A 47,681-nucleotide genomic window follows, 5' to 3' on the forward strand; every position below is an offset into this window, starting at 1 on the left:
CCATCACAGCCCGTTTTACTAAATTGATGGAGGAGGGCAATTACAGCCGTCTGAGTAATCAAGCAATTGGTTTAGTAGAAACGCGAGGATTTCCAGCGATGGTAGGTGCGTGTGATGCGATGCTAAAAGCTGCCGATGTTCATTTAGCAGCTTATGAAAAAATTGGTGCGGGTTTGTGTACAGCCATTATTCGTGGTTCCGTAGCAAATGTGGCGGTAGCAGTGGAAGCGGGAATGTTTGAGGCAGAACGCATTGGAGAATTAAATGCAGTAATGGTAATTCCCCGTCCGCTAGACGAAATGGAGCAAACCTTGCCATTAGCAAGCTGCTGGATAGAAAAACACCAACCGTTAAACTTACCTGTGAATATTAAAGAGAAAGAACAAGTTGCTGAAATTGAGGTACTCAGATTACCGGATTTAACCAAGTTACCTACAAAAATTGCCGAAGAATTATGGAATGATGAATGATGAATTTGGGAAAATCATCATTCATCGGGAAGAAGTGGAAGGGATCTTACGCTTTTCTTGTTGTTCTGATAATAGCTTCTTAAATCCATAAATAAAATACCTTTATTTTAATAGAAGTAATAGAGTTTTATCTATAATAAATCTATAATAAAACTCGTAACTTTCTATGAGCATAGCTATAGCATTTGCAACTGTTCAGTAATACTAGTTTTATATCAATGAATAGCTATATAGAGGAAAATACCTTTGAAACAAGCGACGCTGCACCAGTTAAAGGTTTTCGAGGCTGCGGCACGACACAGTAGCTTTACTCGGGCTGCTGAGGAATTGTTTCTCACCCAACCTACCGTTTCTATGCAGATTAAGCAACTCACAAAATCGGTAGGGCTGCCATTATTTGAGCAAGTGGGGAAGCGGTTGTATCTCACCGAGGCGGGACGAGAATTATTTGCCACTTGTCGGCAGATTTTTGGAAATATAGCCCAGTATGAAATGAAGGTGGCAGATTTAAAAGGGCTAAAACAGGGACAATTACGCTTGGCAGTAATTACAACAGCAAAATATTTTATCCCACGTCTGTTAGGGCCGTTTTGCGAACTTTATCCAGGGATTGATATTTCTCTGCAAGTAACGAATCACGAACAAATTTTAGAACGGATGAGTCAGAATCTGGACGATTTGTATATTATGAGTCAAGTTCCAGACAATATGGATGTGAATTGTGAGGCATTTTTAGAAAATCCTTTGATAGTCTTTGCACCAGTTAATCATCCGTTATCAAAGGAAGAAAATATTCCGATCCAACGTCTGTCTAACGAACCTTTTATTATGCGGGAACCAGGTTCAGGAACTCGTCGCGCTGTCCAAAGCCTATTTGAAGAACAAGGGGTGACAGTAAAAGTAAAACTGGAATTGGGAAGTAACGAAGCAATTAAACAAGCGATCGCAGGTGGTTTAGGAATTTCGGTTTTATCTCGTCATACTTTACTATCAGATGTCTCAGATTTTAGCATTTTAGATGTCCAACACTTCCCCATTCAGCGAAATTGGTACATGGTTTATCCAGCAGGTAAGCAGCTATCTATCGTCGCTCGTACCTATTATGATTATCTCCTCGCTGCTGCAAGGAATTTTGTAGATCAAAACACTGAGACTCATTCTAGTACAACTGAACCAATTGACGGCTAATTCATATAGCGGTTCTCATTTATGCGAGGTACAACCCGTAGGGGCAATTCATGAATTGCCCCTACACCTTACGAGATGATGTTGTACCACATTTGAATGGAAACGGCTATAATCTACGTTAGCGTAGCGGTAGGAAATCCACGTTCGCTTTTAGCGTCTCGTAGAAAGCGTCATTACGAATTACGAATTACCCAAAGGGGTTGACTGTTAGACCGGGAAACATTGACAATTAACCAGCAGAATCAATTAAAAATGGGGGAAGACTAGCAGTGGTTAACCCGGAAACACCATCTTGGCGCAAAACAGTACAAAGCGAGATTGTAGCTGTTACAGTTTATGCTGATAGAGCATTGGTTACACGACGGGGTGTAGTTGATTTAACAGGAATTGAACAGGAATTAGTAATTACATCATTACCAGAGACTCTAGAAACCGAATCTGTCAGGGTTAGTGGTACAGGGACAGTGGCAGTGCGCTTGATGGGAGTAAGTAGCGATCGCATTTATACTACTGAACCTGTGGTGGAGCGAGTCGCACATTTGACAAGGCAAATTGAGCAGTTAGAAGCGGAAAAACGCCACCTACAAGCGCAAGTCGATGCTTTAGCATTGCAGTCTAGTTTTATCGCTGGGTTACGTGAAAAAACAGAAGAACCCTTTGCACAAAGTTTGTCTCGGAAAAATCTTAGTCTGAGCGAAACTTTGGATTTTTTGAATTTTCTCGGAAGCCAGTATAGTGAATATGCGATCGCATCTGGAGAGTGTAAAACCCAACAGCAGGAATTAGACAAAGAACTGCAAGCACTCCGCGCCTCATTGCAAAAAATTCAAACACCTTATCCCAAAGAAAGTTTGAGCATAGTTGTAGGAGTTGAAGTAGCGGGTGAAGGGGAATTTGAATTAGAGGTATGTTACATAGTAAATCGCGCCAGTTGGACTCCGCTTTATGACTTGCGCTTTAGCACTACCAGCGATATTGTGCATCTGGGCTACCTTGCAGAAATCACTCAAAGCAGTGGCGAAGATTGGATTGGTGCAAATCTCACTCTTTCTACCGCTAAACCGGGATTAGGTACTCTCCCACCTAAACTTGAACCCTGGTATATTGATGCGCCACGTCCACAAATGTTACGACAGCGACAATTGTCTAGACAACAGCGACCACTGCTACCTACCATACCAGAACCACCTGCTACTGCCGCGAGAGCAGATTGGCAAGAAGAAGACGAGGTTGCAGAGGATGTTCTTATCCAAGCAGAAACTGTTACAGCAGAAGTATCCAAAGAAGGGAGTGTAGTTACCTTTAAATTGAATGGTGGCGGTAACATTCCTAGTGATGGCGCACCTCATAAAACGACAATTTTTAATGACGACTATCCTTGTAACTTTGATTATGTAGCAATGCCGCGTTTGGTAAGTTTTGCTTATCTGCAAGCAAATGTGAAAAATAATCCCAATGGTGCAACTTTGTTACCAGGGAAAGCGAATATTTTCCGCAACAATGTTTTTATTGGGACAACTCAGTTAGAAAATATTGCACCAGGACAAGAATTCAAACTGAATTTAGGGATGGATGAAGGCTTGAAAATTGAGCGCGATTTAGCTGAACGCCTGGTAGACAAAAGATTGATTAGCAACCAGCGCCGGATTACTTATAGTTATCGGTTGATAGTTACTAACTTACTCGATAAAGAAGTAAATCTGAAAGTAACTGAACAGTTGCCAGTTAGCCGCAACGAGCAAATTAAAGTGCGCCTCAGCCGTAGTAACCCACAAATTCAACTTGGTGAAATGGGGATTTTAGAATGGCAGTTAACTCTTCCACCCCAAGAGCGACGAGATATATATTACCAGTTTAATGTTGAACATCCACCTGAGTTAATGGTTGTTGGATTAGATATTTAGAATTTTTTACCGAAACAGAATTCAGGAGTCAGAATTCAGAATAAATTCTAGATACCGCACTTATATACATCACTTTCTGAGTTTTACCTTGTAAAGCAATTCATCCTTAATCCGGTTGAGAATTGAAGTTTCATCCAGGTTTGCCAAAATCCGATTAATGACTGCTTTCGGCCCATCAGGCCCCCAAGTCGCGCCGTTGGCTAAATAAACTTTGGTAACTTGTCCAATCCCGTAAGAAGAAACACCAGCTACTCCCGCTTGGGTCAGCGCCACCGATATATAAGGGCCAAGGGCAAGACCTGCTGTAGCTGTTGCAGAGATCCCAAGTAAAGTTTTCAATCCACTCAAGCCCAAGTTTGCCAACAATTCACTAGCACCGATTCCGCCCATACTCAGGGCGATTTTTTGTAGGAGTTGGACAGCCCCGGCTTCGGTCATAGAGAAGCCATAGAGCTTAGATAAACCTAAAATCAGAGCAATATCAATAACCACACTACTCAGAATATCTACCACAGTTACGGGATTAAGTGCGATCGCTAATGCCTTAGTCATCACAGCCTTCCAAATCAACTGATTAGCATTCTGTTCCCGAATCATCAGTTTTCGCTCGATTAACTGCTCATTTACAACGTCCGCATAAAGCATGGTATTAAGAGCAACCAAGGCTTTACCCTCACGATGCAGAATCTCCAAGATTTTCAACTTTAATTCTTCAACTTGGGCATTTCCTGTACGCAACTGTATGCCCCTAGTCCCATCAGGGCGACGAATTGCCGTCTTCACCAATGGCGATGCCGCAGCCATGACAATTTCTAAAGGCGTGAGTAATTCCCGCACCCTTTCATCCCGGATTTTGTGATAAATTGCCATCCGGTCTGCTTCTGGATACTGGTCTACTTTGTTAAACACCAGAATGATCGGTTTACCTGCTTCCCGCAACTGAGAAAGGGCGGCGTATTCTAGCTTCGTCATATCGCCAGAGATCACAAACAGAATTAAATCGGCTTGTTTAGCAATCTGTTCAGCTAACGCGGCACGGGTTGCACCATCTACTTCATCTAACCCAGGAGTATCAATCAATTCCACCTGCGATTGACCTACACCAGGGAGAGTAACCCGCAAAGCCCGTTCAGTTTCTCCAATCGCTTCCTCACTAATAGTCCAATTAACTGTTTGTGCAGTCTGGGTGACACCGTGCAGCGGCCCAGTTTCAAATACTGTTTGTCCAACCAAAGAATTGAGTAGCGAAGACTTACCACGTCCCACCATGCCAAAAGCCGCAATCTGCACCACCATGCGGTCTAACTTCCCCAGCATGGTTTCCAAATCAGCAATTTCCGTTTCCAATCCGGTTTTTTCTTGTGGGGTAAGGTCAAGATTGGCTACCAAGTTTCGCAGCGCCGTTTGTGCTTGTTTATAGTTGAGTTCCATCTGAATGTCTTCAAAACTGAAAATAGCACTATCCAGTTCTTCCTCCCAGCTGAGAGAATTTGCGTCAGTGTTAGCGGAATCGCTTTGATGAGGTTCAGGCACGGGTAATGTCGAAGTCATATCAATTTGAGATTTGGGATTTATTTGATTAGCCCCATCTCTTATCCTAATTATTTTTAACAGGGGTTTGTGCAGCAGAGAAGAATAACTCTTGACCGATGACCAATGACCAATAACTAATGACTAATGGCTAACAAAAAGTCATAAACTGAAAAATGCATCTAAATAGCACGTTAGAATCTTGACTAAATTACCTGTGCGGAAAATCGTTATTGCCGGCAACTGGAAAATGTTCAAAACCCAGGCAGAAACCCAGGAGTTTTTACAAGGATTTCTGCCCCACTTAGAGGAAACCCCCGAAGGGCGAGAAGTGATATTGTGCCCTCCTTTCACTAATTTGAGTGTTTTGTCCAAAACTTTGCACGGTAGCCTCATCCAACTGGGGGCGCAAAATATCCATTGGGAAGAATTTGGAGCCTATACGGGTGAAATTTCTGGCCCAATGTTGACAGAAAGTGGTGTGCGCTTTGTGATTGTAGGTCATAGCGAACGACGGCAATACTTTGGTGAAACGGATGCAACTGTTAATTTGCGCCTCCGAACTGCTCAAAGGTTTGGTTTGACTCCAATTCTCTGTGTTGGTGAAACCAAACAACAACGAGATGCAGGAGAAACTGAATCACTGATTGCTCTCCAACTTGACAAAGGTTTGGTAGATATAGATCAGAATAATTTGGTGATTGCCTACGAGCCAATTTGGGCAATTGGCACTGGTGAAACTTGTGAAGCAGTGGAAGCTAATCGAATAATTGGCTTAATTCGGAGCCAGTTGAGTAATCAAAATGTATCAATTCAATATGGTGGCTCAGTCAAGCCAAATAATATTGACGAAATCATGGCTCAACCAGAAATCGATGGCGTTTTAGTGGGAGGAGCAAGTTTAGAACCTGAGAGTTTTGCTCGGATTGTGAATTTTCACTTAGTGTAATGTGCCTTCTTTTCGTTCCCATGCTCTGCATGGGAATGCCTAATCTAGATTTATGCCAAGCAACTTGATAATGCGAGAACGCTGTTTCGTGTGGGGACAGCGAACTTATTTGATGGGCATTTTAAATGTCACGCCTGATAGCTTTAGTGATGGGGGTGAGTTTAACACTACCTCTGCCGCTTTAGTACAGGCGCAAGCATTGGTAGCGGCTGGTGCTGACATTATCGATGTGGGCGGTCAATCAACGCGGCCAGGGGCAAAGCAAATAACTCTGGCGGAGGAACTCCATCGGGTGTTATCGGTGTTACGGGTGCTAAGACCAGAAATTTCAGTCCCGATTTCTGTAGATACAACCCGTGCTGCTGTAGCCAGAGCATCTGTAGAAGCTGGAGCGGATATTATTAATGATATTTCTGGTGGCACTTTTGAGTCAGAAATGTTACCGACAGTGGCAGAGTTAAGTGTGCCGATTATTTTGATGCACATCCGGGGGACACCACAGACGATGAAACAACAAACTGATTATCAAGATTTGCTCGGTGAGATTTATAGTTTTCTGGGTCGGCAAATTGAGGTAGCAACTGCTGCGGGCATTGACCGAGATAAAATTATTATCGATCCTGGTGTTGGTTTTGCTAAGAACTATGAGCAAAATTTAGAAATTTTTCGCGGCTTGCGATCGCTAACAACACTAAACTGTCCTATTTTGGTAGGAGCATCCCGTAAAAGTTTCATTGGTCGCATTTTAAATCAACCAGATCCCAAAGCACGAGTTTGGGGAACGGCAGCAGCTTGTTGTGCTGCTATTTTTAATGGTGCTGATATCCTCCGAGTTCACGACGTTCAAGAAATGCGCGATGTTTCATTAGTAGCCGATGCAATATTTAAGACAAGTAAGACAGTCTGATTCTTAAGTATTGCCGTTTTCGGATTTTTTGCCGTGACCCTCTGTAACAATCGACTCGGCTATCAACTCCTGAAACATTTCACTTGAGTTAGCTGGGTCTACAAAGACAATTTTGGCATTAGCACTCTCACCAAGTTTTTGGCTAGCATCTACGTAATCTTGAGCCACAAGATACCGCAAAATATCCCTACTATCTGGATTGGAACGGAGAGCTTGAGAAATGATTTGCACTGAAGCCATAGTTCCTTCTGCTTTTTTAATCGCAGCTTCCTTTTCCCCTTCTGCTTCGGTAATTAGCGCCCGTTTTTTAATTACGGCGGCTTGCTCCTCTTCTCTAGACTTTCGGACACTCTCAGGTAGTGTAATACTCTGAATATCTAATCGGAGAATATCAACTCCCCAATCTGTCGTTATATTATTCAACTGGTCTAAGATAGCTGTGTCCATCTCCGATCTGGAGACATTAGTCTGCTCTAGGGTGTTTTGGGCAATGATTTCTCGGAGCGTAGTTGTAGTTACCTGTGTCAATGCCCCTTGCAGATCCTCAATCGCATAAAAACTTTTCTCAATATCTCGAATCCGCCAGTAAACAATAGCATCCACTTCTACGTAAATATTATCTTGGGTGATTACATTCTGAGGCTTGATGTCTAAATACTGCTCTCGTGTAGTATCTTCCATCACAATCTGATCTACCAAGGGAACAATAAAGTTCAGCCCTGGTTTCAGTTTGCGATGATACCGCCCCAACCGTTCGACTAGGGCTTCATTTCCTTGATTAATTAGTTTCGCAGAACCTAATGCATAACCTATAAGGGCTAAAACTATAGCAATAATTGGCTCCATGTATGCTCCTATTCAGCTTTTGGGAGAATTTAGTATCAAAGATATGCTACTAGCTTGTCATATCTTTAGAGTTTAATGTTTTGAGTCTGTAATTTTATGAACGCTAGCAGCGATATCGAGTCGCTGCGCGTATTGTACATATTTTGTAAGTAAAACTATTTTGCGGAATGCGATCGCTATTAAAGCACCTCGATCGCACCCTGGCAAGGATTACTTGATGTAATCAACATTACTTGTGCCGATCTGTTCAGACAGGCTGGACTCTTATTCAGTATATTTACTCGATTTAATCTAATTTAACGTTTTACTGTAATACAAGGAATAATCAGAAAACGCAGATGGGATAGTGTATTAAGTGCTACTGTTAAATACCGGATGTAGTATGTGAAAAATATAAATTTTGTCAAAGTAGATTTTATAAATCAAAAATATCCTTCATACTTTAAGACAGTAATCCTACGTAAAATTTAAGGAAGGGATGGCAATGACATCTCTATTACAGCGACTAAGTGCAGAACGAAATCGCAGATTCGTGGGGCGTGGGCGGGAACTGGAGCTATTTATTGATGCGATCGCCTCAAGAGAATTACCTTTTCACATTTTGCACGTCTTTGGCCCTGGTGGTGTGGGCAAGACAACCCTGATGCAGCAGTTTTTGCGGTTTTGCGAACAGTCAAAAATATCAACTATCTACGTAGAAGGACGTAATATAGAAGCTGCGCCAGAATCTTTTGTTAGCACGTTGCGATCGCTGATGGGATTGCATGAATCAGATTCTCCTTTGGATGTGCTAGCCCAAAGCCAAGAACGTCAGGTAATTTTAATTGATACTTATGAAGCTATTACCCAGCTAGATGAGTGGTTGCGGGAAGTATTCTTACCCCATTTGTCTGTTAATACCTTAATTGTGATTGCTGGACGCAATCCCCCCTCATCTGGTTGGTGTAGCGATCCAGGTTGGCAAGCTTTGATGCAGACTTTGCCCCTACACAACCTGACTCCAGAAGAAAGTCAAACTTATCTCACCACACGAGATATTCCCACCACACAACACCAGGCGATTTTAGATTTTACTCACGGACATCCTCTAGCATTATCTTTGGTTGCTGAGGTGTTTGCTCAGGGAAAAGAAATCTCTTTTCAAGCAGAATCTGCTCCTGATGTTGTTAAAACACTGTTGTCAAGATTCATCAAAGAAGTACCAACGCCGGCACACCGGATGGCTTTAGAAGCTTGTGCAGCAATCCGGCTGACTACCGAAGCCGCACTAAATCAAATATTGACTGTGCCTGAAAATACTTTGGCTGATGAGGCTCACTCTTTAGGGGAAATACTTGATGTTCACGATTTATTTGAGTGGTTGCGCGGACTGTCGTTTATCGAATCAGGGCAATTGGGTTTATTTCCGCACGATTTAGCACGGGAAGTTTTAATTGCTGATTTGCGTTGGCGGAATTCGGAATTTTACAATGAATTACATCACCGAGCGCGTCAATACTATACTAAACGACTAGGAGAAACCCAAGGGCAAGAAAAGCATCGAGTCCTACTTGATTATATTTTTTTGCATCGGGAGAACTCGGCGATTCGCTCCTGTTTTACCTGGGGTGAGCAAAGTAGTTTATTAACGGACTCATTACGGGAAACTGATAAAACCGCATTGCTGCGGATGGTGGCACAATACGAAGGAGAAGAATCAGCAAAAATAGCAGCTCGCTGGTTGAAGCGCCAACCGCAAAATGTAGTAGTATTTCGTGACTCGGACTCCGAACCTGCGGGATTTGCAATGATGGTAGCATTGCACACAGCAACTGTTGAAGATTTGAGTGCAGATCCGGGCGCTCTTGCATCTTGGCAATATCTCCAAACCCATGCACCATTACGCCCTAGCGAAGGCGCAACTATTTTCCGCTTCTGGATGGCGCGGGACACCTATCAAGCTGTTTCCCCCACCCAAAGTTTAATTTTCACTAATTTTGTGCAGTATTTTCAGAATACACCGGGGTTAGCGTACACTTTTCTACCTTGTGCCCAAGCAGATAGTTGGACAGCAATGTTAAACTACTTCGACTTAACAAGAGTTTCTGAAACTGATTTTACAGTTGGGGGAAAACACTACGGTGTTTATGGACATGACTGGCGAATTGTGTCACCTGCTGCATGGAAGGAAATTTTGGCCCGAAAAGAGGTGACAACTGCCGGAGAATCTGTAGACAATACTCCAGTCGGTGAACCTCTGTTAGTTCTTAGTCAGCCAGAATTTACGGAGGCGGTGCAGAATGCGTTACGTAACTTTAGTTGTGCTGATGCATTACAGAATAATCCCTTAATGCGATCGCGAAGCTTGCATGAAATGCTTTCTGGCTTAGTTAAAGAACAAGTTGCCACAAAAGCAAGTGTGAACGAGAATCCTTTGGACACATTAGGTAAACGCGTTAACGCTTTACAAAATCTAGTGAAACAAGCAGTCGAATATTTACAATCATCCCCGCGTGATGAAAAACTCTACCGCGCTGTTTATCGAACTTATTTAAATCCCGCCTCTACCCAAGAACAAGCAGCTGAGTTACTAGATTTGCCTTTCAGTACCTATCGCCGCCATCTGAAAGCTGGGATGACGAGAGTTGCAGATATTTTATGGCAAAGAGAAATTAGCTAATCAGCTAAATTTACGCGGGTTAGTAGGAAATGATTTTCGGCAGGAATAATATCAAAGACTTAGATTGAGCCAAAAAAGGGTTTCAGCCTGTGACAAGCTAAATTCAAAGTAGCCTATTATGCACAAAGCAGTTATTAAAGAGATGAAGATAAATCGTTTCATATTTTCCTTAAAATAACATTGACTGACAAACTTATCACATACAATTAGCAATGAATTAAATGTCCAGTGACTATCTTTGACTATTGTCAGTTTATAGAAATTATCGATTGAGCGAGGTACAAGAACCCCACCCCCAACCCCCTCCCCGCAAGCGAGGAGAGGGCTATGATATACCTCTTATGATTAAGAAACGCTATATATTAAGTCCTTAACGGGCGATCGCCATTAAGTGATAAATTTAGAGTGATTCATTAAGAACTTAGTTGACAGATTTTAGCTTTCTCAGTTTGCGCTTTAGTATGAAGCTGCTACCAAAAATACCAAAGGCTATTGTGCTGGCGATTGAAGAAGGTTCTGGGACATTTACCGGAGTGCTACCGAGTGTAATATTGCCAGGCCCTGTGATGGTATTGGTAAATGTACCAAAACTGGTATTGCTATTATCAAATCCAGTAGTAACTAAAAAGTATTGATTATTAGCAGTTAAGCTCAAACCACTAAAACCAGATGTATTTTCATCTGGAAAAGGATCATTCCCATTGAGTAAATTAACTAATGGGGTAGCTGAGTTAAAGCTGTTCTGATACAAGAATTGGATGCCCAGGAAATCTTGAAAACCTACAACATCATAAGAGCCTGTAGTATTAACAGAGAAAGGCTGACTGTAATAAGGGACGGCAGTACCATTACTAGAAAGTGACGTGGGTGGGTTAGTACCACCTTCAAAACCTTCCGTTTCTGGGCGGTTAAAAGTTGGTGCGTTTGTTGTATCACCCGAATATGAAACTGTGGCAGCCTCAGATGGTAGGATAACACTCATAGATAGAGCGATCGCAGCAGACGCAATAGGGATTGAACGTCTTAGCGATTTTTGCCAAAAATTAAATGAACACTCACTTTTAAGTTTGGCTGTTTGTGAAAACTTGGTAGAGCGATGAGATAGATTGTTTTCTGAGACGATGGATTCTTTAATTGCTTGTGACATATACTTATTCAAGGTTATTTTTACAAAACTGAGTGACGTTTGTCTGAACACTTTCATTTAGTTCCAGGGATGAGCGAGTAAAGCCTGTGAAGTAATGCCTAAGCCAATTATGGTGATACATAAGGCGCTTGCCACAGGTAACATTTTTATCCTGGGTATCTGGAGTGACAAATGTTCAAATCGATCTTTGGCATAAACCAGTATTAAGCCGATTCCAGTTAGCACTGTTGCTAGACCTAAGCTGAAGGCAGATACCAGCGCTAATCCAAAGCCAACTCGCCCCATTGCGATCGCACTCAGCAACACTACTAAGGCTGAAGGACAAGGTAACAAGCCGCCCGATATTCCCAGCGCTAGGAGGCTAGACCACTTCATGGAAGCACCGTGAGGCGGTAGATGTGAATGCTCATGATGTACATGGTTGTGGTCATGGTGATGATGATGCAAGTCGTGGCTGTGTTCATGACTATGTACATGGTCATGTGAATGAGATACCTGAGTCCCTTGCAATCGACTAATAAACAAATTCAGACCAATTACAGTTACCAGTACACCAGAGAGGACGCTTAACCAAGGGTACAATTCCTCTGTCAAAATAAACTGGGATGTGCCAAGAGTGACCAGCCCCAGAGCAAATATGCCAGCAGTATGGGTAATGGTCATAATCAGCCCCAGGAATAAGGCGTGTTTGGCATTGCTACGGGAACCCACCAAATAAGCGCCAACTATCGTTTTTCCATGCCCAGGGGACAGGGCGTGTAAACCACCCCATAAAAAGGCGATCGCTAAAGCTATTAAAATAGTCAGGAAATTATGATTTTCTTGGATAATTAGGCTAGTGAAGATATCGTTGCTTCTTCCTGTCAAAGCATTATCTAAACGGCTGGATGATTTAACAGATAGTGGAGGCGCTTGTTCACTCGATGTCAGAGACGGATTGAGTTTAAAGTCAATCCGACGCTGGTCGAGAGGACTGCTGAGTAACTCGGTGGGGTAATCTCTCAAACGATTGGTGATACTCAAAGAACTGAAATCACCTTGAATAGGAACGCCATTTGCAGCAACAGTAATTTCACGCCAGCCCAAGCGCTGTGGATAAAATTTATCTTCAAATACTAACTGATTCGCGCCTACTAACTCCCTTGTCCCTTGAAAGTTACAACTCAGCCGCAGTGTAGATAATCCTCCGACACCTGGAGGGAATTCGACTGTTGATTTGATCAAAGACAGTGCTAAAGGCTGTTTATCGATCGACAGTTCCAGATGTGAATTGACTTCCTGGCATTTTTGGTCTGGGTATCCAACCGTTTCTACGGGTTCAGCTTTGCGATCGCGATTAGTATCTAAGTGATTAATCTCCTGAAAAGCCGGAATCTCTGCCATATCTAGAACATAATCAATCCCTACACCATCGGTTGCTACTTGCACTCCTGCGTAGTGATTGATGGTAAAATTCCCTAAAGGATGGGCATCCGCCTTCGGCATCCAAAATAAACATATTGCGATGATTACAGTATTCCAAGCCAAGTAATGTAATAGCTTTTTCATAAAGAACTCCCTATAGAGTTAGGAGTGGGAAAAGAGACAGAGGGTACTAAGTTAGCCAAGACTTGACGAGCTTCATCAGCATACTTGTGATGAAATTGAGGATTGAGGCTAACAGCTTGAGTTAATCGCTTTATTGCCTCTTCACGATCGCCTAAGTGAAACGCAATCATGCCAGCATGAAATTGCAGCAAAGCATCCTCTGTCCCGAAGCGAGTTGCCCGTTGTGCTGCCTGTTGTGCTTCTTCCCATTGCCCATTAGCCGCAGCTGCCCAAGCCAAAGTATCCTCTGCATATACATCGTCTCGCACTGCCACTTCACTACGGGCAATTTGTAACGCCTCTGGTAAGTGGATTTTATGTTCGGTGTAGTAGACTGCTAAAGCGCGATCGTAGATTCCTTTAACCTTGCTCAGGTAAGCGACTACCCCGATTAAATCTTCAGTTTCAGTTGCGCCTTTTTGGTCTCCTAAAGCTAGTTGAGCATCAGCTTTATACCCCAGCGTTTCTACCAACGGCATCAGTTCTATACCCTGGTTGGCGATATTTAGAACATCCTGCCATCGATGCTGTGCCGCATAAAGGCGGGCTAGTCCTGTAAACGCAGCTATATGCCGTGGAAACAGGTCAAAAGCTTCTCGATATCGCTGCTCAGATAGGGCAAAATCCCCGACTGCAAAAGCCAGATCCCCAGTCCGCACATGAAACCAAGCACGGGTTTCGGCGCTCGTCGTGTAGAAAGAGTCCATCTCCTGCATAGCCTCATCTAACAGTTGTCGCGCCGAGGTGAGATTGCCAGTTAACTCTAAGTAACGAGCTAAAACCGCGTTATGACCAGAGTTTGATTCTTCCTGTGCGAGGTTCTGCAATAGTTGATGAGTTGCTTCATAATCACCCAACTCCATCTGAATCGATGCCCTCAGCGAGACAATATTGGGATTGTCAAGAGATGAATTATTTAACACATCTAAAGCTTCTCGAAATTGATGTTGAGATAGTAAAGCTGATGCTAAGAGCATAGAAGAAACCTCATTATGGCGCGGCTGTAGTGCCAGGGATCTACGGGCTGCTTGTTCTGCTCGCAACACATCGTCTATATCTGCAATTTCTCGAAAGCGCCTCAAATATTGATCGGCTAACAGACGTAAAAATATTGAGGAATCGGGAGATTGGGCAACTTTCTCCTCATAGACGCTGATAATATGCGATCGCTCTAAATAATCGGGGAAGACTAAATCTGACTGCTTTTCTGGTAATATCTGCCTAGAATTAACAGTCAGCAGTTGCACAGCAGAGGAATATGTGCCTAACTTACCATTGGTGTAGCCTAAACTTAGCGCCTGTGTATCACAGGGTCTTAGTAAAACTAGTAGGCTAGTCAGCACTAACACCCATAGTATTTTTAGATACATAAACCTTACAAAGGATTGCCTAAATAAGGGAAGGTAGGAAGAAAGTTGGCATTATTAGCCCCAACATTATCGCTAGTCAGCCCCGGAATTTTACCTGTAGAAATGCCTGTAACTGCATCACCAAAGACAACGGATGCTGTTACATCAATTACGTCATCTTTTGGTCTTCTACCACCAAAATTGTTGCCTAATTGAGTACCAAAATAACTACCGCTAGGTTTAGAAAGGTCAGCTTGAATCACATCAGGAATCGCCACTGAGATCACTGCATTGGCTATGCCTTGAGGTCTACCGATCGCTGTTATAAAGGATTTAATGAATTGGGATTGATTGCTAGCGTCTTTAGTTGGTGTCTGAAGATTACTATTATTATGAGCTTTAAAGTCCATAAAAAGTTCATTCAGGGCTGGAACTGCCAACCGCTCAATCTGAGCAAAATTCCCGTTTGTGAGTCTAGGAGTGTTAACACTAGTTGTCATCCAAGCACCAATCTTGCCAGTACCAAGTAGTTTCCTGGGTAGCTCGACAATAATTGAGTGAACATTGAATGGGGCTAAGGTGTCTTTTGCTTGTCCAGGTGGTCTAAAGGTAAGAACTGTGAAGGGAGGACTGGGATTAGGCTGAAGGCTATAGTTACGATCTGGGATGATTTTAAAGAATTGTTCCAAATCAAAAAAGAACGGGTCTTTGCGTGTCCCAACAAAAAACTTCATGCCATTATATGCAGAGAATGTTTGGTTGAGTTGCCCTGTCCAACTTACTGGGAGTAAAGCTGACTCCGTTCCTACTGTGGTTGGACGACTTGGGCCGCGGACTGTAACAGTTTGCTTATCGCCTGTACCATTTACATTGAATTGGAGTACAACATCTTCAATACTGTCGCCAGTATTATCAATCTTGAACTGATAAAGAACATTTGGATCGAATGGTCTCATTTCACCCGAAACGATCAGAGGGTCGAAATCCATCACTAAGACAACATTTTTTTGGTCTGTCGGACTCTCAAACACATACAAATCTGTGAGATCCGCAGCCGTCAACTTAGTGGCAAGAAAAGTTGTGTCTTGGTGGTCTGAAGCCAAAGCTGGAGGAGTTGCATAGGTTATGACTATAAGCAAAATAGCGACAAATGCCACTAAGGGACGAAAAAAACGAGTAGCTTCAGTCCAAGATAGCGATCGCCTAATCAAGAAAAAGACCAGATTTCGGACTGTTTTATTTACAAGTAAAATACTTTTAGTTGGTATAAAAGAGGCGATCCTCTGAGCATTTCTTATCATATTTGCCCTCCTTGAGGTGTTTAGCCTTTATTGTTGGTGTGAAATAGCAAGTTGATTTCTATTTCAAAAAAGACTATTGCTTTTACCAAAGCACCTCACAGCTTATTGGCTCCTACTACTCATTTTCCAGACCAAAACCTGCTCATTTCTTGCTCACTTTTATAATCAAATTTAACGAAGGTGTAAATTAAACCACCTCAAAGTACAGAATAACTCGTAGAAAATTGGACTCTTGTTCCCCAAGAATTAGAAAGGGTGAGCTTTGAAGGATGGCTTCGTTTCTCTTGGAATTACTGAAGAGAGAATCGCGATCGCGCACGTTCAGTTTCTCTAGGGATGTGCAGCGTAATCCCGTCAGCCATTATTCTTACAAAAATAAAGCAAACTATGCCGCACCTCAATTAGGGTATAGAGCGCGTTAAGGGCTGTATTTCGGTGAAATCGCCATCCATCAACCAAAATAAGCGCCTTTACCAAACTAACCTCTAAGAGGATGTTTGAAAAGTTCTGTTATCGGTATCAAAAGTTTTAGATCCCCCTAAATCCCCCTTGAAAAGGGGGACTTTGATTCCGGTTCCCCCCTTTTTAAGGGGGGTTAGGGGGGATCAATAAGTGCCTTATATCACAGCCAAAGACTTTTCAAACATCCTCTAAGACTCAGAATTATTAATGGTGCGGCTATTACAAACATTCATCGCCTTTTCTACTCCTTGCTTGAGGCTGAGTTCAATACACTCAACCACAAACTGAAGTACAAGATACATCTGCTGATTTTCGGCGGCGGAAAATCGCCCCAGAACGTGGGAGACAGTATCAGAATCATCGTTATTAGCTGCACCTTTGGGTTTACCAATACCGATTCGCAAACGGGGAAAGTTTTGGGTACTAAGATGTGCGATCGCACTTTTCATCCCGTTATGTCCACCAGCTGAACCAGATAACCGCAGCCGAGTTTTTCCCAAAGGCAAATCCATATCGTCGTAAATTATCAGCACTGACTCAGGCGGCAATTTATACCAACTTGTCACCGCTTGAATTGACTGTCCCGATCGATTCATATAAGTTAACGGCTTTAGTAAGCGAATCTTACCTGCACCTGGGGCTATACCCTCGCCATACTCCCCCTGAAACTTGCGGTTTTCTGCTAAGGAAATGCGCCAAGAACGGCAGAGGGCTTCCACAGCAGCAAAGCCGATATTATGGCGGGTTTGGTCGTACTTGCTTTCTGGATTCCCCAACCCGACAATTAGCTGGGGAATCACCAAAGCTGGTTGCTTAACAGCTTCTGTCATTTTACCTACAGTCAATTGATATCAAGCAGTCTCCTAACTAGGCTGGGAAGAACTAGCGGTATCCTGCTCAGATTTAGCAGGGTAGATTTGCTTAGGTTCCAATTCAGCAGTAGTTTTGACAGCTTCTTCTAACTGTTCTGCTTCTTTTTGAAACTCACTTTGAAACTCTTTAGAAGCTTCTTGGAAACTACGAATTGTTTTGCCCACACTCCGACCAATTTCTGGTAGCTTCTTTGGCCCAAAGATTAACAGCGCTACTATCATAATTACACCCATTTCCGGCAGACCGATACCAAATATATTCATTTTTGTCTCCTGTCAACTATAGAACCACTACAGAAACTCATATATTATGTAGTCTACTCAATAGTTAGTATGCACTGACCATTCACAAAAAAACCCGGAGGAACCGGGTGTAACTTAACTTGTTATCCAAACTTGATAGCGGTGTATCCGTTAGCGTCCTAAACTCCGCCAATCGACATTTACATCCTGAACTAACAGTGATCTATTGTAAAGTTGCAGAATAATCAGCAAAAACACAAAAAATAGCGCCATAAAAACAGCCATCACAGGGGTAGTACCCCAACCTGGAGCCACTTTTCCATACTCAGAGTTAAGTGGTTTCAGGATATCTCCCAACCTAGTCCTTTGTGCCATAGTTCACCTAATATTACTTGCCAAAGCTTTTTTTAATCTTCTGTAATATTCTATAAGAATAGCACTCATCATCTATCCCTCAATTATGGAACCCGCAATAGTTCTTAGCATTTCTATGGCTGCCGTGGTGGTTGCCATCACCGGACTGTCTATTTATACCTCCTTTGGCCCTCCTAGCAAGGAATTGAACGATCCGTATGACGATCACGAAGATTAAAAATTGGTCATTGGTTTGTGGTTTGTGGAAAACCACTACTGTCCACTGATACAGCAATATTGGCTTACTCCAGTCTGGGATTAATCTCTGGAATTACCTTGAAACTAGCGATTTTCCAAGGCTGGATTGTTAAGATTTGTTGCCCAGATGAGAATTCGGTATTAGAGGAACGCTCTAAGAAATCTACTGTATCTCCTAGATGCAAACCTAAATCAGTTTGCAAAGATAACTCGGCTGTTTCTCCGTGGCATTCATAACACCGTAGAATTAATTCCTGTGGGTTATCTTCGGATGGTTTTAAGGCCATCAAAATTAAATTTTCAGCTGATAAATCGAGGAAACTTACCCCCAACCCATCTTTACCAACAGAGAGGGAAGGGTTTTCAGGTGGGTTTTCATTAATAGGATTCAATATGACTTGCAACGGTATATTCAATTCATAGCCACGCCGTACCGTATGGGCTGATTGCCAACTACCAGCATGAGGATAGAAGGTATATGTGAACTCGTGAAAACCTTTATCAGCCTCTGAGTCTGGCCAATTAGAACTGCGTAAGAGTGTTAAGCGGAGTTGATTTGGTTTACTGTCGTAGCCGTATTTACAATCATTCAACAAACTAACTCCGTGAATACCCTGCTGTGTTTCTGTTGTCAAATCAGCCCAACGCAAAGCGGGGACTTCCCATTTCGCTTGTTCTGCGGGAGTTTGTGATTTAGTTGAACGGCGAATCGCACCACAGGGAATTTCATAAGTAGCAAAATCTGCTTCGATATTCAGAGGAAAAGCAGCTTTCACCAATACATGATCTTCTTGCCAATTGACGGTAGTAGCTATCTTCAGCAGAGACGAACCAACTTGCAAAATATAGTCTTGGCAAAATTCCGATTCGCCCAACTGACGCACAACGCGCACACGACTTTGCACTGACCCTTGTTCTAACCACTGAATAGATTGAAGATTTGTTGAGGGTAAGGGATGTTGGGCATAATTGGGGTCTATATTCCAAGCATCCCAATATTGACCGCTATCTTTAAAAGCTTGTAGTTGATTCCCTGCACCACTTAAAAGTTCTCGTTGATAAGTTTTATCAAAAACACTTGATAAATCTCCCGTATCAGGATCTATAACAACTCGCAAGAATTCATTTTCTAAAATCCAGTCTGGGAGGAGTGAGGGAGATGGGGGGGATGAAGGAGATGAGGGAGAAAGCCAAAATATGCGGTAGCCAACGGGTGGAATTTCGGGGGCGAAGAATAGTAGGGTTGATGGTTCAGATAATTGGGAGACAAGCTGCTTTCCAGAAGGATCGTAAATCTGCCATTCTTCTGGTGTGGGTAAGGATATAGAGACTACCTCAGAGCGTTGCCAATTGAGAGAATTGAAAACGAAAATAGGTAAACTTTCGGGTGTTGGTGGTTCCGATGGGGTAATGTGAGATGCGATCGCAAAAAGTGATTCTTGTAATATCTTCGTTCCCACTTGTTCCACTTGTTGCCACTGGGGTAACGCATCTGTGTAAACTTGAGTAATTGAAGAACCAGGTAAAATATCGTGAAACTGTTGAAATAAAACCTGCTTCCAAGCTGCTTCAATTTCCGCCTTAGGATATGTCACACCACAGCTTACGGTTGCTAAGGTAGCAAATAATTCAGCTTCATATAATAAATTTTCACAACGACGATTCCAGCGTTTTTGGTCTGCGTGGGTAGTGTAGCAACCGCGATGGAATTCGAGGTATAGTTCGTCATTCCAAATAGGGAATGACGAAGAATCAGAACTCCTGACTCCTTTACTGATTTGCTGTAAATACTTTTCAGCCGTCGTGAATTCTAAGTCTGGGAAAACAGGCGATTTTTGCCAGCGTTGGGCAGTTTCTAACATATCACGAGTGGGGCCACCGCCGTGGTCGCCGACACCAGGAAGCCAGAGGGATTCTGATAAACCAGTTTGGGATTGCCATTCTAGAGCGTAAGATGCCATTCTAACTGGGTCAATGCTTTCACCGATGGGCGCAGACATTAAACTAAACACTTCGCTACCGTCTGGCGATCGCCACCAAAAAGCCCCATAATCAAATTTAGTAGTATCATTCCACCGCAACTTCTGGGTGACAAAATACTCAATTCCGGCATTAGCGAAAAACTGCGGTAAAGTTGCACAGAAACCAAAAGTATCTGGAACCCATACTATAGTTGAAAGCTGACCAAACTTTTCCTGGATGTAGCGTTGACCATACAATAGCTGACGGACTATTGATTCACCAGAAATTAGATTGAGTTCCAGTTCCACCCACATTCCACCGATAACTTCCCAACGTCCAGCAGCTACCTGTGCTTGAATCGCCTGAAATAAATCTGGGCGATGTTCTTCAATCCAAGCATAAAGGGCGGGAGTAGAATGGCAGAAAATTAACTCAGGAAAATCTTCTTGCAACTTCAGAACCGACTCAAAAGTATTTTGCGCCGCATTCCAAGTTTCACTCACAGGCCATAACCATGCTAAATCTAAGTGAGCATGACCCAATAAGAAAATTTTAGATTTTTGATCCCCCCAACCCCCCTTCAAAAGGGGGGCTAAGATGTCGGATTGAATTAAGTTTTGGCGTAGCGACAAAAACGACTTTACCAACTCTTCTTTCTCTGTGAACTCTGCGCCTCTGCGGTTCGTAACCTCCCCCACCATCGTCGCCAAAACATCCAACTTCTCTGGTGTAAACTTTTCCAAATAAAGTTGCATCACAGCTAACTCATCGGCCACAAAACCCGGATCGGGATTATTATCAACAGTAGACTCATACACTAGGAGCGATCGCACTAAAGCACCATCACAATGTCCCGGACTCACTAACCGCAAAGCCACAATAAACTCTTCCCCTGGTGTTACCCCCTGACTGAGAAGCACTCTAGGCGAACAATCAAATAAATCACCCTCCAGCACCAACTCTCCATTCACATAAATCTCAGCAGAATCTGCCCACCAAACCAGCGCCAGCCGCAAAGATAATCCAGCTAAGAGATAACCCTGTAAATCTTGGGGAACCACCAATCTTTGCACTAGCCATAGCACTTTTGTCCCGCCTGTCCAAGCGATATGTTCTTTAGCATTCAACTCGACAGGTTGCCAATGAGACAAATCAGCAGCCACAACATCGGTAATAATCAGGTCAGATTCTTGGTATAGCCAGCTAGACTGAAGATTAACTTGACAAAAAGAGCGCAGTTGCTCAATTGCTTGTGAGATGATTTCGGTATGAGATTGAGAGACAATCGGGGTCATATATTCGCTAAGATTAGGTGTTGGTTGTTTTTATTGTTTGGCGCGAGTCTCACAACTTAACAAGACTTGAACTAAAAAATTACTACTATGTCTTCTGGTTCCTCTGGTCGTTATCAAAGCAGACTATTTAACTTTGTCCACCAGCAATCTCGGCGGGTGACACAACAGTGGGAACACACCTTTCGGCATTTGCAAGTTGCCACTAAGTGGGGTGTGGAGGCACTACTTTACCCAGTGTATCTACTGTTTCAGTCATCTGAATCATCTGGAAAAACGCTACAGACCAAAGAACCGCAAACTAGACTAAAGTTACAACCAAATGATACCGATTTCCAGTCTGAAATTCCAAATGCTGATAGCCCCATTCAACAAGTACTAGAAGCAGTCAATTATCTGTTGTCAGATGAAACCACCTCTACTCCTGCAAAAACATCTGAACCTTTCAATCCCCTGGCTTTACTAGGAGTTTTTCGGCTGAAATTCGTTTATAAGAACTCGACAAATAACGTTAGTCTTACTAAATCCCCAACAATTACAGAAAATCAAGCGGGAATCATCCACCCTTCACAGCTAGAGAACGCTTCCAAACAAGATTTTCCAGTAGTGCGAGGGATTGCCACAAATTTGATGAACCGTAGTTTAGTACTTGTTAGTACCGACAATGAAATTCTTGATATTTTGACATCCCAGCAACAGGCAAAATTAGAAGAAAGAATTATTAACGAAGTTGCTAATTACTGGCAGTATTGGCGGTTGGTTATAGCTAAAAAAGAAACGGAGCTATTACCACAAATTGACCGTTTATTAGCAAGACTCACTGAGGGTGATACAACTAAAATTCCAGTTTTGGATCGGAAAATACCAAAAGATTTAGTTAAAAAAGACAGATTGTTGGCCTTTTTAGATATAGCCGTTGCTAAGTTAGAGTCAAATGCTTTAGTCCCTATGCAAGAGCGTAGCCAAGAAATTGTTCAAGTTGCCCAAACTAAGTTAAATATATTTCTTTATGGCAAAGAGCAATTAGCTGCTAATGGAGAAATTGCAACTAATACTGATGGTTTGGAAACTCATACATTAAATCTTCAGGCTTTGATTGAGGCGGCGCTTAATTACTTTTTTGGTGTTGGTAACAGAAAAACACTTGAGCCAACAACTAGTGATGAGCGATTACCAGGTAAACTATTCTCGTCACGCTTTAGAAAAGCCTTGTCTAATAGCCCCTTGTTAGAGAACCAGGATTTAGCTATTGACCCTTGGCTAACCTGGGGTGATTTATTTGGGGACACCGAAACCGTTACTGACAAGTCAGTTAAACTATCTGAAGTCAAAAATCCTGCTTTAGCGGCAAGTTTATCAGTAAGGCATTTTCCACAAAAGAATTTAACTGTAAAACAACCTAAAATCGGATCTGGTTTGGTACGAAGGAAACAACCAACTAGTAGTCTTGTCTCAAATCAAAAAACATCTGGAAAAGTTGCCTCTGTCAAACAAACTCAAGCCCGCATTTCTCAAACTAAAAGCGAGAGTCGTAAAGGTGAAATTTTGCAACAGCAATTTCATCAGAGTAGTCAAGTTGAGGCACAACCAGATTGGATAGAAACTAAAGCAACTTCAACAGGCTATGAGAAGCACCCCTTAGAGCAAATTTTGGAATGGGTTGATTATGCTATGCTCTGGCTAGAAGAAAGATTTGTAAAGGTTTTCCAGTCGTTACGGCAACTATGGCAGGGCAAATAATTTGTAATTCGTAATCACATTGGCAAAGAGGCTACGCGAAGACTAAGTAATTTACAACCCACAGATCCCCAAGTTATTTGAGAAGTGGCGGATCTTATTTCTCACGAATGATTCAGGATTGCTATAGATATTGACATGTTAGTAACTTGCTGGGAGAATACGTAAAAAATTAACGAGATGATTGACCATAGCGATCGCATAGCGTCTCATAAAGAAGGCAGATTTCAAGGTGTGGGAGGACTTGACCTGTATTACCAAAGCTGGCATCCAGAGGGTAAAGTACGGGCAATATTAGCCATTGTGCATGGACTGGGAGCGCACAGCGATCGCTACAGTAATGTAATTCAGCATTTGATACCCAAGCAATATGCCGTCTATGGCTTAGACTTGCGCGGTCATGGACGCTCACCAGGTCAGCAAGGCTATATCAACGCTTGGAGTGAGTTTCGCGAAGATTTGGGAGCCTTTTTAGAGTTAATTCAGACTCAGAATCCTGGATGCCCAATTTTTCTTTTGGGTCATAGTTTAGGCGGAGTGATTGTCTTAGATTATATTCTGCGTTATCCCCAACAAGCATCAAGATTGCAAGGTGCGATCGCTCTTGCGCCAACCTTGGGGAAAGTTGGGATTTCACCGATTCGAGTGCTTTTAGGAAAAATGCTCTCACGGGTGTGGCCGCGTTTCACCCTAAATACAGGTATTGACATTAGTGCTGGTTCACGAGATCCGCAGGTTTTAGCCGCGATCGCTCAGGATACACTACGACATACCCTAGCTACTGCCCGTTTAGCTACAGAATTCTTTGCAACACTTGATTGGATTAATGCTCACGCAGGTGATTGGCAATTACCATTGTTGATTCTCCACGGTGGTGCAGATCGAGTGGCTTTACCTGCGGGAAGCGATACCTTTTACCAACGGGTAAATTATACAGATAAGCTGAGAATTGAGTATCCAGAAGCCTATCACGAAATTCAGCGTGACCTCAATTATCAAGAGGTAATGGCTGATTTAGAGAATTGGTTGGAGCGACATCTACCACCTGAAACAGCGCAGTTAAGCAGGGGAAGCGCTGAGTTAGAGTTTCCTAATTCTTAGGTTTTAGTATCGCATCTACTTCTATCAAACAGGCGATCGCGTATTAAGCAGAATCAGTTATCTGAAAAATATGTTGCTGAGGATAGAGAGTTTTTGCTAACCAAGATAGGTTCTCCCTTTATTCCTCCACGAGTAAGAGTACAAATCTTATAAAGGTTTTCGCATTCAAAGATTGCCATAACTAGCTCTTTTCCGGTTTGATAAGAGGATGGTAAGGGTTTACCTACCTCGCATTCCATATCAATTTCGCGATCGCGCCACTGTAACTTCCAAATATGCTTTTCGGTTATTGGTGCTTTGAGTGACTTAGCAAGAGCATTATACACCTGCTCTGCTTTGATATCATCCTTGGCTGCTGGCACAAAAAACTTCATAGGCTGAGGTTACAAGTAATGTAGGTTTCATTAGCACCAGCGTAACTCAGTTACCAAGGCAATCTGCTCCCATCCCACGAGAAAAACTGTCCGCTATCGCCTTCTTGAAGCTGTTCAATCACAGCCAATAATTGGGTAACAGTACGTTCCACTGAAAACAATTTTTCCGCAGGGACATTTTTCTGGAAAGGACGGGAAAGGCGCGTATCAGTTGTACCAGGATGTAATGTCACTATTAATGCTTTCGGACAACTTCTTTTATACTCAATGGCCGCAGTTCGCATGAACATATTAAGTGCTGCTTTAGAAGCGCGATAGCCATACCATCCACCAAGTTTGTTATCGCCAATACTGCCCAATTTAGCAGAAATACTAGCAAACACGCTGCGTTCTCCATGACGCAATAAAGGCAATAAATGTTTAGTCAGTAAGACAGCACCAATACTATTTATCTGAAAGTAGCGCAGCAAGTTTTCTGAATTAATTTCTCTTAAGCTTTTTTCAGGCTGCAAAGTATCTTCATGCAACAGTCCTACACAGCTGATTACCAAATGCAGTTTGTCAACTTGAGTACGTATTGTTTGAACAGCTTCAAGAATCTGTAACTCATCAGTAATATCCATCTCCAAACAAATCAGTTTGTCAGAGTATTTCTCTACTAAAGATAGTAATTCCTCAGCAGCATTCTTTTGGCGATATGTAGCATAAACTTTAGCTATTTTTTCATCTTGAAGCAAGTTTTTTACAAAGCCTAAGCCAATGCCTTGATTGGCTCCGACAATCAAAGAATTAGCATCTTTTATTTTATCGTTAAAAACCATTTGTTATATATAATTATTAAAAAACAATCATAAACTAGATATTGCTAATTTTGCTGATAAATCAAGTGCTGCTGAATCGTATTGCCAATAAGGAGAAAATTTCATTAGGTCATCTAACATAACAAAAGCTGGTTTATCAACTATGTCATCTATAGTTAAGGAATCTACTTTTTTCTCAATGACAGTTAAAATGAATATTCCCTGGTAACTACCGACTGCCCAGACACTAGCATCTCCACCCCCTCCAGTACTAACTTTGATAAACTTTTCAAAGAAGAAATCAATATCTTTTCTAAAGACTGGCATAATATTTATCTATTTAAAGACATACCAATATCAGGTCACTTGTCGAGGTATTTCATATTCGTAGCGGGAGACAAAATAAGTACCAACTTGTCTGTCGCTGTGATAACGGAAACCAAAGCCTTCATATACTGCTCTCAGGCGTGGACGAGAAGCATCGCAATCTAGACGTAAATAACGTTTATCAAGTTTTTGTGCGCGTTCAATAGCCCAAGTCAGCAGTGCTGAAGAGACTTTACCACCAGAGTAGCGTCGTCGAATTGCAAAGCGATGTAAAAATGCTGACTCTTCCTGAGAAATATCAGGCCAAAAAAGTAAATCCTCAAGTTGAAACTTTATTGTACCAGCCGGTTCACCATCATATTCGGCAATGAAAAACAAACCTTTAGCAACATCTTCAGAGATATTTTCTGGCGAAACCTCGCTATCACGCCACAGAGGTATACCACGCTGCTGGAGCCATAAAGCTGCTTCTAATAACACATCCGACACTATCCCCGTATCTTGTATGGTTGCTTGGCGAATTGAGATGTACATTTAGTTATAGCGTTTACTAGTCATACAAGGTACATCATAGTCCCCTCCTCGCTTGCGGGGAGGGGGTTGGGGGTGGGGTTCTTGTACCTCACTCAACTGAGAACCGCTATATTAATTTTAGGTTAGTTAAACAATGGGTAAAAACATTAGGTTTTGCTTCACTTCACACAACCTATGCAAATTAGCAAAAGTAGAATATTTTTGGTTTATTTACCAATACAGAACTTGCTAAAAATCCGATCCAAAACTGATTCTGTAACTTCTTCACCAGTAATTTCTCCTAGCGCCTGAATTGCACCACGTAAGTCAATTGTCCAAAAATCAAGAGGGAGTTGCTGGGCAATTGTTGCTTGTACTTGTTCCAAAGATATTTTAGCTTGAGTTAAAGCTGCTGCTTGCCTTTGGTTAATTGCTAAATCCATATCAGCAGCTTGGACTTTTCCGGTGTTAACTATCTCTAGAATTGCCGCTTCTAAAGCATCAATACCTTGATTTTGGGCTGCTGCTGTGAAAATTTTAGATTTAGGAGCGCATCTTTGGTGCGCTTCCAGCGCAACTTGAATTTTAGATTCAAGAATTTTTCTTTCAATTTCTTCTACTAAATCGATTTTGTTAATAACTAAAATTAACGGACGGTGTTGCACTTGTTCGTAAATTTCTCTATCGCCTTCTGTCCACCCAGATGAAGCATCGATGGTAAGCAAAACTAAATCAGCTGCATTGGCAGCACGGCGCGATCGCTCTACGCCAATTTTTTCCACTTGGTCTGTTGTTTCCCGAATCCCGGCTGTATCCAGCACTTGTACGGGAATTCCCCCGACAACTAGCTGGGATTCCACCACATCGCGGGTTGTACCGGGTAAGTCGGTGACGATCGCGCGATCGCTCTGGCTCCAAGCATTCAATAAGCTTGACTTACCCACGTTTGGCCGCCCAACAATTGCCACTTTTAAACCTGTGCGTAACAACTCACCTTTGTCTTTGGTTGCCAATAATCTAATTATTTCCGTAGCAATTTTCTCGATTTCTGATATTATTGCTTTATCATCCAACGGCGGTAAATCTTCCTCAAAATCAATTCGAGCTTCGATTTCTGCCAAAATATCTAAACAGTTGGCGCGTAACTGCCGAATCGGATGAGCTAATTTTCCCTGTAAACCAGCTAACGCAGTTTGGGCAGCTTGAGGCGATTTAGCTCCTACTAAATCAGCAATACCTTCGGCTTGAGTTAAATCCAAGCGTCCATTCAAAAAGGCGCGGAGAGTAAATTCTCCAGGTTGAGCTAATCTGGCACCATTTTCTAAACACAGTTGTAATACCTGTTGCACCGCCATAATTCCCCCGTGGCAATGGAATTCCACCACATCTTCACGGGTGTAAGAACGGGGTGCTTTCATGATCAGCAATAAGGCTTCATCTACCAACTGTCGCGTTTGGGGATGACGAATGTAACCGTAGAGAATTCGGTGACTTTCCCAAACTTGTCGCCCTGGTGCGTGAAAGAGAGTTTGGGCTAAAGCCATTGCTTCCGAACCAGACACCCGCACAATACCAACACTACCCTGTTGCGGGACAACAGCAGTTGCGATCGCAGCGATGGTTCCAGTAGTGGCAAAAACTTCTGACATGAGCGCCTTTTATATAGGAGTAGAGACACGATTAATCGCGCCTGTACAGGAGTTAGGAGTAAAAATCATAACTCATAACTCATAACTTTCTAAATGGTAGGTATTTAGACTAATAGGATAGCAACTGGCAAGGTAAAATTTACTTAGAGGGTAATGTCTGATAGTAAAGAGTTAGGGGTGAATATTAGAAATCACAACTTAATAACTCATAGCTTTTAAAGAGAGGAATTTACTGTGGAGCAAAAGATTAACTGCGCTGTAGCCTGTGTTAACGGGTGTGTTTTAGGGGATAAATGCCCAAATATCGAGTTTAGAGAAGCGGCTGCAAAATTTATTGAAGAGACTCCCCTAGACAAAATGTTGGAATTGGCACAAGAACGTCTGCGGAAAAAAATGACGGAACCGCCAAAATGGGTTTTTCCTGAAGATCCATAAGATTGGTCTTGATAGGCACAAGCAAGACAGCGAGAAACTTAAATAGTATCTAGAGCTATATTTAATTCTCGCAGTTTTGCCGCCAAGCGATCGCTGTGTTGAGAACCTGTTACAGAATCGGATCAATTCGCAAGGCATTAAGGGCTGCGATCGCTCTTATCCTGAGAATACTAATCAAATGCAGTTTTGTAAGCCTCAGCAGTTTCTATCCCAAAACCTCCAGCTTCGACATGACGGACTAGCGATTGAATGATTGGTGTAGCAATACTAATACCAAGTAAAGCATTGAAGCCTGCAACAACCACTGGTGCTGACAAAATTACTGTAAATTCTGGAAATAAAGCTAACACAGCTACCAAGACTAAAAAAACAATTGGTGTCGCAATCCCTGCTGCCTTTGCTGCTTCAAAAATTAGATTTTTATACTCTTCGACAGTAATATCGCCCCGATAAAGATCCAAAGAGTAGGAAATCGCCGTTACTACAACTTGGGTGAGAATAGCTGTTCCCGTTGCAGTAATGCCAAGCATAGCGATTGTCCCAGAATTGGTAACAATAGAATCTACCGCATTATAAACCCGAATATAAAACTGTTCGCCAACGGTCATAACTTTAGCTCCGCGACGGAGATTGTCAACACCTACTTCCCAAAGGATATTATCAGCAGCATTCGATCCACCTTTGGAACGGGGATTTATATGGCTACCATGTTTATCTCTCAGAAATTGACGAATTGTATATTCTCTGCCTCCAAGCTTTGATGTACCAGGAATTTTCTCAAAAAGCTTTATGACATCTGCATCAGAACGAGGTGAGTCTCCCACCCGAACACCAGCACGATATTTCAGCCTATTTGCAATCTTGGGCATCTCTTGGGCTAATTCGGCAGCTGTCTTAGGTAAATTTTGCAAAGCATCAGCCATAACCATGCTCGATGTGGCAACTGCAACAGCATTTTGTTGAAATGTTTTACTAACATTTTGAACAGTTTGAAAACCTGCCTGTGTCGCTATGGTTGACAAACTTTGTAAATCATTAACTGCATGGACACTTGAAGTAGTTATTTCAGTAGTAGCGTTCTTGATTCCATCAACTACCTCATCCATCCCGTTTACTACATTGCTGGCTGCTTCTTGAGCTTTATCTCTAACGGTATCTGCCAACTTCTGTGCTTGGTTGATAAAATCCATGTTTTAATAACCTTTCATTTCTGCTGTGGAGTGTTTGCTCCAGTTTCACTTTTTCCAACTAAGAAGCACCTCAGCATTCATAACGAATTTACTTCCAAAATTTTAAAGATATTATAGGACTAGTATTTGATTTTTGAAATACACGTAGGATGTGTTAGCGTCAGCGTAATGCACCAAAAACCTTGAAACCAGGTGCGTTACTTAGATTTTTTCATAAATCAAATCGGATTCCTATAGTAATTACTTTATTTTCTCAACTCTCTGGTAAATTAGCAAACGCCTGTTCAACCAACTCCTTTGCCTTTGCATCCAAACGCAGCCAATCCACTTCACCCAATTCATCAATTAAACTAGTATCAATATCAGCACCTTCCTTTTTTGGGCTGTATTCAAAAAAACACACCTCATAACACAATTCCCATAAATCGATACTCGCTTCTTGCTGTTGACGCTGCAAACGGAGATGATATCCTGGATGGGGCATCGGCAGACGAGCTAGAGTCTCTCTGATTTCATCTGCTTCTTGGGGCGTTGCAGTTTCCATCGCTTGCAACAACTCAGTCACCAATGCTTTGATTTCATCAGTCGTGCTAGGCGGCCAAATCAGGACATCGTGGTAAGTTCCCGTCCAGGAAGATTCATCAAGGGACTTGCGGATATTGTCGATAACACGAATGAAAGCAGGTTGCATGAGGATTTCAGCCTGCTGCCATGCAACTGAGTTTGTTATTTTAGGTGGCATTGGTAATAAACAGGGGCACTAAAAGAAAAATAAACAGTCTGCGTTTATTAAAAAGCTGCGTTTTTAATCTAAATCTTTTCTCAAGATAGCGGATTTCATTGAAGAAAATTTGGAGATATTTATTACTAGCTGGAAAATTAAGTAATAACCCTGGGGAGGGAATATGATAGGCAAGCTACTAGACCATCGTTACCACGTAATTAGAGTCCTCGCAATGGGAGGATTTGGTCAAACCTACATTGCCCAAGATACTAGGCGGCCGGGAAACCCTATCTGCGTTGTTAAGCATCTCAAACCCGGAACTGACCCCAGAGTTTTTGATACTGCTAAACGCCTGTTCAACAGCGAAGCCGAAACCTTAGAAAAACTAGGCAACCATGACCGAATACCCAGGCTGCTAGCGTACTTTGACGAAAACCAAGAGTTTTATTTAGTCCAAGAATATATAGAAGGACATACCCTAGCTGAGGAACTTCTACTTGGTAAACGCTGGAGTGAAAGCCAAGTAATTCAACTATTGCAAGAAGTTCTGGAAATTCTCGAATTTGTCCACCGCCAAGGCGTGATTCACCGCGACATCAAACCGGATAATATCATCCGTCGCGCTTCAGATAATAAGTTAGTTTTAGTAGATTTTGGGGCAGTAAAGCAACTGCGTACACAACTGGTAACAGTGGGCGGACAACCCTCTGCCACCGTGGTTATCGGCACTCCTGGCTATATGCCCACAGAACAAGGGCAAGGTAAACCCCGCCCCAACAGTGATATTTATTCCCTCGGCATCATTGCCATTCAAGCATTAACAGGATCACAGCCAACAGAATTGCAAGAAGACCCAGAAACGGGCGAAATCATTTGGCAGCAATCACTAACCGTAAATTACCGATTGGCGGCAGTGTTGTCCAAAATGGTGCGTTATCACTTCAAAGACCGCTACCAAAACGCCACGGAAGCACTGCAAGCATGTAAAGACGCGATTAATCCAGTACCTACATTTTCCACACCTCAAGAATCCACGAAATCCCGCCCTCAAGTATCTCGGTTGCAAACGGTTGCAGTTGCACCAGCAAATCCTGTCAAACCTGCCCGTCAAGACTCTAGTAAATTCGATCCATGGCCAATATTAATTGGCATATTATTGGCGGGTGGTGCAGCTGCCTTGGTAGCAAATGTATATCCAAATGTGAAAAATTTAGCTTTAAATCTTACAGGTACGGATACCACCTTAGAAAACAAATGTTCGGCTGTTGTCGTCGGAAATTCTAATATTCGTTCTGAACCTAGTTCGATAAATTCTGATAATGTTCTGCAAACAGTTGCGGATAATACCAGTTTCGAGGTGACTGGCAAGCGAACAAGACGAGGTTGGATAGAAGTTAAACTTAAATCTGGTCGTTTGGCTTGGGCACACCCGGAGGTGATAACTAATAATGGAGAATGGGCTTCTTGCCTACGCGGAAAAGGCATTGCAACTAAGATTGTAGATGATAACACCTTGATTGCGACTCGACCGACTCCCAAGCCAAAAGCACAATCTAGCGATGTTGTAACTCAATTACCAGAATTGCCAAAGGGGTCAAATCCCGACGTTGGAAAATCGCAGCCTAATGATAACAGTGCCAATACTATAGAACAAGCAAAAAAGAAGTATGATTCAGGGGATATAGTTGGAGCGATCGCACTTTTAAGGTCGATTCCAGCAAATGCTGCTTCTGGTATCCAAGAGACGGGCAAAATGATTGCCCAGTGGCAGGACGATTGGGCTAAGGCTGAGGCGTTATCTAATGAAATCAATAAAGCAATAGATGATGGTAAGTGGGATAAAGTTTTAGATTATAGAAACCATCCAGAAAAATTGCCCAATACTAAATACTGGCGAAACAAAATAGAACCATTATTTAAGCAAGCAGCCGAAAATCTGGCAAAACAGGCACTAACTCAACTAAAAAATCAAGGCAATCCGAAGAGTACCCAACAAAAACTTCCCGATACTAACCAACCTGCCAGTAAAGAGAGTCCCACTACCACAGAAACTCCGAAAAGCAGCTTTTAACAGTTACGAGTGTTTACCTCGTTCCCAGCTTATATCTACAAGTAGGTTCTGCCTCCTCAATTTGCAGCAGCAACCAAATAAAAAACGTTTCCAGGTTCTATCTGGAAACGAGATTTTTAATCGGTGTTTATTTATAATTTGATTTTCGCGATTAGTGCATTTCGTCGTATTCTGGAGCTTCAACTCGTCTTGCTTCCATCCGCGAAGCAGGAAGAAACTCAGCACGACGGACTGGAACCAAGGGCGGCGTATTTCCTTGGTAGGGGTGAATCACTTGTACAGTACGGGCTGGACGCTGCCGTGGTGAGAACAAAGCCAATACCCCAGCGACGACAACACCACCACCAATGGTCAGAGTTGCTCCTCCCACAGCCCAAAGCATAGGTGAAGACCACCAAGAAGGATTTTGCTGCGGCTGGAATGCTGCTGCTTTTTGTTGGTTATACTGCTGGGCTTGTTGCCACTGCTGCTGAGTATTAAAATTTTGAACTTGGCCTTGAAGTTGTTGATTTTGAACCTTCAGCTGTTCGTTATCGTTTTTTAAACGCTCCAACTGCATCTGCGTATTCAGCTTCTCCATCTCCAGACGCTGGTCAGCACTAGCAGCAGTTGGTGGCTGATTAGGATTGGGATACACTGGTTGCCCATAAGGGCTATAAGGATACATTGGCGACTGCATTCCTGGCGCTACTACAGTCCCTGGCATTTGCGGAGCAACAGCAAAGTTAGGTTGTAGGGGGGTATTTGTTCCTTTGAGCAATACGAGAGCCGCCAGCCCAGCTACGGCGACCCCGCCGATAAACGCCATACTTTCACTCATCGCCTATGCTCCTCAATTGCGACGTAACTATAATCATTTGTGACTGACTCACTCTCACACTCATAAATTATGCCTACTTGATTTCACATAATACTCAAACTATAAGCGACCGTATCAGCTAGTTTTTTTACATCATGATATCTGATGTTAATATTCAAAACCATAATGGTCAAATTGTCTATCAAACAAGGGTAGAAAAACGGCGCTGTTATACTTTTTAATCTACTTGACCAGTCTAATCAAGAGGAGTATTTGTACTGGTGTTGGTAGTCTTGATGGCTGCCTTGAGACTTTGGCAGAATTGGGCGATCGCATTTAGTCCTTGCTCTGGAGTCCCTTCTGCTAACCGTTTCACAAAAGCACTGCCCGCGATCGCCGCATCTGCGCCCCATTCCTTGACCTGACGGGCTTGTGCGGCTTCAGAAATCCCAAAACCTACACCGATGGGTTTATCAGTAACACCACGAATTTGTTTGAGTAAATCAGACACGCGGTTTTCCAGTTGCGATCGCACCCCTGTCACCCCAGTGACGCTGACTAAATAAATAAATCCTTGAGAAGAATGAGCGATCGCTTCTATTCGTTTGGCATCACTGGTGGGAGCGACCAACAAAATTACATCAATTCCCATTTTCTTAGCTGGTTCGAGCAAGCTTGCTGCTTCTTCTAAGGGCAAATCTGGTACTACCAATCCTGCTACCCCAGCAGCCGCTATCTGTTGGAGAAATTTGTCAATCCCTCGGTGCAAAATTGGATTGTAGTAGGTAAATAGGATAATCGGCGATCGCAATTTGGGAGTAATCCCTTGCAACATTTCCAGCACCTGCTCCAATTTTGTCCCCCTTTGCAAGGCGCGAGTAGCAGCAGCTTGAATCACTGGCCCATCAGCTAGAGGATCGGAATAGGGTATACCCAGTTCAATAATGTCGGCTCCACTTTGATCTAGAACTTGCAACGCTTTTGCTGTTGTTTCTAAATCTGGATCGCCAGCAGTAATAAACGGAATCAGAGCGCACTCACGATTCCGTCCAAGGGTTTCAAAGCAATCAGAAATCGCAGTCATTTTTAGTCAAGTGTCAATAGTCAGTGGTTATTGGTCATTAGTCATTGGTCATTTACGAATGACAAATGACAACTGACCAATGATAACTTTACACCTGAGATTGCTCTTCTTGTTCTATTTCAGCTTGAATTCGTGCAAGTTCTTCGGGGGTAAGCTCATCTAGCCGCTTTTGCAGAAAGTCTTGCTCATATTGTTCCCGTTGTTGGTGGTAGGTCATTTTTTGTCCCACCGCACGGAAAAAATAGGTCGCTAACCAGCCAATTAAACCACTGACTAGTAAGACTTGGCTCCATATACCAGCTTTCTGAGTATCCAAACCGACTAGCTGCAATCCTAAATATGCCAAGCCGCCAGCAATAAAAACACCTAAGCCAATTCCAATAGCGTCAATCCGTCGCATGAGAGTTATGACCTACCAATGTCGTTAAACTTGAATTTGTCGCCGTTGGGGTCGGAAATTTACAAACGGCGATAGAACCAACAAGCCTGGGAAGAAGAAAAACACCAAAAAGTACATCAAGAGACGCTCAATGGAGCTAGCGACATACCAACGCTGTTTTAGGTACAGCAAAACAGCGATCGGGATTACCAGAAGGTAAGCTCCAGCCAAAACCAGATACAGGAGGGCTACAATCATAACTTTCAAGTCTTAAGCATCTGTTTTCCATCATAGGCTGAACAGCCAAACTGAGGGAAGTATAGTCGATGCTTTCACCATAACTACCCCAGAATTCCTTTTTTATATCCAGATTGATTGATAAAAGATAGTTTTATGCTATTATCGTGAATCTGCCGGCAAATAAATGCTTTAGTCAGACAAAATCGAAAATTCATCCAGGTTGATTACGAAAAAACATGAAAAACTTCCGAATTTGGGAAGCGATCGCACAATCTGGAAAAAATGTTTTCAATCTAGTTGGACAAAAGACACAATTGATGGTGGAATAGATAAGGCGGTATTTGCTGCCTCCAAAAAATAACTAGGTCTATACTAGTTAATTACCAAACACCTGCGGGGGTGTGGCGGAATGGTAGACGCTACGGACTTAGATAACTGAGCCTTGAAGGAGAAATCCCTCAAGTGGAAGCTCTCAAACTCAGGGAAACCTAAATCTGGTGACAGACATGGCAATCCTGAGCCAAGCCGAAAAAAGTCGTGAGTGCAGAGTACATTAAAACTCTTAACTCCTAACTATTCGGAAGGTGCAGAGACCCGACGGGAGCTACCCTAACGTTAAGTCGAGGGTAAAGGGAGAGTCCAATTCTCAAAACCTGATTTGGCTATTGCCATCAGGCAGCAGTGAAAACTGCGGGAGGATGAAAATCCGTTGACCGTAATAGGTCGTGTGGGTTCAAGTCCCTCCACCCCCACTAAAAATTGAAAATGCTAAAAAGCTTTTATTGTGACTTTACCCATAACTTTGCCGCAACGGTAAGCTTATGCTTCCAATAAAGGGTAGCAAGGTTATGGTTCCAAACAAATTTCTTTTCGCGCTGCCCTTAAAGCAGCGCAAACTTGTTTGTCACGAAAATATCCTGGTTTAGCCAATATCCTTGAAATAGCTGCTTCACTAGGATAGATACCTTCAGTGTGAACTTGCCTGACAGCTTGTTTTACCTCCTCGCAACACTGTTCAATTCGTTTGACGCGAGATTCTTTCTACTACTTTCCCCGAATTAGCGTTAACTGTTAAAGAAGTTGTTGCTGCAAGTCAAATTCAAAAACTATGAGGATTTCCAATTAATTTATCTCTCTTGGGAACTATAGATTTAGTTACAGGTGCAAGATTTATGAATAATGAATGTGAACCTCTAAATCCTGAAAAAGATGTTGTGCATTTTCACCAAGAAGCATTTGAAAACTTACCCCGCACTCAAATAGTATTTCAGCTTTTAAAGGAAGTAAAAAAGTTTTGGGCAAAACACCATACATCATCAGGTTCAAGAATATTTGACGAAGGATTTGAATGTTATGTTTTAATCCCTGGTAAACAATGGCGGACAGGCAGAATTAGAGTCCGCCTAGAATTTTGCCCTGATGAAGCTGAAATTGAAGAAAAACAAGAAAATAATCGCTTAGATATTAATCAAGAAAGCTCTCCCCTCGACGACCTTCGGCAGCAACTTAACCAAGGTGAAAATTAATACCCAAATCGTAATTGTCGATGCACGTGATATTAAGAGACAATTATCTGTGTCCGTCGGCGCTAAAAAAACCAAAATGGTATGGACTCCTCTACATGCAAAAATCCATCGCACAATGCGATCGCGCCACTTATTTGAGCGCAACCAGCGTCTATTAATCGCTGTCTCTGGCGGACAAGATTCTTTGTGTTTAATAAAATTACTTTTAGATTTACAATCCAAATGGGGATGGGCTTTAGGTATTGCTCACTGCGATCATCGTTGGCGTTCTGACTCCCAAGCTAATGCTCGTCACGTCGAAAACTTGGCTAAAACTTGGGGTATATCTTTTTATTTAGAAACAGCAAACGAACCTATAAATAGTGAAGCTGCTGCCCGCGATTGGCGTTATCAAGCTTTAAGTGCGATGGCTCAAGCAAACAATTATCAGTATATAGTTACAGGACACACCGCTAGCGATCGCGCTGAAACTCTCCTCTACAATTTAATTCGCGGTACTGGTGCTGATGGTTTGCAAGCCCTGACTTGGCAACGTCCCCTAACTACGGGCATTATGCTAGTGCGTCCACTTTTAGAAGTCACTCGAATACAAACAGAGCAATTTTGTCAAGAGTTTAAATTGCCAATTTGGGAAGATTCCACCAATCAAGATTTGCAATACGCCCGCAACCGGATTCGCCAAGAATTGATACCATATTTACGAGAAAATTTCAATCCCCAAGTAGAATCAGCCTTAGCCCAAACAGCAGAACTTCTCCAAGCAGAAGTGGAATATCTCGAAAAAGCAGCCCAGCAGTTGCGCCAAAAGGCATTGGGTATTGGTGATGAAGAAGATTCCCTTGCTCTTCTTCCCCTAAGGTTAAATCGTCGGGTATTGCAGAAAGCACCATTAGCACTGCAACGTCGGGTGATGCGTCAGGTGTTGCAGCGAATACTGACTGACGCACCTGGTTTTGAACATATCGAAAAATTAACGGCTTTAATTACAGCACCAAACCGATCGCAAACCGATCCATTTCCTGGTGGTGCGATCGCTCAAGTAGAAGGTGATTGGATCTGCTTGAAATAGTTAGAAGTTAGGAGTTATGAGTTAGGAATTTTCTTTAATTCCTAACTTATAACCCTTAACTCCTGTAGAGACGCGATTAATCGCGTCTCTTGTTAAGACGCTAATAATTCTGGCTGAGGCATTAAACCTTGGAGAGTTTGGCGCAGCTGAGCGATCGCTTGGACTTGATAATCGCCAGTTTCCTGGAATTGATCCAAAGATTCTGCAATTCCTTGCAGCTTTTGCCGTAATCCATCCAAGGAATCCTGAATTGGTTGTAGTGTTTCTTGATAAAGATTCACCCGACCAGAATATTCAGCAGTTGTTCTTCGTAAGGATAACAAGTTTTCTTCGATTGCTTTCAGTTCTTGACGTTTTTCATCCAAATCGTGAGTTTGATTGTCAATCATTCCTTGATTTAGCTCAACACCAGAACGGATTTGATCGATTTCACGTTCCAGCTTTTGGATTTCCTGCGAATATTGTTGTCGCTGGGTTTCAATTTGTAACAGAATCGGTTCTAAATTAACTTTATTACCATCTTCTTCCTCAACAACAGGATGCCCTTGTCGCCGTAGTAATACAGCTTGGTGTTGCTTGAGAAACTTCTGATGCTGTAACATATTGCGGCGTTGTCCCACCAAACTGGAGTTTAGCATCTGATAGAGGTCTTTTTCATCCGTTAATTCCAGTTCTAAATTGATGTGGTCATTGTCAGATGCTTGGCTTAATTTATTTTGCAGTTCTTCTATAGCTTCTTGTTTATATGTCAGTTCTTGTTCTTGATCGTGAACAAAGCTAGCATCTATTTGCAGCTTATGCTGCAAGTCTTGGACTATCTTTTGTAGTTCTTCTAAAGACATTTTATCCAAAGCTTCCACATTAGCTTGCTGTCCGAGAACTACATCACCAGATGTTGCAGCCAAAGAGTGAATTTGTTGATATAACTCTTCGGCGTTTCGTAACTGCTCTTTGATTATCCGCGCATACTCTTGCTTGCTGCTAAGGTCTGCTGTATTTATCTGCAATTGGGCTGTTTGCTGAACTAGAATATTTTGTGCTTCTTGCAATGCATTTTGGCGATCGCTAAATGTTTGTGACAACCGCTCCACTTCTTCTTGCTGTTGGGCGATCGCAGTTTTTTCTTCTTCTAGTTTTTGCCAGTGTGGGGTAAGAGTTGCTTGCTGCTTTTCGACCAATTCAAAGGCTAGATGCAGGTGTTCTCTGACTGTTTCCGTGGGAGCTACGCGACTAGATAAGCGATCGAGTAATTCACTCATTACCCGACTTTGCTCTTCATCCAAAACCGTCCCTTGTTTAAAATCCGCTTGATGTTCCTCTAGGCGGCGTTGCTCACCCCGCAAATGTTCCCAAGCGCCTTCCAATTCTAGGCGGTTGCGTTCAACTTCTGTTTGTAACCGTTCAATTTCTTGGCGGGATGTGTCAACTTCTTGTTTTTGTTGCTCTAGTTGTTGCAACTCCTCTTCCATATTTTGCAACTGTTCTGAGCGTACTTCCATGTCCATTTCACGGCGATTCAACTCTTGCGCCTGAAACGTTAATGACTGTTTCCACTGATCGATTTCATCTTCCTTGAGCTTAAATTTCTCCAATTGGCGGGAAAAATTCTGCAAAATATTGACTAGTGGCCGCCCTGCTTCTTGAATTCGCTGCACTTGACGATTTGGATTCAGTTCAACCAGTACCAAAGCGCCATCATTTAATTTGCTTGCGTCTTCAGCAGCAATCACTTCTTCCGACACAGTATTCCAATTCTGGTCAGTTCGCTGACAAGCTAGCAGTTTCAGTTCAGTTTTGCCACCGCCACTGAGTAAACCACCTTTCTGTTTTTGTACTTCTGCTAAATACAGCACACCGTTAGTCCTTTATTGATGCACTTAAAGTTCATTTTTTGGGATGTGGGTTAAATAATTCTGTTAACTTCTCTCACTGAACCCAAGTTTAGGAGAACAAGACAGACAAAACTATAGACGCGATATATTACGTCTTGGTACTTATAAAAGCGAGTGGGTCGCGCCTTTATATTTTGTACTGATGACAGTGATGATGACTTCCGTGTTAACACTAGCTTTGTCAAAGTGGATTACGAAAAATTAAGAGTTCTAGCTGAATCTATAGCAGTTCTCGTACCCTGCGGGTTTGCCTTTGACGTTCTCGCAGAGTAGCGGCTACACATCTATGCATACAACAGATGATATAGCAATAAGAAAAAGGGTAAAAATCTTTTCAATACTCCATAATTAATACTTAAACTACTCACTCAAAAAATGGAAAAATTGCGGGACATAATTAATCAATAAAAGGAGTACTTTTTAGGTAAATGCAGGGAAATTTAAGTGAAATTGATATTTGCAGTATCCTGCAATTGATTGAGTTGGGACAGCGAACTGGCCAACTATGGGTAGAAGCTCAAAGCTCTCACCATAACAACAAGCTGAGTGGAGAGGGAGCAAGCATTTATCGCCCCAAACAACAGTCTTGGTTCGTCTTTTTCCTCAATGGTCAGATTATCTATTGCCAAGAAGGTGAGAGTAGTTTATCCAGAATTAACGATTATTTACGTCATTATCGAGTCGAGATGCGACTCACCGACAAACAAATTGCCTCTCTACCATCAACCGACTCACCAGAGTATGCCTATCTGTGGGCACTTTTGGAGCGGAATATTATCAACCCCAAGATAGCTGGTAGTATCATTCACGGCTTGGTACATGAAACTCTCTTCGATCTGCTGAGTTTACACCAAGGAAACTTCATTTTCCATCAGGGTGCGGCACTTGCCCCACAATTAAATACTTTCGCCATTGCTCCATTTGTTACAAAAATTACGAAGCAGGTGCAAGAGTGGAAGCAATTGTATCCACACATCCAGTCTCCCGAGCAATTACCAGTGCTATCTGACAAAGTTCAGCTACAATCTTCACTACCAGAAGCAACTGTAGAGAAATTACAACATTGGGCTGATGGTAAAACAACCTTGCGTCAACTGTCTCGCTATCTCAACCGAGACATTTTGACAGTTGCTAAGGCAATATATCCTTATGTGCAACAGAGTTGGCTACAACTAGTATATTCAGTTACGGCTAAATCAGATACCCACATCGGTAGCAGGGAATTGAAGGCAAAACACAGGGGGCGGATAGTATGTATTGACGATGCGATCGCCATCGGTGAGACTATAAATTCGATCTTACAACCACAGGGTTATGAAGCGATCGCTCTCACCAATCCCTTAGAGGCACTGAGTCTGGTTTTTCAACTCAAACCAGATTTAATTTTATGCGATATCGCCATGTCGGAATTGGAGGGGTACGAGGTTTGCGCCATGCTGCGACATTCCACAGCATTTCGGCTCACACCGATTATTATGCTCACTGGTAAAGATGGATTTATCGATCGAGTCAAAGCTAGGATGGTCGGGGCTACAGATTATCTAACAAAACCATTTACAGACACTGAATTACTCATGCTCGTAGAGAAATACCTCAAAATAGAATCCTATGAAAATGGAGAGTAGGGACTGAGGAAAAACATAAACTTGTTGATCTACTAAAAGATCAGTTAAAAGATGTTATCACAGAGTCAGCCAACTTAGTGAAACCTCAGTATCAAGGAAAATAGTGAGAACATACAATTAATTTATACAGTTAATACTTGCGGAGGAATCAGGGAATGTTCCAAATAGGAACGTTTAAATCAGGAGGCAAATAGACATTTATGAGTACAGTTCTGATTGTGGAAGACAGTATCGCGCAAAGGGAGATGATTACAGACCTCCTAAAAGCAACCGGTCTAACAGTTACCCATGCCAGCGATGGATTAGAAGCATTGGAGGCAATTCAAATAGCACCTCCCGATTTAGTGGTATTGGATATTGTCATGCCTCGGATGAACGGCTACGAAGTTTGTCGGCGGTTAAAATCCGATCCCAAAACCCAAAATGTCCCTGTGGTGATGTGTTCTTCCAAAGGCGAAGAATTCGATCGCTATTGGGGCATGAAGCAGGGTGCAGATGCCTACATAGCCAAACCGTTTCAACCAACCGAGTTGGTAGGAACAGTCAAACAACTGCTGCGAGGATAAGGATAAAAGCAATATGGTCAGCAAACCGGACTTTTTAAGTGGTAGCGGTCAAGACCACTTCCGACCAGAATTACAAGTAGAAAGTCCTGAAGGTGAGTTACATTTGAGATTTTACATTCCCTCGCATCAGGAGTTTGCACTACAAGCAACTGGCATTCGGGAGGTAATTGAACTAAGTCCTGATAGAATCACTCCGATTCCTAATGCTTCTCCTTTACTTTTGGGTACTCTAAATTTACGAGGTCGAGTTATTTGGGTGGCTGATTTGGGTCAATTTCTGGGGGAAGCAAGTGCATTAAACACGGATAGAGCTGAAATTTCGGTGATTGCCATCGAAGAGCAAGACACAATAGTGGGTTTAGCAGTAGAAGAAATCGGAGGTATGGACTGGTTGGATGTCCAGAATCTCATGCCACCAACTAATGTTCCAGATACTATGGTTCCTTTTTTACGGGGAGAGTGGTTACTAAATGCTAAAAATAATCAGTGTCTACGACTGCTCGATCAAATGGCAATTGTCCGAAGTGCTAGGTGGGCAGGATGAAATTGGAGGAGGAAATGGCAGCAAGTATTGATAATTACGAGCCAACATATCAACAGGCGATGACCGCCTATGTCCAAAGAAATTATGAGGTTGCAGCCACTTTAGTTGACCAAGTGGTGCAAAATTTACCAGATGACCCCAACACTCATTTGTTAAGGGGTCACATCTACTATGTTTTACAGCAGTACGATGTAGCAAAAGAAGAATATCAACAGGTCTTAGGCTTGACTAGTGAGCAAGAAATTATTGTTTTTGCCAATAATGGAATTGAGAATATCAATCAATATTTACAGTCATTCGGTGGGCAGATTGATACATCAGGAAATCAAGAACAAATCAATTCCTCAGAGATATCCGAGCCACTGGCATATAGCGAACCAGAATTAGAAGATTTGGGGGTTAGTGAAGAGTTTGACAGTAAAAATCTTGATTTGAACTTTTTTGGAGAGCATCAAGAAACTGTGAATGAGGTTGAAGAACTATCTTCTAATAGTCCATTTGACATCCCCACAGAAGATAGTATTGGAACGAGGAAAATATCAGATTCTTCTACAGCTTTTGGTGATGACCCTTTTGCTTTGGATGAAGAATCAGAAGAATTGGATTTAAATAGCAGTAGTTATGAGGAAAAAACAGAATTAGAATTGCCTGCTTTTTGGCAGGAGGATGGATCAGAAGATAGCCATGATGAATCATTAGTAAATCGTCATTTTTCTGAGAATGAGATAAATTCTACTCCTGAAAATTCAGCTATTGACAATAATAACTTTTCATTTTCCAATTCCCAAACTAGTAATAGCGATAATAACTTCTCTGATTTGTTGAGTGAGCCAAAGTCTCCAGAGCTTAGGGCTGGGAATTTAGAATATAAAAAATCGAATTTTGGAGATGAGACTTTACTTATTGTTGTCGAAGAAGAACTTATAAATAGTTCGACAAACGCAAATAACAAGAGTAAATATGATTTGCCGGAAACAGAAGCCCATGATTGGTTGAAGTCAAAAGATTTGGAAGTAGAGGATGAATTTCAGCCAGATTTACCTGATAATTCTTCATCTTTTAGTGGCAATATACCTCTAGAAGAAAAGAAGTTTAAATCAGGTACAAGCATCGGCAAAAATAGATTTGATGAGGATGATAATTTTGATATGGAGGCATTTGAGTCTGCCTTTGGCTCAGAGGGTTCGAGTTCTTATGAGGACTCAAACAATATACTAAATGGAGAAAATTCTAAGAGTAATATCGATTTTTTAGATGACTTTGAGGAATTTGACGATTTAGGAAACATTCCAGGATTTGACCTGATCGAAGAAGATTCTAACTTTGGTGATGCAGCAATGTATTCTGCTCCAGTAGTTTCTACTGGCAGTGGGCGCTCTCAAGTCGTGGAGCCTTCTGGAAGTAATGCAGCCGATCGCGAAGAAGAACTATTCTCGATGACTGGTTCCCATGAAGGAGTTCCAATCTTTAGCCAAACAGATGTCTCGAAACTAGAACCCAACGTTAGCGTCGAGCAAGGCTGGTTAGCACCATTAGAGAATGCCTCCATAGAACGGAAACAATGGTTAATAGCTGGAAGTGTGGGCATTGTTTCGGCGCTAGTGGTAGCCACAGTTAGCTTTGTCGCCACCACATTTTCGCCAGCCCCCCAACGAGAATCAGTCCGAAACACAGGTTGGGCAATGTCATTAGCCGCTGGGATTGCAGGTTTTGCTACCGCAGGCTTCATGGGGAATCTGGCGCTTAAACAAATTCGGCGCACAACTAACGATCTGCAAGCTCAGTTTGAGGCTGTACGTCAAGGAAATCTGAATGCTCAAGCTACAGTGTATTCCGAAGATGAATTGGGGCATTTAGCCACTGGCTTTAACGAAATGGCACGGGTAATTTTCACGACGACAAGTGAAGCCCAACGCAAAGCCGATGAACAAGAGGAGGCTAAAGAAAACCTGCAACGCCAGGTAATTCGCCTTTTGGATGATGTGGAAGGAGCGGCTAGAGGTGATTTAACAGTCCAAGCGGAAGTGACAGCCGACGTACTAGGAGCCGTAGCCGACGCTTTTAACCTGACAATTCAAAACCTACGGGATATTGTGCAACAGGTAAAAGTGGCAGCGAAGGATGTAACAAAAGGTGCAACCAACTCTGAAACCTTTGCTAGAGCCTTATCTAGTGATGCTTTGCGCCAAGCAGAAGAGTTAGCAGTAACGCTGAATTCTGTACAGGTGATGACTGATTCGATTCAACGGGTAGCAGAAGCGGCGCGGGAAGCTGAAACCGTTGCTCGTGATGCTAGTACGATCGCTCTCCAAGGTGGTGAAGCGGTAGAAAATACCGTCGCAGGTATTTTAGAAATTCGAGAAACTGTTGCCGAAACCACTCGCAAAGTGAAGCGGTTGGCGGAATCTTCTCAAGAAATTTCTAAAATTGTGGCGTTGATTTCTCAAATTGCTTCCAGAACCAACTTATTAGCACTCAATGCTAGTATTGAGGCGGCAAGAGCCGGAGAAGCTGGACGCGGGTTTGCGATCGTCGCAGACGAAGTGCGCCAATTAGCAGATAAATCTGCGAAATCCCTGAAGGAAATTGAACAAATTGTGATGCAAATCCAAAGCGAAACAGGTTCTGTAATGACCGCGATGGAAGAAGGCACACAACAAGTAATTAAAGGGACAAAATTGGCAGAAGAAGCCAAGCGATCGCTCGAAAACATTATTCAAGTGGCGAATCGCATTGATATTCTTGTGCGCTCTATTACCAGCGACACTGTAGAACAAACTGAAACCTCCCGCGCCGTCGCTCACGTAATGCAATCAGTAGAACTCACTGCCCAAGAAACTTCTCAAGAAGCACAGCGAGTTTCAGGAGCCTTACAACACTTAGTAGGTGTATCCCGTGACTTGATCGCTTCCGTTGAACGTTTCCGAGTGGAAACTATGGAAACTAGATAAATTGTCATTTGTCCTTTGTCCTTTGTCCTTTGTCCTTTGTTATTTGCTAATAACTAATACTTCTCTATGAGAGGTTTCGGCAACGCTCAGTACAAGTGACCAATGACTAATGACCAATGACCAATGACCAATGACTAATGACTAAAAAACTATGCTGCCGGAACAACAACAGCGGATTTTGGGTTACTTTATCGAAGAAGCTAGGGATCACCTGAATACCATTGAGCAGGGGTTACTGAATCTAGAAGGTACCTTGAACGACCCGGAAATGATCAGTGAAGTCTTCCGGGCGGCTCACTCCATTAAAGGAGGAGCCGCGATGCTTGGATTGACTAGCATCCAGCATACCTCCCACCGTCTGGAAGATTGTTTCAAAGTTCTTAAAGATAATCCGGTTAAGATTGACCAAAAGTTAGAGTCTTTATTTCTTGGTGTATCTGATACCCTGAAATCGCTGTTAGAGCATTTGAGCGGGCCTTATGGTCTTTCTGAAGATGCAGCTAATACTTTAATGTCAGAAACTGAGCCTGTCTTTCAATGGCTGTATGAGCATTTAGAACTACTTGTAGAACAAGGAAAAATTGGAGCATCCAGCAGTACTGATGCAACAGAACTACACACAAACTCTTTAGAGAATGTCTCCACACTTACAGAAATTTTCCTGCGGCGAGATATTCCCGGTTTGGCAGAAGACATCCATCAGGGATCTCCACAAATACCTGTCTCAGTAGCACCTCAGCAGGTATATTCGCCAGTCACCGCTAAAGAACATAATAATTGGGGCGAGTTTCAAGCCCAAGTGCTGCAAACACTGCGAGAAATGTTGCAACTGTTTAAGCAAACCACAACACCCTCAACTCGGCAAAACCTTCAGCAATGCTGTTACCAGTTAGCCAAACTTGGTGAGACTTGGAATTTATCCAAGTGGTGTGGTTTGTGTCAAGCAGCAGCCAGTGCGATCGGCAATTCTGAAAATAGTTATCTAACTTTAGCTAAAATTGTCATTACCGAAATTAAGCAAGCTCAAGAATTAGTTCTGCAAGGTAGGGAAGCCGAAATTGCAATTAGTCAGCAACTAGAAGCACTTTTGAGCTTGGCAGAAATTGAGTTATTAGAAGTTACTCCTAATTTGTTTGATGAACAGGCTGCGGTTTTGACAGAATCATCAGCTGCGTCAGAGCCAATTTTATCTGGTAACACCAAGCAGTTAGACCTAGCCCAGACCACTGAAGAACTTAATCTAGACAAGGATGCTAGCGTTCGCCCCTATCTTCAACAGGGGACACCACTCAACGCTGCAATTCACACTAGTCTTAGTTTCACCACACATGACGAAGCACATCCAATCAGTAACAATCTTGACCCCAACGGGCCAGAGGTAGGAATAGCTGAGTTAAATACCCTTGCCGATTTATTTGAAGGTGAGACTCCTGAACTAGATGAAAGCTGGCATCAAGAAGAAACCTTAGATATTGTTGCTACCGATGATTTTGGAATTGATTTCAGCAGGACTGACGCTGAGGATGCTCATAGCGATTTATCTGATTTACTTTCCTTTGATCGAGCAGCAACTACAGTCACAACAGAAGATTTATCCCTATTATTTGGCGATAATTTCCTAGAAAAAGAGACTTCAGAACCGGAAAATCAACAAACATCTGCTACGACTTTAGATTTAAGTGATATTAACGTACTTGATGTAAATTTAGATTCTTCTTCCGAAGATTTACAAGAATTTATTGATATTTCTAGTGAGACAAACCAGCTTGCTAGTGTCAAGAAAGACGATGTATTTGAAAATTTATTGACACTGGATCTAGATGATGATGCTGAAATATTGCCTACAGGCGAAGTGACTCAGCCAGAAACTGAAGCGTTCGCCAGTGTAGAACTATCGATTAACCAACCAAACAGTTTTGATAACTTATTATCCGAAACGAGAAATGCAAACTGGGTAGAAGAAATTACTCCTAGTGACTACATAGAATTACCCCAGCAAATAGGCTTGTCTTCGGACAATCCGTTTGCTGAAATGGAAGAACAGACATTACTGCCTACAAGCGAACCAGAAATAGGTGATTTATTTGATACATCTCCAGCAATAGCACCTGAGTTTTCTCAATCAGAAAACGATCTGAGCAATTTCTGGAACCAAGAAAGTACAGAAGAACAGAACGAATTCGATTCCTTAATTGAGCAGAATGTGGAAAGGGCATTAGAGGAGAGTTTGTTTCCTACAACTGATGATATTTTTGCCGACAGTCAACAAACTATATCTTCTCCTCTAGCCAGTTTTGATTTGGAAGATTTGGATATTAATTTCCAGCACCAAGAGCAGCTAGATTTGATATTCTCATCAGATTCTGGAGATGATTTATTTGATGAGTTGGCACTCAGTGACTCAACTATTTCCCCAGCAATCAGCAATACCTCCACGCCAGACATACCTTTGTTCGGGCAGCATCCAGGAGAAGAAATTCTCATGCGATCGCAACAACCAGAAGCTTTAGATTTTGCTCCAGAATTTACTCATCAGCCACCAGAAACATCTGCTGTCGATCTGGAACTTCATTCCTTTGGCTCTTTCGATGAAAATCCGCAACTGGTGTTTGAAGATGTCGCCATAAACTCCACCTATATTCAGATGGAAACCACAGACAATACTGTGGACGAACTATCAATTACAGAAACTTCTTTAGATATCAATTTTGGGGAAAACTTAGATTCAGCCCAAACACAACCAGAGGATTTATTCGGCTCTTTCGATGAAAATCCGCAACTGGCGTTTGAAGATGTCGCCACAGA

Annotated in this window: 40 protein-coding genes (1 of these 40 only partly in view); 18 read left to right on the top strand and 22 right to left on the bottom strand. The window is 42.4% G+C overall.

Annotated elements, in window-relative coordinates; all coding sequences use genetic code 11:
* From V7K55_RS10345 to V7K55_RS10355, 3 genes are all read left to right on the top strand, one after another.
* A protein-coding gene (locus V7K55_RS10345) for a BMC domain-containing protein (RefSeq protein ID WP_334830831.1) crosses the window boundary here: on the top strand, positions 1-470 show its 3' portion. It extends 325 nt beyond the left edge of the window; 470 of the gene's 795 nt are visible here — the last part of the coding sequence; its start codon lies off the left edge, out of view; its stop codon occupies positions 468-470.
* Between the two features lie 246 nt (positions 471-716).
* Entirely contained in the window at positions 717-1,658 is a 942-nt protein-coding gene (locus V7K55_RS10350) for a LysR family transcriptional regulator (protein ID WP_334830833.1), read from the top strand.
* A gap of 269 nt (positions 1,659-1,927) precedes the next feature.
* Positions 1,928-3,562, top strand: coding sequence for a mucoidy inhibitor MuiA family protein (locus tag V7K55_RS10355; RefSeq protein WP_334830836.1), 1,635 nt, complete (start codon positions 1,928-1,930; stop codon positions 3,560-3,562).
* A gap of 69 nt (positions 3,563-3,631) precedes the next feature.
* On the opposite strand, the gene V7K55_RS10360 is transcribed toward V7K55_RS10355, so the two are convergent.
* On the bottom strand, positions 3,632-5,113 hold the full coding sequence (locus V7K55_RS10360; protein WP_334830839.1) for a GTP-binding protein: 1,482 nt from the start codon (positions 5,111-5,113) through the stop codon (positions 3,632-3,634).
* A 196-nt stretch (positions 5,114-5,309) separates the two neighbouring features.
* On the opposite strand from V7K55_RS10360, the gene tpiA reads away from it, so the two are divergent.
* Positions 5,310-6,041, top strand: coding sequence for a triose-phosphate isomerase (tpiA, locus tag V7K55_RS10365; protein WP_334830910.1), 732 nt, complete (start codon positions 5,310-5,312; stop codon positions 6,039-6,041).
* A 52-nt stretch (positions 6,042-6,093) separates the two neighbouring features.
* Complete coding sequence (folP, locus tag V7K55_RS10370) at positions 6,094-6,948, top strand: dihydropteroate synthase (RefSeq protein ID WP_334830841.1); 855 nt, start codon at positions 6,094-6,096, stop codon at positions 6,946-6,948.
* 3 nt (positions 6,949-6,951) lie between these two features.
* On the opposite strand, the gene V7K55_RS10375 is transcribed toward folP, so the two are convergent.
* Positions 6,952-7,794 carry an SPFH domain-containing protein gene (locus V7K55_RS10375; RefSeq protein WP_334830843.1) on the bottom strand — a complete coding sequence of 281 codons (843 nt, stop codon included), beginning with the start codon at positions 7,792-7,794 and terminating at the stop codon, positions 6,952-6,954.
* A gap of 484 nt (positions 7,795-8,278) precedes the next feature.
* Here V7K55_RS10375 and V7K55_RS10380 point away from each other — a divergent pair, with 484 nt between their 5' ends.
* Positions 8,279-10,453 carry an ATP-binding protein gene (locus tag V7K55_RS10380; protein WP_334830845.1) on the top strand — a complete coding sequence of 725 codons (2,175 nt, stop codon included), beginning with the start codon at positions 8,279-8,281 and terminating at the stop codon, positions 10,451-10,453.
* 421 nt (positions 10,454-10,874) lie between these two features.
* On the opposite strand, the gene V7K55_RS10385 is transcribed toward V7K55_RS10380, so the two are convergent.
* The 7 genes from V7K55_RS10385 to psbH form a co-directional block, all read right to left on the bottom strand.
* Positions 10,875-11,600: a hypothetical protein gene (locus tag V7K55_RS10385; RefSeq protein ID WP_334830847.1), complete on the bottom strand. Its 726-nt coding sequence runs from the start codon at positions 11,598-11,600 to the stop codon at positions 10,875-10,877.
* Between the two features lie 57 nt (positions 11,601-11,657).
* On the bottom strand, positions 11,658-13,148 hold the full coding sequence (locus tag V7K55_RS10390; protein ID WP_334830849.1) for a nickel/cobalt transporter: 1,491 nt from the start codon (positions 13,146-13,148) through the stop codon (positions 11,658-11,660).
* Positions 13,145-14,557, bottom strand: a complete 1,413-nt coding sequence (locus tag V7K55_RS10395; protein WP_334830851.1) for a tetratricopeptide repeat protein — start codon at positions 14,555-14,557, stop codon at positions 13,145-13,147. The genes V7K55_RS10390 and V7K55_RS10395 overlap by 4 nt, the downstream gene beginning before the upstream one ends.
* Positions 14,558-14,562: 5 nt before the next feature.
* Entirely contained in the window at positions 14,563-15,837 is a 1,275-nt protein-coding gene (locus tag V7K55_RS10400) for a DUF4331 domain-containing protein (RefSeq protein ID WP_334830853.1), read from the bottom strand.
* Positions 15,838-16,487: 650 nt separating this feature from the next.
* Positions 16,488-17,129: an aminoacyl-tRNA hydrolase gene (gene pth / locus V7K55_RS10405; protein ID WP_334830855.1), complete on the bottom strand. Its 642-nt coding sequence runs from the start codon at positions 17,127-17,129 to the stop codon at positions 16,488-16,490.
* 33 nt (positions 17,130-17,162) lie between these two features.
* The gene (locus tag V7K55_RS10410; protein ID WP_334830857.1) at positions 17,163-17,435 is read right to left on the bottom strand and encodes a TatA/E family twin arginine-targeting protein translocase; all 273 of its coding nucleotides are present in this window, start codon (positions 17,433-17,435) and stop codon (positions 17,163-17,165) included.
* Between the two features lie 150 nt (positions 17,436-17,585).
* A complete protein-coding gene (gene psbH, locus V7K55_RS10415) occupies positions 17,586-17,789 on the bottom strand; it encodes a photosystem II reaction center phosphoprotein PsbH (protein ID WP_094327589.1) in 204 nt (67 codons plus the stop codon).
* Between the two features lie 85 nt (positions 17,790-17,874).
* Here psbH and psbN point away from each other — a divergent pair, with 85 nt between their 5' ends.
* Entirely contained in the window at positions 17,875-18,006 is a 132-nt protein-coding gene (gene psbN, locus V7K55_RS10420) for a photosystem II reaction center protein PsbN (protein ID WP_334830859.1), read from the top strand.
* Between the two features lie 64 nt (positions 18,007-18,070).
* Here the strand turns inward: psbN and V7K55_RS10425 are convergent, their stop codons facing one another.
* The gene (locus tag V7K55_RS10425; protein WP_334830861.1) at positions 18,071-21,283 is read right to left on the bottom strand and encodes an alpha-mannosidase; all 3,213 of its coding nucleotides are present in this window, start codon (positions 21,281-21,283) and stop codon (positions 18,071-18,073) included.
* Positions 21,284-21,370: 87 nt separating this feature from the next.
* Between V7K55_RS10425 and V7K55_RS10430 the strand changes: the two genes are divergently transcribed.
* Positions 21,371-23,020 (top strand): hypothetical protein, encoded by a 1,650-nt coding sequence (locus tag V7K55_RS10430; protein ID WP_334830863.1) that lies wholly within the window; start codon positions 21,371-21,373, stop codon positions 23,018-23,020.
* A 177-nt stretch (positions 23,021-23,197) separates the two neighbouring features.
* The gene (locus tag V7K55_RS10435) at positions 23,198-24,118 is read left to right on the top strand and encodes an alpha/beta hydrolase (RefSeq protein WP_334830865.1); all 921 of its coding nucleotides are present in this window, start codon (positions 23,198-23,200) and stop codon (positions 24,116-24,118) included.
* Between the two features lie 53 nt (positions 24,119-24,171).
* Here V7K55_RS10435 and V7K55_RS10440 read toward each other — a convergent pair whose 3' ends face one another.
* From V7K55_RS10440 to mnmE, 5 genes are all read right to left on the bottom strand, one after another.
* On the bottom strand, positions 24,172-24,492 hold the full coding sequence (locus tag V7K55_RS10440; protein WP_334830867.1) for a hypothetical protein: 321 nt from the start codon (positions 24,490-24,492) through the stop codon (positions 24,172-24,174).
* Positions 24,493-24,542: 50 nt separating this feature from the next.
* Complete coding sequence (locus V7K55_RS10445) at positions 24,543-25,313, bottom strand: SDR family NAD(P)-dependent oxidoreductase (RefSeq protein ID WP_334830870.1); 771 nt, start codon at positions 25,311-25,313, stop codon at positions 24,543-24,545.
* A 27-nt stretch (positions 25,314-25,340) separates the two neighbouring features.
* Complete coding sequence (locus V7K55_RS10450; RefSeq protein ID WP_265270213.1) at positions 25,341-25,619, bottom strand: hypothetical protein; 279 nt, start codon at positions 25,617-25,619, stop codon at positions 25,341-25,343.
* Between the two features lie 30 nt (positions 25,620-25,649).
* Positions 25,650-26,153 (bottom strand): GNAT family N-acetyltransferase, encoded by a 504-nt coding sequence (locus tag V7K55_RS10455; protein ID WP_334830876.1) that lies wholly within the window; start codon positions 26,151-26,153, stop codon positions 25,650-25,652.
* A gap of 206 nt (positions 26,154-26,359) precedes the next feature.
* Positions 26,360-27,781: a tRNA uridine-5-carboxymethylaminomethyl(34) synthesis GTPase MnmE gene (gene mnmE / locus V7K55_RS10460; RefSeq protein ID WP_334830878.1), complete on the bottom strand. Its 1,422-nt coding sequence runs from the start codon at positions 27,779-27,781 to the stop codon at positions 26,360-26,362.
* A gap of 234 nt (positions 27,782-28,015) precedes the next feature.
* Between mnmE and V7K55_RS10465 the strand changes: the two genes are divergently transcribed.
* The gene (locus tag V7K55_RS10465) at positions 28,016-28,216 is read left to right on the top strand and encodes a hypothetical protein (protein ID WP_012410641.1); all 201 of its coding nucleotides are present in this window, start codon (positions 28,016-28,018) and stop codon (positions 28,214-28,216) included.
* Positions 28,217-28,386: 170 nt separating this feature from the next.
* Here V7K55_RS10465 and V7K55_RS10470 read toward each other — a convergent pair whose 3' ends face one another.
* Both V7K55_RS10470 and V7K55_RS10475 read right to left on the bottom strand, forming a co-directional pair.
* Positions 28,387-29,406, bottom strand: coding sequence for an HNH endonuclease (locus V7K55_RS10470; RefSeq protein WP_334830880.1), 1,020 nt, complete (start codon positions 29,404-29,406; stop codon positions 28,387-28,389).
* Positions 29,407-29,659: 253 nt separating this feature from the next.
* The gene (locus V7K55_RS10475; RefSeq protein WP_334830882.1) at positions 29,660-30,148 is read right to left on the bottom strand and encodes a hypothetical protein; all 489 of its coding nucleotides are present in this window, start codon (positions 30,146-30,148) and stop codon (positions 29,660-29,662) included.
* 163 nt (positions 30,149-30,311) lie between these two features.
* Between V7K55_RS10475 and V7K55_RS10480 the strand changes: the two genes are divergently transcribed.
* The gene (locus V7K55_RS10480) at positions 30,312-32,201 is read left to right on the top strand and encodes a serine/threonine protein kinase (RefSeq protein WP_334830884.1); all 1,890 of its coding nucleotides are present in this window, start codon (positions 30,312-30,314) and stop codon (positions 32,199-32,201) included.
* A gap of 151 nt (positions 32,202-32,352) precedes the next feature.
* Here V7K55_RS10480 and V7K55_RS10485 read toward each other — a convergent pair whose 3' ends face one another.
* The 4 genes from V7K55_RS10485 to ndhL all read right to left on the bottom strand — a co-directional run bounded on the left by V7K55_RS10485 (position 32,353) and on the right by ndhL (position 34,721).
* Entirely contained in the window at positions 32,353-33,021 is a 669-nt protein-coding gene (locus V7K55_RS10485) for a heterocyst differentiation related protein (protein WP_334830886.1), read from the bottom strand.
* A 235-nt stretch (positions 33,022-33,256) separates the two neighbouring features.
* Complete coding sequence (gene trpA, locus V7K55_RS10490; RefSeq protein ID WP_334830888.1) at positions 33,257-34,084, bottom strand: tryptophan synthase subunit alpha; 828 nt, start codon at positions 34,082-34,084, stop codon at positions 33,257-33,259.
* A gap of 88 nt (positions 34,085-34,172) precedes the next feature.
* The gene (locus V7K55_RS10495; protein ID WP_094340472.1) at positions 34,173-34,484 is read right to left on the bottom strand and encodes a DUF3007 family protein; all 312 of its coding nucleotides are present in this window, start codon (positions 34,482-34,484) and stop codon (positions 34,173-34,175) included.
* A 24-nt stretch (positions 34,485-34,508) separates the two neighbouring features.
* Positions 34,509-34,721, bottom strand: coding sequence for an NAD(P)H-quinone oxidoreductase subunit L (ndhL, locus tag V7K55_RS10500; RefSeq protein ID WP_094327754.1), 213 nt, complete (start codon positions 34,719-34,721; stop codon positions 34,509-34,511).
* A 1,154-nt stretch (positions 34,722-35,875) separates the two neighbouring features.
* Here ndhL and V7K55_RS10505 point away from each other — a divergent pair.
* Together V7K55_RS10505 and tilS are read left to right on the top strand one after the other, a co-directional pair.
* Positions 35,876-36,229: a KGK domain-containing protein gene (locus tag V7K55_RS10505; protein WP_334830891.1), complete on the top strand. Its 354-nt coding sequence runs from the start codon at positions 35,876-35,878 to the stop codon at positions 36,227-36,229.
* 76 nt (positions 36,230-36,305) lie between these two features.
* Positions 36,306-37,298 (top strand): tRNA lysidine(34) synthetase TilS, encoded by a 993-nt coding sequence (gene tilS, locus V7K55_RS10510; protein ID WP_334830912.1) that lies wholly within the window; start codon positions 36,306-36,308, stop codon positions 37,296-37,298.
* A gap of 92 nt (positions 37,299-37,390) precedes the next feature.
* On the opposite strand, the gene hmpF is transcribed toward tilS, so the two are convergent.
* A complete protein-coding gene (gene hmpF / locus V7K55_RS10515) occupies positions 37,391-39,151 on the bottom strand; it encodes a pilus motility taxis protein HmpF (protein WP_334830894.1) in 1,761 nt (586 codons plus the stop codon).
* Between the two features lie 467 nt (positions 39,152-39,618).
* On the opposite strand from hmpF, the gene V7K55_RS10520 reads away from it, so the two are divergent.
* The 5 genes from V7K55_RS10520 to V7K55_RS10540 all read left to right on the top strand — a co-directional run.
* Entirely contained in the window at positions 39,619-40,815 is a 1,197-nt protein-coding gene (locus V7K55_RS10520) for a response regulator (protein WP_334830896.1), read from the top strand.
* A 200-nt stretch (positions 40,816-41,015) separates the two neighbouring features.
* Positions 41,016-41,381 (top strand): response regulator transcription factor, encoded by a 366-nt coding sequence (locus V7K55_RS10525; protein WP_069073698.1) that lies wholly within the window; start codon positions 41,016-41,018, stop codon positions 41,379-41,381.
* Positions 41,382-41,394: 13 nt separating this feature from the next.
* Positions 41,395-41,925 carry a chemotaxis protein CheW gene (locus V7K55_RS10530; protein WP_334830898.1) on the top strand — a complete coding sequence of 177 codons (531 nt, stop codon included), beginning with the start codon at positions 41,395-41,397 and terminating at the stop codon, positions 41,923-41,925.
* Positions 41,926-41,939: 14 nt separating this feature from the next.
* Entirely contained in the window at positions 41,940-44,876 is a 2,937-nt protein-coding gene (locus V7K55_RS10535) for a methyl-accepting chemotaxis protein (RefSeq protein WP_334830900.1), read from the top strand.
* A gap of 151 nt (positions 44,877-45,027) precedes the next feature.
* On the top strand, positions 45,028-47,681 hold a 2,654-nt coding region (locus V7K55_RS10540), incomplete at its 3' end, for an Hpt domain-containing protein (RefSeq protein WP_334830902.1).

Source organism: Nostoc sp., assembly GCF_036919895.1.
In the GTDB taxonomy this organism is placed as follows: Bacteria; Cyanobacteriota; Cyanobacteriia; order Cyanobacteriales; family Nostocaceae; genus Nostoc.

Excerpts from the sequence above, each read along its gene's own strand:
- V7K55_RS10360 (WP_334830839.1), bottom strand. The coding sequence starts at position 5,113 with ATGACTTCGACATTACCCGTGCCTGAACCTCATCAAAGCGATTCCGCT.
- folP (WP_334830841.1), top strand. The coding sequence starts at position 6,094 with ATGCCAAGCAACTTGATAATGCGAGAACGCTGTTTCGTGTGGGGACAG.
- V7K55_RS10375 (WP_334830843.1), bottom strand. The coding sequence starts at position 7,794 with ATGGAGCCAATTATTGCTATAGTTTTAGCCCTTATAGGTTATGCATTA.
- V7K55_RS10380 (WP_334830845.1), top strand. The coding sequence starts at position 8,279 with ATGACATCTCTATTACAGCGACTAAGTGCAGAACGAAATCGCAGATTC.
- V7K55_RS10385 (WP_334830847.1), bottom strand. The coding sequence starts at position 11,600 with ATGTCACAAGCAATTAAAGAATCCATCGTCTCAGAAAACAATCTATCT.
- V7K55_RS10390 (WP_334830849.1), bottom strand. The coding sequence starts at position 13,148 with ATGAAAAAGCTATTACATTACTTGGCTTGGAATACTGTAATCATCGCA.
- V7K55_RS10395 (WP_334830851.1), bottom strand. The coding sequence starts at position 14,557 with ATGTATCTAAAAATACTATGGGTGTTAGTGCTGACTAGCCTACTAGTT.
- V7K55_RS10400 (WP_334830853.1), bottom strand. The coding sequence starts at position 15,837 with ATGATAAGAAATGCTCAGAGGATCGCCTCTTTTATACCAACTAAAAGT.
- pth (WP_334830855.1), bottom strand. The coding sequence starts at position 17,129 with ATGACAGAAGCTGTTAAGCAACCAGCTTTGGTGATTCCCCAGCTAATT.
- V7K55_RS10410 (WP_334830857.1), bottom strand. The coding sequence starts at position 17,435 with ATGAATATATTTGGTATCGGTCTGCCGGAAATGGGTGTAATTATGATA.
- psbH (WP_094327589.1), bottom strand. The coding sequence starts at position 17,789 with ATGGCACAAAGGACTAGGTTGGGAGATATCCTGAAACCACTTAACTCT.
- psbN (WP_334830859.1), top strand. The coding sequence starts at position 17,875 with ATGGAACCCGCAATAGTTCTTAGCATTTCTATGGCTGCCGTGGTGGTT.
- V7K55_RS10425 (WP_334830861.1), bottom strand. The coding sequence starts at position 21,283 with ATGACCCCGATTGTCTCTCAATCTCATACCGAAATCATCTCACAAGCA.
- V7K55_RS10430 (WP_334830863.1), top strand. The coding sequence starts at position 21,371 with ATGTCTTCTGGTTCCTCTGGTCGTTATCAAAGCAGACTATTTAACTTT.
- V7K55_RS10435 (WP_334830865.1), top strand. The coding sequence starts at position 23,198 with ATGATTGACCATAGCGATCGCATAGCGTCTCATAAAGAAGGCAGATTT.
- V7K55_RS10440 (WP_334830867.1), bottom strand. The coding sequence starts at position 24,492 with ATGAAGTTTTTTGTGCCAGCAGCCAAGGATGATATCAAAGCAGAGCAG.
- V7K55_RS10445 (WP_334830870.1), bottom strand. The coding sequence starts at position 25,313 with ATGGTTTTTAACGATAAAATAAAAGATGCTAATTCTTTGATTGTCGGA.
- V7K55_RS10450 (WP_265270213.1), bottom strand. The coding sequence starts at position 25,619 with ATGCCAGTCTTTAGAAAAGATATTGATTTCTTCTTTGAAAAGTTTATC.
- V7K55_RS10455 (WP_334830876.1), bottom strand. The coding sequence starts at position 26,153 with ATGTACATCTCAATTCGCCAAGCAACCATACAAGATACGGGGATAGTG.
- mnmE (WP_334830878.1), bottom strand. The coding sequence starts at position 27,781 with ATGTCAGAAGTTTTTGCCACTACTGGAACCATCGCTGCGATCGCAACT.
- V7K55_RS10470 (WP_334830880.1), bottom strand. The coding sequence starts at position 29,406 with ATGGATTTTATCAACCAAGCACAGAAGTTGGCAGATACCGTTAGAGAT.
- V7K55_RS10475 (WP_334830882.1), bottom strand. The coding sequence starts at position 30,148 with ATGCCACCTAAAATAACAAACTCAGTTGCATGGCAGCAGGCTGAAATC.
- V7K55_RS10480 (WP_334830884.1), top strand. The coding sequence starts at position 30,312 with ATGATAGGCAAGCTACTAGACCATCGTTACCACGTAATTAGAGTCCTC.
- V7K55_RS10485 (WP_334830886.1), bottom strand. The coding sequence starts at position 33,021 with ATGAGTGAAAGTATGGCGTTTATCGGCGGGGTCGCCGTAGCTGGGCTG.
- trpA (WP_334830888.1), bottom strand. The coding sequence starts at position 34,084 with ATGACTGCGATTTCTGATTGCTTTGAAACCCTTGGACGGAATCGTGAG.
- V7K55_RS10495 (WP_094340472.1), bottom strand. The coding sequence starts at position 34,484 with ATGCGACGGATTGACGCTATTGGAATTGGCTTAGGTGTTTTTATTGCT.
- ndhL (WP_094327754.1), bottom strand. The coding sequence starts at position 34,721 with ATGATTGTAGCCCTCCTGTATCTGGTTTTGGCTGGAGCTTACCTTCTG.
- V7K55_RS10505 (WP_334830891.1), top strand. The coding sequence starts at position 35,876 with ATGAATAATGAATGTGAACCTCTAAATCCTGAAAAAGATGTTGTGCAT.
- tilS (WP_334830912.1), top strand. The coding sequence starts at position 36,306 with ATGGTATGGACTCCTCTACATGCAAAAATCCATCGCACAATGCGATCG.
- V7K55_RS10520 (WP_334830896.1), top strand. The coding sequence starts at position 39,619 with ATGCAGGGAAATTTAAGTGAAATTGATATTTGCAGTATCCTGCAATTG.
- V7K55_RS10525 (WP_069073698.1), top strand. The coding sequence starts at position 41,016 with ATGAGTACAGTTCTGATTGTGGAAGACAGTATCGCGCAAAGGGAGATG.
- V7K55_RS10530 (WP_334830898.1), top strand. The coding sequence starts at position 41,395 with ATGGTCAGCAAACCGGACTTTTTAAGTGGTAGCGGTCAAGACCACTTC.
- V7K55_RS10535 (WP_334830900.1), top strand. The coding sequence starts at position 41,940 with ATGGCAGCAAGTATTGATAATTACGAGCCAACATATCAACAGGCGATG.